Genomic DNA, 57,671 nt, shown 5'->3' on the forward strand with positions numbered 1-57,671 from the left:
TCGATCGCTCCAGCCCCGGCCCCCAACAGCCTCATCGCCATCCTGCACGCCATCGGTGCGGGCGCTGCGGCCGACGGCCAGCCCTGGCCCGAGCGCCATCACCTGCGCAGCCGGCAAATGGCGTTGTCCGATGCCGACTGCGCGCTCACCGGCCAACGCATCGTGCAGGAGATCCTGCTGGCGGCCGAGCGCACGCGCCAGAACGGTGAGCCCGAGCAGTACGTGGGCGACCGGGTGATGGAGGGGCTGGTGATGGCCGATCTGGCGCTGACCGCCTACATCCACGAGCGAATGCGACCCAAGGACTGAGCGCGCTTATTGCGCGGAGTTTTCTGCCTGTGTGCGGGGTGACGAATGAAGATGCACGGCCTTGCCGCTGCAGCGGTGTGCATCGCGGTGATCGGCGCGATGTGGTTGGAGTGGCCCGAGCCAGCGGGCGATCAGGTGTGGGCCTACCAGAAGCTGCGGCCGGCCGATTACCGCCAGCTGCGCAGTGATGCGCTCGGCTTCGTTACCGCGAAGGCATACGAGGGCTTTGAACTGCACGCGCGCCATGCCGGAGCGACGTCCTTCGAGATCCGGTGCAAGGGCGTGCTGGTGATGGACGTGGAGAATGCGCCCTCGCGCGTGCTGATCCGGATGTCCGCAGATGCACTTACGCGGGCGCCGGATATCGAACGCCTGCGTCTCAGTTTCGAGCGATGGTGGGACTACCACCAGAGCCAGGACGGGTTGCTGGTGGAGAGTGCAGGAACCTCGTGGATCGAAGCGCTGTTTCGACGCTTCAATGAGTACGTGCCTGATGAGCAGCGTTGTTTGTTGAGGACCGCGGGCCGCCCTTGGTCGTAATCCCTCTAGCCGCTTCGCCAGCGACTCACAACGTCAGCCCGCAGAGTGCCCGTCGCGCCATCGAGCGTTCTCTGTCTACCCTCCGCAGATCATCAAATTGGGCTCCGTCGCATTAAACGAATTGCGACGCCGTCATCGATCAGATTCGCTTCCGGCCAGAGGCTGACCTCTCCGGGTACTCGACGAACCCGGCACCACACGTAGCAATCCTACCCTCGTGTGATCCTGGCCTGATGCTCGAGCATCAGGGGCAGCGCCGACATCATGGGCGGTCCGTACTGACGGAAACGGAGCCGTCCTCCCTCAGCCGGACGCTTACATAAACATCTGACGGAGGTATCTGATTGATCGAAGCCCCCGCGGGAAGGATCTCCCAACTGGTGACCGAGCCGCAGACTGTTTTATGAGTCAACCTGCGACTATCCAACGCCCGTCTGGAAAGCTCGGAAACAACCACTTCAGGTGGGTGGCGATCAAAGCCCTTGTCGGCAGTGCAGGTCTTTCCACTCTGACCCATGGGATACGTTGAACTCTCCACCTCGTCCCTGCACCCCAGCAGACCCAGGATGAGCGAGAGGAGGGTTAGTATCCGAATGCATCGCATTGCCGGTTACTCCTTTCTTCCACTGCCCTGTTATACGCCTTGTCTATCGCAACTCCTCCGAGTCGCCATCGCGTAGCCGTAAGGAACGGTGCTTTGGCGCGAGCACTGGCCGGATGACAGACCCGTCCGGGTCAGGCGCTGCGCAGGATCGCCACCGGGGCTTCTTTGGCTGCTCGTCGGGCCGGAACAAATGCTGCGGCCTGGCCCAACAGAAGCACGGTCAGTACGCCAATGGCGAGAAATGGCGTCTCGATCCTGGCCACCTCGTAGTACCGGGCCACGGCCATGTTCAGGCCGATGGCCAGTACGGTGCCGACAACAGACCCGGTGGCGGTGAGAATCAGGTTCTCCACCAGGAAGTACCGAAGGATGTCGGATTTCCGGGCACCCAATGCGCGCCGGATACCGATCTGACGATACCGCTTGCGAACCCAGAAGCTGGCCAGTCCGTACACGCCCGTAGCCGTTACCACCAACAGCGCCAACCCGGAGCTCAGGAACATTATCGCCATGGTCTGATCGTGGCGGAAGTAGTCGGCGCGCAGTTCCCGGAACGAGGTGCTGCGGGCGATGGTGCGGTTTGCGTCGCGCTGCGACAAGGCCGCCTCACTGGACGCAATCACATCCGCCAGCCGCCCATCCGCGGCACGGATGGCGAACATCACGCGAGGCCCGTCCGGAATCAGCGGCAGGATGAGTGACATGTCATTGTCTGCATCGGTCTTCAGAACAGGCCGGGAAAGCGACTTGACGATGCCGACCACCTGGATGGGATGCTGCGCATCGGCATACAGGAACTTGCCGACTGCGCCGCCTTCCGGAAACAGCTTGTCTGCCAGTGCCTGCGAGACAACGGCCTCGCTTGCCTTGTAGAGCCCGGCATAGTCGGCGCTGGCCTCCATCGGCACGAACGCTCCCGCAGACAGGTCACGGCCGGCAACAAGGGTCAGGCCCAACACCTGGACTGCTGGCGAAGATGCCGTGTAGACAGTCGGCTCTGCCTCGACGATACCGGAGATGTCATTGCCTTCAAGCACCTTGTTGGTGAATCCCACCGACCAGCTGCGCTGGGAAAGGGGAAGCGACTCTGCTGCGACTACCTGTTCGACGCCTGGCTGTTGCCGGATGGCCTCCAGGTCGGTCCTGATCGAGGCTGCAGGGTTGGCTGCTGCAGGCCCCAGGTACTCGGTCTCGATGACGCCCAGGTTCGCCTCTTCCAGGCCCGTCTTGTAGGTGAGGGTTCCCAGCCGCTCGGACAGCAGAAACGCAAGGTTCGTCACGCACGCGGTGGCAACCAGCACCTGCACCAGAAGAATGGACGCGATGACGCGGTTGCGGGTGAGCGCGCGGACGACAAGGGGAACTTCTGCAATGCTCATTCTGACGCCTTGATCTGCATGGCCAGACGGCCCGAGGTAGCGCGCAGCGCAGGGAAGAACGCAGCGATCACGCTGGAGACACACGCCAGGCCCATGGTGAGAGCGGCCATGCTGAGATCCATGTTGGCCAGCGAGGCGTAGTCTTCCGGCTGCGTCCGCACAAGGTAGAGGCCGGCCTCTGCAACGATCAACCCTACCGCCCCGCCCAAGCCGCCGATGATCAGTGCTTCAGTGCAGAGCTGATAGATGACGTCCTGCCGACGCGCACCCAGCGCCCGACGGACCGATATTTCATGGGACCGGCGGATGAAGCGGGCGAAGATCAAGGCACTCATGTTCAGCAGGCAAACGATCAGGAACCCCAGGCACAGCGCCAACTGCAGCTTCACCTCGTTGGGGATGATGCGATGCTCGACCAGGAAGTCCTTCAGGGACACCATCCGCGGTGCAGTTGTCCTGTCAAACCTTCCCGCCTGGTGCTGTGCACGTGCGTAGTTGCCCAGGAAGCGCTCGTACTGCTCGACACTGGCCGCGTCAGGCAACTCCGCCCAGAACTGGATCCACGACGTGCGAGCGTCCTGCAGGCGATTGGGGGATTTGTCACCACTCCATGAAAAGACGCTGTTGGACACCGTCATCTGCATCTCTGCCGCGACACCTAACGGTATGAAGAAGTCTTCGCGCCCCTTGAACACGTCCTGCTGAAGGTCCGTATAGAACCGTGGGCGCGGGCTCCACGGACCGGCAACACCCACCACCGTGAATGCCTGGCCACCCAGCCGAACAGTCGTACCCACCAGGCCTTCACCGCCCAAATGAGCAGCCAGATCCTGACCCAGCACGACAACCCGGGCGCGGGCAGCATCATCTTCACGCGTCCAGGCCCTGCCCTGCACCACTGGGATGCCGAACATGGCAAACGCATCCGCAGTGACATACTGCCCTTGCGTGAAGAATGGAATCTGCACGCTGCGCTGCGCATCCACCAATAGACGAGCAGATGCCAGCGCGGCCTGATGGGAGGCCGGGGCCTGCCGCAGCAGGTTCTGGGCATCTACCCAGGTAAGGGCCACCCGCGGGTCCATGCCAGGCCTGACGTCGTAGGAGGTGGGGAGTGCGTCGATGAAGGGGTGATAGAGATGCTCGCTTCGCCCCGGCAGTGGATCCCACGTCATTGTCCGCACGACGGTCAACATCGTCATGCTCGCGCCAATGCCCAACCCCAGCGCCAGGATCAGCGCGGCGCTCATTCCCTTGGTTTTCAGAAGCCTTGTGCGGGCCAGCGCAAAGTAATGGCCTAACATATACGTCTCTCTAATGCAGGAATGTGGCCGCAGTCGGAATCACGTCCACCGGTTCAATCGAGATCCACGCTGTGCTGTTCTGCGCCCTGTCGCGGGCTTCCAGCAGATGCATCAGGCGGAAGCGCGAGCGCTGGACGATCCGAAGGATCGCTTCGATGCCCTTCTCGCTGCGATCCTTGATGAACGCCCTGGGTATCTTGTTCTGATTCAGGGCGTCCACAACGGCTTCCAGGGTCAGGTAACCAAGCCGCTGGGTAGAGGCACTGTCGATGAAGATCGAGGCGCTTTCCGCCATGCGCGGCAGAAACGCCGCTAGCAAGGCCTGGATGCTGTCCTGGGAGTGATTGAAGTCGGAGAAGACCATGTCAATTCCGCCGTCAAAGGCGGGGGCCCGGGCAATATCGGCAAAGCCGATTTCCTGCCAGTTGGAGACAACGTGATTCTCGACCCCGGCCCACTGGAATACGTGCTTCAGGAAAGCAGGATAGTCCTGCGCCTTTTCCCGCAGCAGATCGGCAAACGGCCCCTGCAGGCCCTCCACAAACCTGATGCCTGGCTCGCTGGAGAAGTGCGAGCCATTGTCGTAGGTGTGAATGACACCGCCACCGTTCTCCCGCAGCGCACCGGCCATCCAGGCCGCAGTGACGCCAAACCCGGTACCCAGTTCAACCACGATGCGTGGGCGCATCCGCTTGACCAAGCTGTACAGCAGTACGCACAGATCCTCGCTTCCGTAGACCCAGCCCATGGACTCGCGCAGCGAGCTCAGCTTTTCAAGCAGCATTCACACCTCCGGCGTTGCCGGCAAGCAACCACGCATCCAACGCATCCTGCACAGCCGCATCGGCCGCGACGGAACGAAGGTAAGGCGAGAATGCATGGAAGGTTACCGCCTCATCCGTCACGTACAGGAGCATCTCTCCCGCTTCGGATCGGAAGGCGTGTGCGGCCGCTCGCGTTAGTTGCTCGCACACACCACCATCGACCTCAATGCTTTCACGGGGAAAGTGGATTCCGTTGCAGTCCCGCCCAAGGAACCACGCAACCACGGGGACGCCCTTCGGCCTGGAAACGTGGAACTGGTGTCTGCGGCGCTCTTCATCATCAAGCTGCCGTTCCTGCCGCCAGTCAAAAAGTGACCATACCGACTTCTGCATGGGGTCTTCGATGCGGGACAGGTCTGGTTCTTCGTAGCCAAAACTGTAGGCGAAGTCAGGCGTGTTCGCGCCTGGAAGAGCGCGTTCGAGTTCAAACCACTGCACGTTCAATGGAGCCAGGCACCGGGACACACCGCGCGTGCCCGTGTCGTGACAGAGGCTCACCCCCAGCGCCAGAAGCGGCTGCAGGCGGATATGGAACCAGCGGGCGTCCACTCCGCGCTCGGCCAGAAACTGTTCGATCTGCGTTCCTGCCAGTGAGAAGACCCGATTCACCACATTGGCTCCGCGGAACAGACGCTCGAGATGCGCACCTGGGCTCAAGCGGAGTACTTCGGGCCAGGGTTGGCCCTCCATTACCGGGATCAGTTCATCAATGTGCATGGCAGGGACACCTGTAGCCATGGCCCGCAGGGCGACAGGATCAAGGTGATCCGCATGGATGACGACCGTTCTGCTCATTGCTGCCACTCCCCATAGCGATACTGCCGCTTCATTTCGGCCTGCATTCGATCGATCATCTGCCCAACCTCACTATTGATGGCGTCCTTGGTCATCAACCGACCACTGAGATCCTGCTCGATCAGGAAGCCGGCAGCGCAGACGGCCAGCCTGCGTTGGACGTGGCGCTTGGCGGTTTCACCCAGGTCCGGCGAGACTTCAAGATGACGTTTCAGCAAGCGGTGGCACACGTAGTAGACGAAGACAGCGTGGATGTAGGAGGAGTTGGGAATGGGATTCCCGGACCAGGGAGATACGACACGATGCTGGTAGTCATTGGCAACGAAGAATCCGTTCGCCAGCTCCCATGCGGCCAGATAGTTGTGGGTGCTTTCATGCATGATGCTCTCCATGCATGCCTCAACCAGAAGTTCAGGGTTATGCGTGTTCAGCAGTCGAATGGAACCCGGCTGCCTCGGCACATGCTCCGAGCCGTAGCGCCCGGCTTCATCGGAGGTGACGTCTGCCGACTTGCGTACGGTGATCCGCCGGACGAAGTTGCGGATGAGAAGGCCGTACATGGGTTCTGCACTATCGATCGCCGCCAGTGCGTCTGACAGCTTTCGCGAGACATGCTCGCGCTCCGCATCGGTCAGCGGCAGGCACGGTTGGCTCAGCACTCCAGAGCGTGGCTCATGATGCCGCGCCGGTGGGCTCTCAAGATCCAACGCGATACAGTCACCCAGCTTCGGCAACTGCCGAAGGGTCCACACGCCCGTGGCATCCTTTTCCGCAACGCAGTCTCCAACTGGACTGTAGAGCTGCCACTGCCGCGCCTCCCTCAGGTACCTGCCTGTCCGTCCCTGTGCCAGTTCGGCGATCGACTTCTCCCGAGCGATGATGTCGTGCAGCGCGCCAAGCGCGCGGGCCTGTTCCTCCGCCCTCTCCTGCTCGTCGGCTCCCGCCTCCAGCCTACCCTTCCGTGCGGACTCCAGGCACAGATACTGCTCACAGAACTCGGAACTGAGCAGTACGCGGGCTTGGTGATCGGCACCGATTGACTGGTACATCTGGTGCATGACACGAGCCATGGCCCCGTACTGCTGGTCGGCAAGCACTTCCTGAAGTCGCGCTCTCATCCTGCGGAGTCTTGACCAGAGGATGCCCTCGACGACCGACTCCATGCTTTCTGTTGCATCTGCGATTTCCATCAGGCAGATCGGGTTTTTTACATCTGGCGGTTGGGCCTGGGCCATCGAACTCATTCTCCTACTCCATGTGGTGATCGCCGTCCTCGCCACTTGCTTCTGGCAGCTCTTATCCACCCTTCAAATCCACTTTGAGGCCGAAGACAAGAAGCCACCTCCGGCCTCCATAGGCTCTGCATGACAGTGATTCACGTGCAAGGGGCGGAGAGATCCCCGCCCCTCTCTCTTCAGACGTCGAATCGGGAATCCGCGGCAATGCGCGAAGCAAATGCCATCTGCTTGCTCGCCGTGTCATGATGGTGATGGGATCCGAATGAATCGGAGTGATGGTGCCCATCTGCGAGAAGCGCGGATTTTTCGTCTCTGAACTCACTGATGCTCAGAGACTGCATATCCGCCTGGATGGACGTCGACGCCGCAATGTCATTGGCGAAATCTCCGTTCGATGCAGCAGCAGAAGCCGAACCTGCTGCCGCGACACCCGCAATGATCAGCGTGAGGGACGAGAGAGTCTTTACAGCAGTGCGTTGGGTCATTTTTCTTTACTCCATGTAATGGTGGGCATTTGATCTTCTGAGCTGCGAACGTGATCAGCGTTGTGGCTCAACTTGATTCAACGGCCCGCCGGCATCCAGCTGCAACCTCGCTGCTGTGCCGCGCACAGCTTCCGCCGCGCGCGGGCGGTTGTGCCCCAGCTTTCACTACGTGCAGAGGGCAACCATCACCAATCGAGTGCTTGAATTTGCGCTTGCGTGCTGGCCCCGAAAGGACGTCACTGTCGCTAACGTCTTGGCCAAAGATAGGGAGGACGCGGCGTTCATCCCGTATCGCCACGTGTCAGAAGCAGCGTCCTCAGCGCATTCAAGAAGATATTCGTGCGAGAACCGACATATGTAGAACTGCTACAGAATTGACGATCTGTATTGGCGCTCACACACTTCCCCGCACGCCCTGTGCAAGGGAGCATAGGAAGGGGAGTATTCATGGAGTTCCGCACTGATTCACTGTCCGCCCGGATCCGCGTTGCGCGTATCAGCAACGGGCTATCTCAAACCGATCTCGCCAAAGCCCTGAACGTAAACCGGGCGACGGTGGGCCACTGGGAACGCGAACTAGGCTTCGTGCCGTCTATCGACCATCTGCATGCGTTGAGCAGGGTCACGTGCGTGAGCGTATCTTGGCTGATTACGGGGAACACCATCGCCGATGGTGGGAAGCCTGAAGGTATGCGCCTGCAGATGGAAGCCCACATGTTGACGGCATCGCGCAACCTTCCGATCTCCCTCCTCGACAACATTGTTGAGTTGATGAGGTCTGCCGAACGACATATCTGACGTCGTCCCGACGACTGAACCACACGTAGTGGCTGGCCGGACAAATCCTATATACACCGCCGGAGTACTCCGATGGTGATCGGCGCACCGCCGCCGCACCATCAAGCGCCCCTCTGCAGGAAACCACACATGAGCCTGGCGCTGGTCCACAGTCGCGCCCGCGCCGGGGTCGATGCCCCGCTGGTGCGGGTGGAAGTGCATCTCTCTGGCGGCCTTCCTGTCACTCAGATCGTGGGCTTGGCCGAAACCAGCGTGCGCGAATCTCGCGAGCGCGTCCGTGCCGCCCTGCTCTGCGCACGCTTCGACTTTCCGCAGCGCCGCATCACTCTGAACTTGGCGCCTGCCGACCTGCCCAAGGAGGGCGGCCGCTACGACCTAGCCATCGCGCTGGGCATTCTGGCGGCCAGCGGCCAGGTCGATCCGCAGTCGCTGCTGCAGTACGAATTCCTGGGCGAGCTTGGCCTGACCGGTGAACTGCGGCCGGTGGCCGGCGCGCTGCCGGCGGCGATTGCGGCGGCCGAAGCCGGACGCATCCTGGTGGTGCCGCCGGGCAATGCCGCAGAAGCTGCTCTGGCCGAGCACGCCGATGTGCGGGTGGCCCGTACCCTGCTGGAATGCTGCGCGGGGCTTGGCAATCCGCGCCTGCTGCCACCCGTGGAGCGCGTGGACACGACGCCCCTGCCACTGCCCGATTTGGCCGACGTGCGCGGGCAGGCGCATGCGCGGCGTGCATTGGAGGTCGCCGCTGCGGGTGGGCACCATCTATTGCTGATCGGTAGCCCTGGCTGCGGCAAGACACTACTGGCCTCGCGCCTGCCCAGTCTGTTGCCGGATACCGAAGAGACTGAGGCGCTGCAGCTGGCCGCGATTGCATCGGTGAGTGGCGAAGGGTTGGACCCAAGACGATGGCGGCAGCGGCCCTTTCGAGCGCCGCATCATAGTGCGAGTGCGGCGGCGCTGGTGGGTGGCGGCAACCCACCCTGCCCCGGTGAGATCTCGCTGGCCCATCACGGTGTCCTTTTCCTCGATGAGCTTCCAGAGTGGAACCGAAGCGCGTTGGAAACCCTGCGCGAGCCGCTGGAGTCCGGCCACATCCGCATCGCCCGCGCGGCGCGCAGCGTGCAGTATCCCGCGCGGTTCCAACTGGTGGCAGCTTTTGTGAGGAATCTCACCATATAGGCATTTAGGTCGTCAGGGATGACCAATCGAGCCGACCAGTTCTTCACGGCAGACGGCAAAGAGCACCGAGCAGTCGCGACGGATACTTTATGATTGCCACAGCCCCCAAAGGGGTCACTGAGTAATCTTAGCTATTGCCGTGAGCATTCCAGGAACCAAGCCCGTCCGAAAGTACATCATTCCCCTCGCATTTCTGCTTGCCTTCGGAATGCCGCTAGTTTGCGTACTAGTAGCGAGACTGTTCGGTGATCTGTGCTGGCCGCAGAGAATCGGAGCGATTTACATCGGATTGTCAGTTCTTGTGCAGGGATACATTGCGGCTGATCAGTCAAAGGTCTGCCATGAGCTGAGCGACGGGACAACACTTCGCCAACACATCAATCAGACCGGCTTCACAATGGCCCTGTTCGGAACACTCTTCGCTGCGCTCGGGGATCTGCCCGGAAGCTACTACGGTGTTGCCATGTGCCGTGGCTAAACTCACCATCGAAATACACATTGAGGTCGCGCCCTGCTCCTCACTTTGAATGACCGTTGGACGCGAGCTTGGGCTTATCCATACAGTACTTCGTAACGTCGGAGCCCATCACAAGATGCCGACCCACGCGTCACAGCTATCGGCCGCTTTGGACCACTCAGCGTCGTCACAGCAGCTGCCCATCAATCATCGATTTCGCACTAGGTACGAGCACCCCGAAGCACGCCGGCAAAATTATTAGTCAGTTCCGCGGCCGGTGTTGCGCCGTCGAGTAGCCCATGAGGTGAAGGGAACCACTCGACCTCTCCCCCACCGGTGGTACGACGCAGACCCTACCGATCGCCAAAATGCTACCTACTATCAATCAATGGGGATACGCCCACAGCAGGTAGTTCGAGGAATCCTCGGGCACATCTGCTCCGTAGGCCGCGGAAGGAACGACGAGCGCCTCAGCAGGCACCTCTTCAACCCCGACTCCGGTCTTCCTCATGGAGTCCGCCTTAGCTACTGGGTCTACCCCTAGGCAGGACACACAGCGATTCGCGACTTCGCGCTGGGCAACTTTGCCACTGGCATTTCCAGCGTTGGGAATCTGCTCAAAAGCTACCCGCTCGCCTTCGCCAAGGCATGGAGCAAGGACTTCGTTTTGATTGGTACGCCGACATCGGGCCCGCCGACGAAGTTGATCCTCACTTGGACTTTGTGGCCCTCCTGGACAGCTATGGCCAGAGCATGTGCGAGGCAACCGCTACGCTGGCATGCACGATGAAGGAGCATTCATCGCCAAGGAGAGAAACCCCCAAAGCCTGGTGCGCAGATTGCGCCATTGTGACCGCATGCCCCAGCGGCAGGCATTCCCTTGCCAATCTACGGGATGTGTTTGGCGTAGCTACGAATGTCGAGCATCGGTACCGTTCCGAGCTCCTGCAGCCTAGCCATCAGTTCAAGCAAGAACCTTGTGGTTGCCCGCGGCCCAGCCTGCCGTTCGAGCGCGCCTTCATCGTTCATGAAGAACGTACCCGCATCTGCAATACAGCCCATATCCAGCTGTCTATTCCCGGCTTGACCAAGAACATGGTCGGCCAGGGTCTGTCCCAGCGGTGGCACCCACGGGCAGCTCAATGACAGCAACCCGGCGAGAATGCGAGCCGGCTCCTTCGCTGGTTTGGGACCATCGACTGTAGGCACCGGCATGGTGGTTCTGATCAGGCGCCTCACACTCTCTGCCTTGAATTGCGCATAGCCGATAGTCTCCGCGCTCGTTACCTGCTTGGCCTCAAAGACCGCATACACACTCTCCGCAGGAACGTAGTGCACCCCCAAGTAGGTGAACACCAATGGGGAGTATTGGCGATCGTGTATAACCACGTCGATCTGCTGACTGAAGTTCCCCTCGCTATCCACAACGTGGGCCTTGCTGACCACGTACCGCTTGGGCAAGTAGCTGCTTAGCAGATCGATCCAGACCTGTTCACTTGCATCTCCCTTGTCGGTGGGGTGATGCAACGCAAGGCGGGCAGTTCTGAGCGCGGCCTCCACCTGCTCGTGCAAGTGATCCAGAAGGTTGGGAAGTGATGGCTGATTCATTGGACGATGCTGCCCCATGTCTCTTGCGCAAGCGCAACCTGAGCGGCGCGCTCAATCGCAAGTTTGTCTGCAAACGTAAGATCATCAGAGATCGCGTTGTTCGCGTTAGCGGGGTCTGTAACCCGAGCGGCTACGAAACTATTGGCCAAGAAGCGAAGCACCACCAGAACGCGCTCGGCCAAGCTAACGGAGAAATTGAGCTGCAACGCCCGGATCACAACCAACTCAAGGTAGACCGATGGGAAGTCCAACCTGTTTTGATCCCGCCAGAGCTTGATGATCCTTGTCTCAGGCTGCATGCCGGCCGCGCGTACTACGTCAATGTGGGTTTGAACGTTGGTCTTCGTCCAAGTATCTGCCCGGCTGCGATAGAGACTATAGTCTGTGGTGAGCGCCGTTTGTTGTTTCCCAGGCACAAGATCCACATCAATCTGAGCCACCCGAATGCCCAGAGACACATCCTGCTTACGCACAACGTAGCCCGCATCTGTCAGAGCGTTGAAGAGCGTCAGGTAGATCTGCTTAAGACTATCGGGAGTCGAAGGACGCAAGGAAATAAAGAGATCCACATCAGTGCCACTCTTATTGGCTGTCCCCTTCGCGAAGGATCCGCTTGGAGTTACTGACTGCACGTACCGACCGCCCCAGGCATTGATCACCGGGGTCAGCGTTGCCCTCGCTAAGAACGCAGGGGAGAGCAAGGACGTATCGACGGCCTCTCTCGTAAGAATCGCCTTCAGGTACAGGTCTCCAGTCAAGCCCGATCTCCGTATCGTTCCTTGCCATTGTACGACTCATCCCGGCACCAGCAGCTTCATTGGTGTCCGGCTGGGCACTGTTTCGATACCTGCCATACCTGCCATACCTGCCATGCCCGCCATGCCCACCACGCCCGCCATCCATGATGGCTCTGGATCCTTCAAACCGGCGTAGCATGGCGGGAAGCGACCTTAAGGGCAGCTACCATGGGCGAACTCTCTAATGCAGAGGTGGTCAGACTTGCGGAAGCCGCTCGCCAAACCTTCCGCCAGATCGCGATGGCATGGTCCTTGACCGATCAAGAGCAAAGCGCGCTCCTTGGCAGCCGGTTGAGATCGCCTTTGCTGTCGCATATTCAAGCGCATCCGATGCTACCCGGCCAGAGACGCTTGAGCGCGTGAGCTACCTGATTGGCATTCACGCTGCACTGCACAACACTTTTCCGATCAGCGACACGCCGATGGCTGGATACGTCGGCCGAATACCGGACGTCCGTTCAATGGTGCTATCGCGCTGGCACTGATGTGCAGCGGCCAATTAATCGACCTTGCCGCGGTCCGTGAGCACTGGAGACGAACGGAATGGGGCCCCCTCTAAACTGTGCACGCACTATGCCGGCAGCCAGCTACCTTGAGTCGGCTGGTTGCGGTTGCATAGCAATGAGCATGCCGTATTGGTCGCGAGGCAACTCGAACCAGAACAGTCATTGATCAGACAAGGCCGAACGTTGGCAGCAGCTCAACCAAGAAGGTTCTTCGCTTCACAGGTGGCCCCCGCAGAAAGAGCCCACATGAATCATCTGGCTTGACGCAATCACCACCGTCGCTCGCTAGTGCCGGTCCTTAATCTGGCTGCCGCGCACGCTCTGTAGCATCTTCATGACCTGATCAGAGACCTCAGCCGGAGAGAACCCCAAGGCAGCGGCGATGAGGCAGAACTCCAATACGTCCAAGCGCCGGGCCCCAGACTCAACGGAAGAGACTCGCTGCTGAGGCCACCCCAGATGAGCGGCTAGCCGGGTTTGACTGATACCCAACGACTCACGTCGCTCGCGGAGCAGGCCGACCAACCGAAGGTACGCACTTTGGTAGATCGTCTTGGTAGCCATCAGGTCCGCCTGGAGGAGCGGAACGAAATCTATGGCCGAGCCGGGCACTACATGAAAATTGTGTAGACGACTTTCCGGTGGCTTGCTAGCATCAGAGCCGGTTGAACTGCCGGGGATCGAGTGATCTATGGTCGTGACCAACAGACCCTCATCCCTCCGTGGCCAGACCTCGATGCGCTGCTAGTATCGCTTGGGCCGTTCTACGCGTGCGCGTGGTGTGCGCTCGAGCGCTCCACTTCGATTTCCGCACCTGTGGCCGCTGACACAGCAGTTGCGCAGCACTTGCTGCTGTTCCTTCAGACAGCGGGGGTCCTAGCTGAGACGAGCTCGTCAAATGGCTCTACAAGGCGATCTCTTTACGACCCTATTAGCTGGAGCTATCGGGAGAGCAGTCAGCTGCCTGACGACCTGAGTAGTTCACTAACCCATGCACTTAGAGCATGGCGCCCCTCGCTTGGAGCACAGGACCGACAGTGGCTCTGGCGTCAGCTTTCCGACCGCGAAGCTGCTGCCTATCTCGTGTCATTGCTACGCAAGCATCGGATCCGTACTCAACACGCCGAGGAGATCCTATGTGTACAGGAAAGAGAATGGCGTGAGCTGAGTTTGGGACGCAAGCGATACGTGCTTTGGTCGTCAGTCCGGGGAGCTGCGAGTGAGTTCTTAAGCACCGGCGGCGACGAATCCGCAGCATTGACCGTGCTGAGCCGCGAGATACGCGGTCGAGCAGATTGGCTATCTCGCAAGCAAGCATCAGGAACGCTAAGCAAGTCTGACTACTGCTTTCTGCCGGACCCTGCATGGCGGCGACCGCTGATGGTCGATGTCGCGTTGGAGTGCCTACTGCCTATTGGCGACGACTACTGGCTCGCCCCTCCTATTCTGGCTCGGCAGCAAGAGGGGCCAGGACTCAGATCGCGTCTCTTACGACGCACTCAAACGTAGATAGGCTCCTATCGCATGCGCCCCAGTATCCTCGCCCTCGATCTCGAGGGAACCCTGATCTCCAATGCGGTCAGCCAAATTCCTCGACCAGGACTTCGGGATTTCCTAGATTATGCTAGAACCACCTTTGATGAGGTTGTGCTTTTCACAACGGTATCTCGGCATATGTCGCTAAGAATCGCCTTACTTCTGGCTGAGGAAGGCCATGTGCCTGGCTGGTTCACAGGGGTCCGCTACGTCGAATGGACTGGGCCTACCAAGGACCTTCGATTCGTGTCTCCACTACTTGGCCAAGCTCTGCTGCTTGACGACCACCGCCCCTACATCCACCGGGGTCAACACAAGTTCTGGGTTGAGGCCCCGCTATTCGCATCACCGTACCTTGCTGATGACAGTGGGTTGCAGGCCGCCCAGCGACGCATCGGGGAGAGAGTGTCGCTGCTTTCTAGCTCGCCTGACTAAGCATCAATCGAAGCCATCGCGCCAGAGCCGCAGACGAAGCCACGTCTAGGTTCTCTGCATGACAGAGCGCGCCATTCAATCGCCGGAGTCAGCGTGACTAGAACCAGTCTTTCCCACCCCCTTCAGATTGCGACTCTCCCGGTTGGCCATTGCGGTGGGGCCATCGGGGTGACGTTCGCGCCTGGCAAGCATCAAGTCACAGCTATGACCGGATCGTGGTCGCGAGACTTGGATATGGACCTTCAAGCTATAAGTTCATGGGGCGCAAGTCATCTCATCAGTCTAATTGAGCCTTGGGAGTTCGAGGATCTTCAGATCGCCGCTCTGCCAGAGCGTGCAGCAGACCATGGTCTACGGTGGTACGGACTGCCGATCGTGGATGGCGCCGCGCCCGATTACGGGTTCCTCCAGCGATGGAAGGAGTTGGAGACGTCCATCTGCAACGCGCTACTTAACGGCAAACGGGTTGTCGTCCATTGCAAGGGCGGACTTGGCAGAGCAGGCACTGTCGCCTGCATGCTTCTCCTCAGCACCAAGACTTCCCTGAGCAGCGAGGATGCGATCAGGCGCGTGAGAATGGTACGCCTTGGTGCCGTTGAGACATTGGAGCAAGAGGAGTTCCTGCACAACTGGGCATCTGCCTCACATCACCTCTAGGGAAGCACTGATCAGCTTCCTGTCCTTCTGATAAGACCAACCCCAACGTGTCGCTGCTGAGGATCGTCGCGTTAGGAGAGGGCGCGGCAGCAGCCGGCGCAAGTCAGTATCGGGCGACTGACCAATGCCCGGCTTCGGTCAGAAGACGATAGCCCCCTCCCCCGATAGATCTTTCTTATCCACGACTAGCCTTGAGCCTACTGGTCCCGCGGAGAAGAGAAATAAGGGGCGGGCGGATTCTGGCGTTAGCCGGATTGCCGCCAACGACCTAGATCTCTCCAAGATCCTTGAGCACGGCCTGTCCCTTCTGCAAGAACCCAGCCAGCAACCGGCCTCCCGCCACTCGCCGGCCAAGTTGCTCATTGAGGTAGCTGGCCTGCAGGCGTGCGTGGGCCAGCAGATCCTTCTGGGCCATGCTAGGAATCACGGCCCGGAGCGGTTCGCCTGGTGAGGCCAGCTGCCCCCGGATCGGCTGGACCACGCAAGGGTGCTGGCTGCCGCTCTTGGCATATGCCGTGGCCATCATCCGGTCGCTCTTCGACGACCAGCCACCAAACACCAACTCGGTCCCGAGCTGCTCGATCGGTAATCCTGCCTCGGCTGCCGCCTTCTCGTAGTTCGGCCACAGCTGGTCCACCACCAACCCCAGCTCGGCAGATAACTGTTCCATTGTGAAATCTGCGCGGTAGCTAGCCTGCAGCGCCAGCTCATAAATGCGAAGGAAGAACTGCGTAGAACCTCGCGTAGCAAACATCAGGTTGTGCTGAGGGATCAGCAGCAGCTTTGCCCCGGCGGAATGTGCCCCTGTGAGAGCATCCTCTGCCAAGGTATCCACGGCGACGACAAGGTGATCACGAGTGAGCAGAAGGTTGAGGATGCTCATGGCGGACTCGTCCAGATGTTCGCAAACTATCGCCTTCCCACCCCTTGCCTGTCCAGACTGCCATGACCTCCGAGATCACAGAAATCCTTGAGCGCCTCCACGCTTGCGAGGCCGCACTTGAGATGCACCGCGGCTACCTCAAAGCAATGGAGTATGGGTTGCGGGTTTCGTTTCTAACACACCAAGACCCGGTGATTCTGCTCGACACGTGGACCAGACTGCTCCCCTCGATCGCCCATAGCCACGAGAGGGAGGGCAGCCAGCAATTCGCCGCCGCATTCCAGCAGTCCCTGACAGTTCTCACTGAGCAGATCGGCACCGAGTGCAAGAGACCCTAAGCAGCCAAGGCGTACGGCTCAACGAGGCGGGCAATGTCCGATCTCGGCCAGAAACGGACGTCCCAGCACACGGTGCCTGCACTGCGACTTCTGCATCAATGTGGCCCGACACTTACAGCCGGGCCACATTGCCCACCGCTTACTTCTTCTTAGCGCCCGAAGCCGCCTCGGCGTCGCAACGCTCCTTCAATGCCTTGGTCTGAGAGTCATTCAGATCAACCTTGTACTTCGATCGATCAGCCAGCTGCTCGCACGTCTTTGGCTTAGCTTGTGGCGCGGCGGCCGGCACCGGATCGGCATGCAAGGCAGGATCGTGGGCAGATGCGCCTGAGGACCATGTCAGGCCGGCAACGAGGCATACAGCGAACGTATAACGCAGTTTCATGGATTGACTCCTGGGTTGGTTCCGGCGGAATGCCGGGGGTGTTACGGCTGATACAGGTCGGCCTGATAGCCATTCAGTTCGATTGTGATGATCACCGGCGAGGTACCTCGGTTCTGCCAATACCAGCCATGTGTTCCATCGAAGGGAGCGATGAAAGTCCCCTCTGCTTTCGATTGGGCGCCCTCTACGGCGTAGCTGGTCCAGGCTCCCTTCACGTCAGGTCTCTCGCCATGCATGTCCACGGCAACCGGAGCGCTGGATGTCCAGCGGAACAGCATTCCTGCACCCGTGGTCATGTGGGACTTCAGCTCCATGCCTTTGCCTGGCTCGATTTCGATGGTCATGGTGTCCTGACGCAGCGCGCCAGAACCAAAACCTACAGCCGCTGGATCAAGGGATTGCCCCTTGTTCTCTCCGAAGGCGACCTTGGCCTTCTCGGACAAGGCCGCAATGGCTTCCGGGCGCCCATTTGAGGTTTGAGGAACGGCTTCAGATGCGGAGGAATCGCCGCTCGCGGCCAGCGCATCCAAACCGAGGGCACGACCCACGCCAGTCGGGTCAATGCCGTACTCGGCGGGCAGTACGGTAGTGATCAGAATCACACCAGCGACCGCCACGGCGAGCGCGGTCGATTTGAGCAGTCGGCGAGTGCTGGGAAGTTGCTGATTGATGGAAATGGACATTGAAAGCCTCGATCAAAGGTCAGGAAACGAAGTAGCCCGTCAGTTGCATGCCCATCAGCACGAAGCCGGCACACATCAGGACGGTATTGATGCTGTAGGCCTGCCGATGGAAGGACGGCAGGCGACGCCAGAAGCCCATCAGAATCAGGATGCCGGCCAAGGCCAGCAGCTGGCCCAGCTCCACGCCGACGTTGAACGCCAGCATGTTGGGCACCAGCCCGTCAGCGGACAGGGTGAAATCCTGCAACTTCGTTGCCAATCCGAAGCCATGGAAGAAGCCGAAGATCAGCACGGCTGCTTTGGTGTTGGGCTGCACGCCGAACCAGCGCTTGAACGCCCCCATGTTGTCCAGTGCCTTGTAGACCACTGACAGTCCGATGATGGCGTCCACCACGTAGGCATTCACGTGGAAGCCACCCAACACGCCCAGCAGCAGCGTCGTGCTGTGACCAATGGCGAACAAGGTCACGTAGATGCTGACATCACGCATCCGGTACAGGAAGAAGATCACCCCGAACAGAAACAGCAGGTGGTCGTACCCTGTGACCATGTGCTTGGCACCCAGGTAGGTAAATGCAATCAGCTGGGTGCCCGTGCTGTCCTCCAGGAAGGCTTGGTCACCCTCACTGACACCGTGGGCGAACGCAGCCCAGGGAATCAACAGCGCGGCCAGCAGGAGGAGCCACGACAACGGTCTGTTCAACGGAATCAAGCGTAGGTTCCTCAACGTTGGAAAAAGGGAAAGCGTCATTCGGCTTCATCCTTGGACGTATCGCCCTCGCGATGGATGAGGCGGTAAAGCGCAGGAAGCACCAGCAGCGTCAGAAGCGTGGACGAGACGATGCCGCCGATGACCACCGTGGCGAGAGGACGCTGTACTTCAGCGCCGGCACCGACGTTCAGTGCCATGGGCAGGAAGCCCAGGCTGGCGACCAGGGCAGTCATCAGCACAGGTCGCAAGCGTCCCGCTGCCCCCTCGCTGACAGCGCGGTGGAGAGGCACACCCTGTTCCCGCAGGCTTTTGATGAAGCTGATCATCACCAGGCCGTTCAGTACCGCCACGCCCGAAAGCGCGATGAACCCGACACCGGCCGAGATGGACAGCGGAATGTCACGCAGCCACAGAGCCGCCACACCGCCGGTAAGGGCGAGCGGCACGCCGCTGAAAACGATGGCGGCATCACGTCCCGAACCAAACGCCATGAACAGCAGGCCGAAGATCATCACCAGCACTACGGGCACCACCACCATCAGCCGCTCGCTGGCCGAGATGAGCTGCTGGAACGTGCCGCCATACTCCACCCAGTAACCTTCAGGCAGCTGGACTTCATCTCCGACGGCGGCGCGCAGCTCCTCGACGAACGAGCCGAGATCGCGTCCGCGGACGTTGCTGGTGATAACCACACGCCGCTTGCCGTTCTCGCGGCTGATCTGATTCGGGCCTGGAGCCACCTCAACCTTGGCCAGCTGCCCCAGCGGAACGAAACCGCGATCAGCATCGGCCTCTGTCGAACCTGACACCGGTACAGGCAGTGATTCCAGCGTGCGCGTGTCCTGACGCAGGTTCTCGGGCAGCCGCACGACGATGTCGAAACGACGATCACCTTCGAATACTTGGCCAACGGACTCCCCACCCAATGCGACCGATACGGTCTTCTGCACATCGTCGATTGCCACGCCATAGCGCGCCAACGCGTCCAGGTCAGGCGTAATGGTCATCAACGGAAGGCCCGAGACCTGCTCCAGCTTCACGTCCGCTGCGCCGGTGATCCGGTTGGCAACGTCCTCGATCTGGCTGCCGATCTGTGCGAGTTGATCCAGATCGTCGCCATAGAGCTTGATCGCCACTTCCGCGCGCACGCCGGCGATCAGCTCATTCATGCGCATCTGCACCGGCTGAGTGAACTCGTAGTTGTTGCCGGGGATGGCTCTGACGGTCTTCTCCAGCTCGGCAATCAGCTGGGCCTTTGGTTTGCGCGGGTCCGGCCACTGGTCCCGATCCTTGAGCATGATGAAGGTGTCGGCGACCGACGGAGGCATCGGGTCGGTCGCCACCTCGGCAGTACCGATCTTGGCCACCACCTCGTCGACTTCAGGGAACTGCTTGATGGCAGCTTCCAGCTGGCGTTGCATGCCGATGGCTTGGGTAAGGCTGGTTCCGGGGATGCGCAGCGCGTGCAGGGCGATATCGCCTTCATCCAGGTTGGGGATGAACTCTGTACCCATGCGACTGGCACCGATGCCGGCCACCACGGTAAGTGCAACCGCTGCGCCGACCACCCACCTACGGGCACTGACCGCCCGCTCCAGCAGAGGGCCATACAGGCGGGTTACGCCACGCATGACCTTGGTTTCCTTCTCGGACACCTTGCCGGTGACGAACTGCGCCACGGCAGCCGGCACGAACGTCAGCGACAACGCCATGGCACCGGTGAGGGCGATTACCACGGTCAAGGCCATGGGATGGAACATCTTTCCTTCCACACCCGACAACGCGAAGATCGGGATGTACACCGCCGCGATGATGAACAGACCGAACAGGCTGGGCTTGATGACCTCGGCGCTTGCCGAAGCGGCCAGGGAGAATCGCTCCTCGCGCGTTAACAGGCGTCCCAGCGCATGCTGGCGTTCACCGAAGCGGCGCAGGCAGTTCTCCACGATGATGACCGCGCCGTCCACGATCAGGCCAAAGTCGAGCGCACCGAGGCTCATCAGGTTGGCCGATACCCGGTTCTGCACCATTCCGGAGATCGTTAGCAGCATGGTCAACGGGATGACCGCAGCGGTGATGAGCGCGGCGCGCAGATTGCCCAGCAGCAGGAACAGCACCGCGATGACCAGCAGCGCGCCCTCCAGGAGGTTCTTCTTCACCGTTTCAATGGTGCGATCCACCAGCTCGGTTCGGTCATACACCGGGTGTGCACGAACGCCCTCGGGCAGCGTGCCGTCGATCTCCTTCAGCTTGGCAGCGGTGCGCTGGGCAACGGCCCGGCTGTTCTCGCCGATCAGCATGAAGGCCGTGCCAAGCACAACTTCCTTGCCATCCTTGGTGGCGGCGCCGGTCCGCAGCTCGGTGCCTTCGTGGACATCAGCAAGATCGCCTACTCGCAGCGGCAGCCCCTCACGATTGGCCACCACGATCTTGCGCAGGCCGTCCATGTCGGCAACCTGCCCAGGCACGCGTACCAGGTATTGCTCGCCGCTCTTCTCGATGTAGCCCGCACCGACGTTCGCATTGCTGCGGGCAACGGCCTCCATGACGTCCTGCAGGGTCAGGCCATAGGCCTGCAGCTTGCGGGGGTCTGGCGTGATATGGAACTGGCGGACGTAACCGCCCACGGTGTTGACCTCGGTCACGCCCTTCAGGTGCCGCATCTGCGGGCGTACCACCCAGTCCTGCAGGGTACGCAGTGCCATTGGCGTCCAGGTTTTCTCAGCTCCTGGTTCGGCCTCCACGGTGTACATGAAGATTTCGCCCAGGCCCGTGGCAACCGGTCCCAGTGTTGGCTTCAGGCCATTGGGCAACTGGGAGGCCGCCTGCTGCAGACGCTCAGCAACCTGCTGGCGGGCGAAGTAGATATCTGTCCCATCCTCGAATACCACGGTCACCTGCGAAAGGCCGTAGCGCGAGATTGAGCGTGTGTACTCCAGACGTGCCAACCCGGCCAGTGCGGTTTCAACCGGGAAAGTCACGCGCTGCTCGGCTTCCAGTGGCGAATAGCCAGGGGCTTCGGTGTTGATCTGTACCTGTACATTGGTAATGTCAGGCACGGCGTCGATGGGAAGCTTGCTGTAGTTCCAGATGCCCAGGCCGGACAGCGCCAGCACGAGCAGCAGCACAAGCCATCGATGCGCGATGGACGCGCGAATGATTCGCTCTAGCATGGGATGCCCCTCAGTGATCGTGGCTCGCGCCAGACTTTTCGATGTCCGCGCGAATCAGGTAGCTTTGCTCGCTGACATAACGGGTACCGGGCTTGAGGCCACCGAGTACCTCGACCAGCTGCCCATCGCGCTTGCCGAGCTCAAGCATGCGCACCTCATACGTGTCGCCCACCTGTGCGAAGACCACGGTGAAGTCACGGAAGCGCTGCAGCCCGGATTCCTTGACTGCCAACGGGACCTGGGTTTCGGACAACACGACCTCGGCCGACACGGCCATACCCGGGCGCCACCGGCCGTCTTCATTGGGGATGCTGACCCGTGCGACTACGCTTTGGCCGGCACTGGCCAAGGGGAGCAGGCTCTGCACCCGTCCTTGGGTTTCATGGGCGCCAGTGGCTGAGCGAAGCGTCACCACCTGGCCTGCAGCAAGCCGCTCGGCGTCGGTGCCCAGTGCCCGCAGGTCTACCCATACCTCGGAGAGGTCGGCGATCTCGAACAACGTGTTGTCTGCCGCCACGTCCCCAACGCTGGTATTACGCGCCAACACAATTCCGCCAAACGGCGCGATGACGGCATAGCTGCGCATGCTGTCGTTGCCTTCCACCGTGGCCAGAGTCTGGCCCGCACTGACTCGCTGGCCCATCTCGACTGCAACGCTGCGCACCACGCCGGGAAAGCGTGCTTTCACTGCGGCTTGCCGCGCCGTGTTGACCGTCACGTTGCCCATCAAGGTCACTGTGTCGCGGATGCTGGCACTGCCTGCTGCTTCCACCACGATGCCCGCGTCCTTAGCTGCTTGTGGTTCGATTCGCGTACGGCCTTCATAGGAGGGGTAGTTCCAGCGATGGGACTTGCCTGCTGCGGTGGCTTCGGCCACCACATCGAACGAGTGCGGCTCAGTGACCTCCCCACTGCCGACGAGGTAGCCGTTCTCCGGCTTGAAGCTGAAGGTATTGACCTCGCCGTCCAGACGCTTGAGCTGCATGCTCGCCTGCACTTCGGAAGGCGGAATCGGTTTGTCGTTGCGATACGCGTAAAGACGGAAGTGTGGCGGCGTGTTGGTTTCGTAAACGGTGATCTCGAGGGCAAAATCGCCGTCACGCAGCATGCGCCCTCGATTCGGCCCTCGTTCGTAGTCGGCGGATGCGGCAGCTGTCTCGGTAGAGGCTTCGGTCGCGGCTTTGTCACCGCCGCAGGGGGAAAGGACCAAGGGGAACATGATCAGGAATGCGTAGCGGTTCATGGGCGGATGTCCAGAGCGGAGGCGGTGAGGCGATCTGCCTCGACCAGCAGTCGGAGATAGCGGGCGGCGGCTTCAACTTCGCGCTCGCGAAGGTCGAACAGGGTCTTCTGCGCCTGGCCCAGCGCCAGATAGGAGAATCGGCCCTCCTCGAAGCCGCGCCGGCTCTGCTTCAGTGCTGCCTCGGCCTTGGGCAGCTGGCGTTCGCGTACCGACTCGACCTCCAGCTGCGCTTGCCGCAATTGCTGGTAGATATCGAAAAGTTCCTGTTGCAGTTCAACGGCCTGCGCTTGGCGCCGGGCACTGAGGGCAGACAGCTCGTGGTCGACTTCAGAAACGGAATACGCTGATCGCTTGCGGCTGCCCAATGGGACAGAAACCGACATCACCAATCCGCTGTCTTTGGTGGCTTCCAGCCGGCGAATGCCCAGGCCCACGCTGACATCTGGCCGGGCGGCGGCAAGCGCCACGTTACGGCGCGCGGTCAGCACGCCTGCCTGGGACTCAAGAAGCTGTTGCTGAGGTGTCGAAGGCAGCTTCGCGGCCATCGCCTGGAACTGCTCAAGGGGGGGCAGCACCGAGGTATCACCAGCGACGGCGCCAAAGTCGACCGTCAACGCACCCCATGAAGCTGCGAGCGCATGGCGTGTCGACTCCAGACGCTCCAGCGCCTGATCGCGCTTGAGTTCGGCGTCGGCAACTGCGATTTCTGCCGCTCGCAGGTCGGAATCAGGATTGCGCGCCGCCGAGACCCAACGCCCGACCTCTCGCTGCAGGGCGCGCGCCATCGCGATGCGCTCCTGCGCGTGTTCCACATGCTCCTGCGCGGCCAGCACATCGATGAACCGTCCTGCGGCTCGGGTGGCGATGGTTACGCGAGTCACGTCCCCTGCCCGTTGGGCCGCGTCGATCTCCGCGCCGCCCAATGCCTGTCGCGCAGCGCGCTTGCCGCCGAGTTCCAGCAGGCGGGATACGCGGAACGTTGCCTCAGCGGCATCCATCCCTGAAACGCTGCCGCTGCCAGCAACGTTCTCCAGTTCCCCGCCCAGAATGATGGGCGCCGGCAGGCCCTCCCGGGCTGCACGGCTGCGGGTTGCCTCCAGCTGGGCGGCATCAGCTGCGGCGCTCGGATGACTGCCCAGGGCGCGGGCGACCGCTTCCTCCAGGCGCAGAACTTCGGCGGCATGGCCAGGCACGGCCATACCGCAGGCGCCGGCAATGGCCAGCGCCCACACACTACGGAATTTCACGGAAGCCTCCGGAAAGATGTTAGAACAACGCGCTGCCGCCCGCTAAGGCAGGCAGCAGAACAGGCCGCGCGGACGCGGCAGGCGTTGTCAGACGATCGGAGGCCGGAAGGGCGAGGCGGGATAACCCAAAGGCACGCGCAGCAGCCGCAATGCGGGCACGTCGGCGCTCAGTGCGAGAGCGACTACCTGGTGGTGGCCATTGAACAGGCTCCCTGCGAAGCTTGCGTCTGCCTGGTGCAGCACGCTGTGCGCACCAGAGGCGTGGTCGTCGTCGAGGTTGTCACTGGCTCCGGCCGGATGGGAATGCCCATGGTCGAACGCAGCGGCGATGTCGTGCTCCAGACCATGCAGTTCGCTCAGCTGGATCACCATCGGCCGCGCCACAACACTCAGCAGCATCAGCGCGAAAAGGCTGATGCGGGCGAGCACACGGTGGCGGGCGGAAAGACGCATGGGATCTAGGGTAAATGTGGCACGTGGCCTTGTCGAGATGGTAGGACGAATGTTTGCAGAGGAGCGTACCCGGCTGCCCCGGGCACGCCCTCCTGGCCTGGTCTTACATTTTCTTCAGCTGTTCATACTGCCCGCCCGTACGCAGCAGCAGGGTGACCGGTTCCTCGCCGCGATTGCGCCAGAACCAGCCGTGGTTGCCCGTAAAGGCGGCCAGAAGTACGCCCTGGTCGGACGCCTCACCTCGCCCCTTCTCATAGCTGATCGCACGACCACCGCCGTCACCATGGGTGTCGAAGTTCACCACCCCGCCCTGGACCGACCAAGTGTAGGTCGCACGCTCGCCTTCCTTCATGGAAAGCTTGATTTCGGTACCCTGACCGGGCGCCAGCACGACTTCGGCTTCGTCACGCCATTCCGTGGCTGCGGGCGCTGAGGCCGAAGCAGCGGCCGGCTTGGGAGTGACTTCGACTGTCTGGCGATCCCGCGTGGAGACCTGGGTGAGCACGGCGAGGCCCTCCTCGGCCCGGGCATCCATGGCCGCATCCGCTGCGGCTTCTTCGGACAGTTGCTGCTTGATCTGTCCCATCTCGGTCAGACCCAGCATTCGGCCTATACCCAACGGATCCACGGCGTGTTCCGCAGGCAGCACGACACCGATGAGAAGCACGACGGCGATGCCGGCGGCGATGAGGGTAGTGCGCGCCAGCTGGCGGCTGCTGGGGAGGTCACTTTCGAGGGGCTTGCTGTTGTACATGATGGTAGGGATCTCTCAAGGATTCAGGAAATGGCGTAGCCGGTCAGCTGCATGCCGATCAGGACGAAACCTGCGCAGAGCATTGCCGCGTTGGCGAAGTAGGCGTGCTTGAAGAAGCTGGCGGTGCGGCGCCAGTAGCCCATCACAATCAGGATGGCGCCCAGGGCAAGCATCTGCCCCATTTCCACCCCGACGTTGAAGGCGAGCAGGTTCGGAAGAAGACCATCGGGGGAGATGTCGTACTCGATGATCTTGGTGGACAGGCCAAAGCCATGGAACAGTCCGAACACCAGTGTCGCGACCTTGGTATTGGGCTGGAAGCCGAACCAACGCTGGTAGGCACCGAGGTTGTCCAGCGCCTTGTAGACCACTGACAAGCCGATGATCGCATCGATGAGATAGCTGTTGATGCCCACATTGAAGAGCACACCCAGCAGCATCGTCGTGGAATGACCGATGGCAAACAGGGTGACGTACAGCGCGACATGCTTCATCCGGTAAAGGAAGAAGATCACGCCCAGCAGGAACAGAATGTGGTCATACCCGGTGGCCATGTGCTTGGCGCCCAGGTAAGCGAAGGCGATCAGATTTACCCCTGATATCTCTTGGATGTAACCCTTGTCGCCCTCGGCGATGGCATGCGCCAGAGCACCATCGGCAGTGAAAACAAGTAGCAACATGGTTATCGCTGCGAGCAGCGTGCGCGGCCAGTGCGACGGCATGGCCATGGGATGGGTACGGGTGGATAACCCGGAATGTGGTCTGGGGATCATGATGGAGTTCTTGAGTGACATGACATGCCACGGACCTCCGCGCCGCGCCCCGCCACAGGCGCACGGCAACGCCATGCAGATGTGTGCCAGGGCACGCATGCACGTCGTTACCGCGCGGTGGCGCAGGAGTCAGCCGGATCGTGGCCGGAATACAGAGGGGAACTGCGATGCGTCTAGCCGCAAGCCAGCCGCACGCCCGCAGAAAGCAGGCAGCGCGGCAGACATGCGCCCGGCATCAGGCCGCGACGATGGGAGGCCTGAACAACGATGAGCAGTGATGGGCAATGAACGCTGCCTGGCGATGCCAGGGGTGCGCACCACGGCCGATGGCTGGATCGTGGAGTGCTACGTCCAGCAGGATGCCAAGTGACCCGCCCAGATCGGACTGGTGCAGCACGCCATGGCCGCCCGACGCGTGCAGAGGATCCCGATCTGCAGCATCACGATCGCCCGCGTGCGGATGTCCATGTTCGGCTGCGGTCTGCACCATGTGCTGCAGACCATGCAGCTCGCCAAGATGATTCAGCACCGGGCGCAGGAACATGCTCGCCACCAGCATCAGAAAGATGCTGGTGAGCAGTCGCACATTCGATATCCGGCGCAGTGATGTCATGCTCAAAGACTAGTGTGTTGCTGGATCAAAGTCGACACGAAAAAGGGGGGGTGTTCAGCGTGCGCGCGCTACTGGGCATCTCTGGTGACTCGTCGTTCATCCGGGCCAACGGGTATGGTTGTCATCGATGACAAAACGGTGCGAGTGGCCTTGTTCCGTATGCGCGTGTTCCTGCATGTGCGGGTGGTCCGCAGGGAGATCATCATGTCGGTGGGTGATTGCGTCAGGATCATTCGCAGGCCAGGTACGCCAGGCGAATAGAAGCCCCGCGCAGGCCACCACCGCGAGCGCCAGAACCGCCACCGGCATGCCCAGGCGTGCCCCCACGGTACCGGCCAGTGGGTAGGCAATCAGCCAGCAGACGTGGGAAAGCGAGAACTGCGCGGCGAACAGGAAAGGAAGGTCAGTGGACTCTGCCGAGCGCCGTAGCAGCCGGCCGCCTGGTGTCACCAAGCCGGCGTAGCTCATGCCCAGCAATGCCCAGCCGGACAGCACCAGGGGCCAGCCGATCGCGGAGGGCGTCAGCCACCACGTAACCCCCAAGGCGGTAAGCACCGCAAGCATCATGCTGGCTGCAGAGAGCATCACGCGACGGTCCGGTACGCGGTCCAGTACCTTGGGAAGAACCAACGCCATCAGCATCGAGCCGCCGCCGAACGCAGCCAGGGCCCAGGCGACCTGGGCTTCAGCACCGCCCAGCACGTTGCGCACGACCACCACCGTATTGACGAATACCATCGCACCACCCGCGGCAGCGCACAGGTTCAGCGCCAGCAGGCCTTTCAGTCGAGGCGTCTTCAGATAGATACGCATGCCACGGATGGCCCGTGCATAGGGGCCTTCCTTGCGCGGCGAGGCTGCAACGAAGGGGAATGCCGTGACCACGACCAGCAGCGCTGAGCAGACGAAGCCCACCGACGTACCGGCGAAAAGGCCATGGAAGCTGATCAGTGTCAGCAGGGCCGCCGCCAGCGCAGGGCTGAGCAGGCTTTCCAGGTCATACGCCAGCCGCGACAAGGACAATGCACGGGTGTAGTCGCGCTCTTCCTTGAGGATTTCCGGAATGGTCGATTGGAACAGCGGCGTGAAGCAGGCTGATGCCGACTGCAGAAGAGCGATGAGCAGGTACACCTGCCAGATCTGATTCACGAAAGGCAGGCACAGTGCCGCGGCCGCGCGCACCAGATCAAGCCCGATCAGGACCGGCTTACGCAGATTGGCTGGCACGACCGCGCCGGACATAGGCGCGAGCAGGACGTAGACCACCATCTTGATGGCCAGTGCCGTGCCGAGCACCTGGCCGGCCTGCGCGCCGGCCAGGTCATAGGCGAGCAGCGAAAGCGCCACGGTCGCCAAGCCAGTACCGACCAACGCAATCACCTGGGCAGCGAACAGATTCCTGAAGGTCGGAAAACGGAGAACCTCGATCATGGCTGTCCTCGGAGGAATGGAGTGCAGAAATGCCAATACCCTGCGGATCGTAGAACGATCCGCAGGGCCGGGCGTGAAACTGTGGAAGGGAACGTACTCAATCGGTTTCCGGCGCCGGCAGTGGGTCCTCGATGCCCGCTGCCTTCCTGCGCGCAGTCCTGCGCAGCACCAGCCCACACAGTGCCGGCAGGACGAACAGGGTCAGTACGGTTGCCGTGATGAGGCCGCCGATGACCACGGTCGCCAACGGCTTCTGGACTTCAGCACCCGTGCCGGTTGCGATCGCCATGGGTACAAACCCCAGTGAAGCAACCAAGGCCGTCATCAACACGGGCCGGACGCGCTCCATTGCACCCTGCTCCACCGCCTCGTTCGGCTCCATGCCGTCATGCAGACGCTTCTTGATGGCGGAGATCAACACCAGTCCGTTCAGCACCGCCACACCCGAAACAGCAATGAACCCCACTGCTGCCGAGATCGAGAACGGAATGCCACGCAAGGCCAGCGCGAAGAAGCCACCGGCCAGCGCCAGCGGTACGGCCGTCAGCACAGTGCCGGTCAACAGCCCGTTGCCGATGGCCATATACAGCACCGCGGCAATCAGGATGAAGCACAGCGGCACGATGATGGCCAAACGCTGGGTAGCTGCCTGCAGGTTCTGGAACTGCCCGCCCCACTCGATCCACGAGCCGGTCGGCAGTTGCACCTGCTGTGCGATCGCTACCTTGGCATCGTCCACGAAGCTGCCCAGATCACGCCCCACTACGTTGGCCTCTACATAGATCCGGCGCTTGCCGTTGTCACGACTCACCTCGTTCAGACCCTGCGTGAAGCGGAAGCTGACCAGCTCACGCAGCGGCACCGAAGGGCTGCCTTCCTGATTCCCCGGCGGCAGCATGACCGGCACCGCACCCAGGACGTCCAGATCACTTCGGTCGACGCGGGGCAGTCGAACCACCACATCGAAGCGGCGATCGCCCTCAAAGATCTGGCCCGCCTGGCGTCCGGCCAACGCGGCCGACACCGTATCAGCCACATCCTTAACGGTCAGGCCATAGCGGGCGATCGCTGCGCGATCAAACGCCATGTCGAAGGTCGGGAAGCCACCGGTCTGGGCCACACGCACATCCGATGCCCCGGGAATCTTCTTCAGCACAGCAGCAATTTTGTCTGCGCTGGTGGCCAAGGCCGTCAGGTCTTCGCCGTAGATCTTCACCGCCACGTCGCTGCGCACACCACCGATCAGCTCGTTGAAGCGCATCTCGATCGGCTGCGTGGCGTCGTAGTTGTTGCCCACCAGGAACGCGGTCTTCTCGCGGATGCGCTCGATGACCTGCTCTTTGGTCTTCACACCATCAGGCCACTGGTCCTTCGGTTTCAGGATGACGTAGTTGTCCGATGCGTTTGGCGGCATGGGGTCTGCGGCAAGGCTCGCCGTACCCGCCTTGGAGTAGACGGTCTGCACCTCGGGAAGCGTCAGCACAGCCTTCTCCAGGGGAAGATCGATGGCTACCGACTGTTCGATGGAGGTGGAGGGAATACGAACGGAGGACAGGTTCAGGTTCTGCTCGTCCAGTGTCGGCATGAACTCACGTCCGACGAAGGAGAACGCCACCGCGCCGGCCAGCAATACGCCCAATCCGCCGGCAAGATATGGCATCGGTTGCCGGATCGCATTGCGCAGCAACGGCTGGTAACGGCTCTTCGTGGCCGCCACTACACGCACTTCCTTCTCGGAGATGTGGCCCTTCAACATGACCGCGACCATCGCCGGAACGAATGTCAGCGAGAGGACAAAGGCCGATGCAAGCGCCAGCATCAGGGTGATCACCATCGGCGAGAACATCTTGCCTTCCACGCCCTGGAACGTCAGGCACGGAACAAAGACGAGGAAGATGACCGCCTGTCCGTAGATCGTCGGGCGGACCATCTCCTTGGAGGACGCGATGGTCTCGTGCAGGCGCTCGCTCAGAGTGAGGATTCTACCTTCGGCATGCTGACGCTCGGCCAATCGTCGCAGTGAGTTTTCGACAATGATCACAGCACCGTCGATGATCAGTCCAAAATCCAGCGCTCCCAGGCTCATCAGGTTGCCGGAGATGCCCAGCTTGTTCATGCCGATGGCGGTGATGAGCAGGGACAACGGAATTACCAGTGCAGCAATCACTGCCGCACGCCAGTTACCCAGCAACGCGAACAGGATGACCACCACCAGCAGCGCGCCCTCCGTCAGGTTCTTGGCGACGGTCTTGATGGTCGCCACCACCAACTGCGAGCGATCCAGCGTCGGGACGATGCTCACGCCCGGCGGCATGGTCTTGCTGATCTCCTTGAGCTTGTCGCCGACGGCGGCGGCCACGGTGCGGCTGTTGGCGCCCACCAGCATCAGCGCGCTGCCCACTACCGTCTCGTAGCCGTTGCGACTGGCGGCACCTCGCCGCAGCTCGCCGTCGATCACCACCCGCGCAACATCACCCACCGTGACCGGAACACCGTTGCGGTTACCCACCACGGCCCGCGCGATCTCATCCACCGAACGGATACGGGCATCAGCTCGCACCAGATAGGATTCGCCAGAGCGCTGGATGTAGTCCGCACCCACCGAAAGATTTGCATCCTGCAGCGCGTTCGCCAGGTCGGTGTAGGAGAACCCATACTCAGCAAGCTTGGCTGCATTGGGCTCGACCACATACTCCTTCACATAGCCGCCCAGGCTGTCGACGTCAGCCACGCCCGGCGTCGTGCGCAGCTGCGGGCGCACGATCCAGTCCTGTACCGTGCGCAGGTACGCTAGGCGCGCCATGTCATCGGCCAGGCGATCGCCCTGATCGGTCAGGAACGAGCCATCGCTCTGCCATCCGGGCTTGCCATCGTTGCGTGGCGCGTCCTTGCCATCGGGGTGTGTGAACTCGACGCTGTAGTGGAATACCTCGCCCAGGCCAGTGGAAACCGGCCCCATCAGCGGCTCGGCGCCTTCGGGAAGCTGCGGCCGGGCCTGGGTCAAGCGCTCGGTGACCTGCTGGCGCATGAAGTACAGATCGGCACTTTCATCGAAGATGACCGTCACCTGGCTGAAACCGTTGCGCGAGAACGAACGCGTGTTGGCAACGCCGCGCAGGCCCGCCATCGCGGTCTCGATGGGATAGGTCACCCGCTTTTCCACTTCCACCGGGCTGAGCGTGGGGATGACGGTGTTGATCTGCACCTGCTTGTTGGTGATGTCCGGGGTGACATCGATCGGCAGCATGTTCAACTGCCAGGCACCGATGACCGAGATCACCAGCGTGATGAACAACACCAGCCAGCGGTGCCGCACGGCACCTGTAAGCACCTGTTCGATCATCACTCGTCTCCGCCGGACTTGTTCATTTCCGCCTTCACCAGGAAGGCGTTGCGGGTTGCTACGCGGGTTCCTGCGGAAACACCGGAGAGGATCTGCGCCATTCCACCACTACGCACGCCTACGAACACGGGCTGGGCGTTGAACCCCTTCTCCGTGCGCACGAACAGCACGTCTTTGCCATCGATGTTCTGCACGGCTTCTTCGGGAACGGACATGCCACCGGACTGCCCGGCTGACGCCACAAGGCGCACCTGCACGCCGTCACCGACGACAAGTCCGGCGCCAGCGTTTTCCGGCGTAATCACCACGGTTGCAGCTCGAGTCAATCCTCCCACCGCCGTCGCTACAGAACGGACCTTGCCTGATACCACGGTGCCGTCAGAGCGCACGATGGTGGCAGGATCACCGGAGCGGATCCGGCTGGTATCACCCGCGCGCACCGATGCCTGCACCTCCACGCCGTTCGAGCCGGTGACGCGATAGAGGGTGGCCTGTGGTTCAACGAATACACCCAGTGTGGCCTGGGAACTGCTGATGGTCCCGGCGATGGGGCTGACCACCGAAACGCTGCCGCCGCCATCGACGTTGGCGGTGCGAGCCACCAGCGCAGCCCGTTGCGCTTCGGCCTGTGCCGACAGGTAGGCAGCTTGGCTGGCTTCGGCCTCCTGCCGGGCAAGCACCCCCTGCGCCAACAGCGACTGGTCCCGGCTGGCGTTCTTCTGCGCCAGGGAAAGACCGGCATTGGCCACGCGCAGATCTGCTGCAATGCGTGCGCCATCAGGGCTGGCGACCCGTGCAAGGACATCGCCCTTGGCGACCTTGTCGCCCACCTGGCGAAGCACCTCGGTCACGTTGCCTGCGGCCCTGGATACCACCACGGCTTCACCACCCGGAATGGCAACGACGGAGCCTGCTGCGCCAATGTTGGCTGCCACGTCGGCAGAGGTGACAGCCTCAACGGCAATACCGGCTGCTCCAAGATATGCATCGGGAATGGCAACGACCTGCACGCCGCCGTTATCTTCAGCGGCAGTGGGCGCAGCGTCTGCCGGGGCAGGCGCGCTGGAGGACTGCGAAAGGCGGGCGATGCCGAAGCCTGCGCCAAGCGCCAGCGCGGCGACGCCGAGCATGCCCAGAGTATTCACGGAAGGGGTGTTTCGCTTCATTCAACGGTCTCCGAAGACGATCTGGCCATTGGCCATTGCAAGTGATGCGTAGGCACGGACCCGGGCAAGGCGCGCATCGACCACGGTCAGCCGCGCTTCTGTCAACGTGCGGCGGCTGAGCAGCAGTTCCACCAGGGGCGTGCGGCCGGCCTCATACCCCAGACGGCCCATGCGGTAGGCCTCGGCCGCGGCTTTTTCACCCTCGGCAGCTGCCTCGAGGCCGCGTCGCGCCGCAGCCACCTGGGACAACGCGGTAGCGCGATCTGCCTGGCTCTGCAGGCGCGCAGCGTCCAATCGCGCCCTGGCCGCGTCGGTACGGGCACGGGCGGCGCTGATGCCGCCACTGTTGCGGTCGAACAGCGGTACGGACAGCGAAAGGCCCACGACCAGCGCGTCCCCACCTGCTGCAAAGCTGCGACGCCCTGCAGACACGCTCAGGTCCGGCGCACGCTTGAGCCTTTCGATACGCAGTTGGGCTTCGGTAGCGTCCACGTCCGCCTTGGCTGTCAGCACCGCCGTGGCATCGCCTGCGGTTGCGCCCACCGTTGGCCAGTCGCGCTCTAGAAGGGACTGGCCCACACCTGAGTACGTCTCGGTCTGGCCGGCCAGCACCGACAACTGCTCAAGAGCAGCCGTCGTCTCGGCATCGCGACTGGCAGCAGCCGATTGCGCCGCGCTCAGGCCGGCCTGGGCTTGGGCGGAACGAAGGCTGGCCTCTTTGCCAGCTTCCACCAGAGCCTTGGCCGCACGCAGGTCGCCCTCGGCGCGCTCCACATCCTCCTGCGCGATTGCCCGGCGAATCAGGCTGGCCTCGGCAGCGGCGTAGGCCACCGCCAGCGCTGCCGAGAACTCAACCTGCGCTTGGTGTTGCCGAGCTTCGGCCGCCTGCAGGCCCTTCTCGCCCGCCTGGATACGCGCGCTCCGCTGGCCGAAGATCTCCAGCGGCTGGGTCAGGGTGTAGGTCGTCTGGCGCTGGCTGCTGCCATTGCTTAAGGGTGCGTTGAGATTCTCGACAAGGCCGTCGATAGTGGGGTTGCGCAATGCTCTGGCCTGCCGGGCATCGCCGGCGGCCGCTGCGGTGTCGAAGCGCTTTTCCTGCAGGTAAGGCGATTGCGCCCTGCTCTGTTCCAGTAGATCTTCGTAGGTGGGCGCGTCGGCGGCCCACGCCACCGATGTGCCGAACAGCGCCAGCAGTGTCGACAAGGCAAGCAATGAGTACTTCATCCAGGGGTCCAGTGCAGTGATGCCGCATCAGCGGTCGTCTCATGCACTACGCGGCCTGTGTGCCGCTCCCCTCACATCTGGGAGATTTTTTTCTAACGACCCAACGCCGAGGCCAGTTTTGCCCGGGCGCGAAGTACGCGGCCTTCGATCGTTTTCAGGCTGATTCCCAGCGCAGCGGCCGCTTCAACCTGGGACAGACCGACGAATGCCGTCAGCACCAGTGCCTCGCGTAAGGCGGGATCGATGCTGTCGAGCACGCGCATCACGCTGGCGAGTTCAAGGCTGGAACTGGCGCTCTGTTCCGGGCCGGCCTGATCCGATACCAGCGTCCGGCCCTCTTCATCGTCGATGGGCCGGGCCTTGAATAGGAAGTAACGCACGCGGCGGAAACGCTGGGTATCGCGAACCTTGTTGATTCCGATACGCATCAACCACGGAAGCACTGGGCGAGCGGGGTCATACTCAGCCAACGCGCGCCACGCCGACACGAAAGTTTCCTGAACGACGTCGTCCACGTCGGTTTCCGGAACGCCCATGCCTCGCACCATCTGTGTGATGGCCGGCGAGTGCCTGCGCACCAGGCGCGCGAATGCCGCTGGGTCACCCGCAGCAGCTTCGACGGCCCAGTTGTTGTCTTCCTCGATCGTCACGCTCAGGCCATGCTTTCAAGGGGAATCGTTGCGCAGTGCGTCCAGCAGCGCCTTGTCGTAGGCAGCGCGGTGATCGGGCTTCAGCCCTGCACGCATCTCGAAGACGTGCTCCAGCGTGATACGCTGCAGATCACCCGCCGCACGCTCGACCTCCCTGCTTGCCGCCTCTACCTGCGGACTCCAGCGAGGATCGGCCGCAATGGCATCGGCAAGTTGACGGTTGGCGATTCGCAAGCGCGCCTCGATCTCGCCCCTGCGCGTCGCAAAGAGCTGCTCTTTGGCCTGCAGGATGTCCTTCTCCGAATTGTCCAGGGGCACCACGGCGTGCAGCCGTTCATGCAGGTCGCTGTGGCCAGGGTTGAGGTAGTGCCAGCCCCAGCCGATCCCCAGGGCGCAAACCACGCCGATGACCGCGCCGGCCAAGGTCGCCAAAGGCAGGCGCATGGCGGTTCCGATAGCCATCAGCGTTCCACCAGCAGGGCGTAGGGGGACATGGCAGACGGCGCCGCGACCCAAGTGGGCCGCGGGTTGGACTGGGTGACGAGGAATGCAGAGCCCACCCCGCCACAGGTCAGCACCGCAGACAACGCAGCACAGGTCACAGCGCGGCGGAGCTCGCGGCGTCCCGCCCACTTGGCAGGTGGCGGCTCCTGGGCCAGGCGGGCCAGCAGCGCATCGGTTCCCGCGCTGGCATCTGCGCGCGTTGCGTTTGCGGCTTTTGCAAGCCAGTCATCAAGGTTGTTCATCTGCAGATCTCCTCGTCCACATACTTCATACGGCTGCCAGGGCGGCTTCCCCTCGAACACTAGCAGTTGATGAACGTGGTTTCTGAATAGGCCTTCCGGGAGCTCTGCCCCAGCGGGATTCGTCAACGATGTCTGCTTTCGGCCATAAGCGATCGTCTAACCCGGGCTAGACACCGCCCTACTCTGCCAGCGGAGCGAACGATGCTTGGCTTGGCGTCCCCATGACTTTCTGGACAAGCTCGTAACCAGAAACCTCCTCGTACCGTGAGGGTATTCTTGCCTTTAGCCCATGGAGGCGCCGGTTTGCTGTCAATGCGAGCTGGTTGTAAGTGGTCGCTGTTACCCGTCCGCGCTGGGCTCCGTTGTATTCCCGGTTATTGACAGTTGGGATATTGGATGCGACCGAATGGCCGACCACGAAGGCATGGAAGAAAGGCCCACCCTGTATGCCTCCGCTGGAGACAAGTTCATCGACATACTCTGCCGCCTGATTCATTTCTTTGCGACCGATTTCAGAACGCCCTTTTTTCAACTCGATGAGCAGGACATCGCGCATCATCACGAGCTGATCCTTGCCGGTATCAAAACTTTCCGTCCCGACGATTGAGAGAGTGGCATCGGAGAGGACGACGATGTCGGGGCGCTTCGCAGCATTAGCAAAGGTCTGATTCTGCTTTCTCGCTTTGAATAGACTGGTGGCGACTGTTCGCAGGGTGTTGTTCGATGCATACTCCGAACTGTCGAACTCCGGCCCAAATAGCCAACGCGCCTGCGTCACGAGCGGATGAAGGGTATGCAACTCGTCAGCTTCCGGGTCGCCGCTGAGCTTCTCCATGGCGGCAATGATGGACAAACGACTGTCGATCTCATCCAGAACCGTGAGCGCATCCTCCACAGTCCACTGTCCTAGCAATCGATCCAGCCCGTCGATGTCGTGCTCATCCAGCTGCATCAGCTTGTCAAGGAAACTTGAACCGCTTCGTGCCTTCTGAATCTTGATAACCGCTTTGACGACCTTGTTGAGGGTCTCCGGCGGTATCCCTGGCTGGTCATGCACCACGGTCTTTGTGAACTGGGCTACTTCAAGCATGGATCGCCTAGGTAGCGTCCGCAGATCCTCTCGATTCTTGTAGAGCGCGTCTTCTGAGTTCTCCTCGATCAGGTGGGCCGACAACTTCTCGACCATTTCCTGGGCATACCCGTTGGCCGCTTCGAAAAGGTGATCAGTTCGCTCCGTAGTCTTGAACTTCGACCAGTCTGGTTCGATTTCGGAAAGCCACTCCGATCCGCACTCAATCACGAGGGCATAGCGCTTGGCAAAGCGCACCCGCCCATCCAGAACGACCATCGGCCCAACGGTCCAACTCGGCAGCCCGACCAACCGATTGCTCACCCAAAACGCTACGCCTTGGTAGCGGGTGGATTTCGCTGTGCGTGTTGTGTCCACCACATACGCCGTGACATCAAAGCCAGGTTCGACCTGAATCTTGCGTTCCTCCAGAAGGCCCTCATGCTCAGACAGCGGGACGGACTGGCCGTTCACCGAAACGACGAACTGCGGATCGTGCAGGAAGCGTCCTGACAGGACCGTCCTGATCCGATCTGGATCTGGGCGGTGGCGTTCAACCTCCACCAACAACCGGGTGCCATGGCCCGAACGGGTGGCTGTCTCATGGCTTTGGATGTAGAACGGCGACGGCTGATTTCGGGTCCCAATCACGAAGGTAGAAAGAACGCCATTTGTCCAAGTTTCGACCGTGTAATGATCAGAAAAGCACAACAAGCCATGGCGACCAATACCGTTGCGTCCGAAGGCCATGCGTACCCAATCGTCGCGTTCGGAAGGAAACTGGACGTTCGCCCCTTGGCTTCGATGCCTGTTGTATCCCAAGGTCATCCAGCGCTTGCGAAACTGGTCCTCGGTCATCCCGTGGCCATCGTCTTCGACCGACAGCATGCCACTTGTTTCCTCCGGGATGATCACGGCAACCCTGGCAGCCCCTGCATCCCACGTGTTGGCCACCAGCTCAGTGAGCGCCATATCTGGGTCATAGCCAATCCGCCCGAGTGACCGCAGCACGTAGTCTTCCTCAAAGAGAGCTTGGTTGGCTGCCTTGCCCTTCTTGTCCATGGGAATATCCGCAAAGTACTTGATCGGTAATATGTGCAAGACTATGCCGCCTTCCGCCGAGTTTGGCAAAAAGCTAAGCCCAGCCCATCTCACCTGCCGCGACGCCAGCCGACGCGTGTGCTATTGCCGGAGCGCCGTTCAATCCCTCGCCCGCTCCGCTTGACCCACTTGGTAATCTCCGTCAGCACGCCGACCAGGAATGTGCCGTATAGACAGCCACTGAGCTAAGCGTCCGCTTTCGGCCAGAAGCGGATATCAGAGTTTCACGTCAGCAGCCCAGCTGCACCCGCTCAGCTGATGCGCTTTGGACTGGTTCCCGCGGGACGTTGAGCACAATCGGTATCGGCGCCAGCCCAAGCGCTCCTCCGGACTGTCCGGCCTCGCCCCCGCCCAAGCCGCTTTTCCAATGACCTCACCCATCCAAATAGAGTCAAATAGCGCTCCGAGAGCGGTTCGGTTCCGACCAGCAGCGCAACACGCGTGACCGAGCAATGCCTGGCCCAAGGCTCTGGGAACCTATAGCGAAGACGGTGCGGCCGACGATCAAGCACGCTACCGTTGCCCAGAATGCCTGAGCATCCAGCGGAGAGGGCACCGAGGGAAACGAGCTACACGCTCGAAGTACGACGCCAGCGAACAGCACGACCGCCAACGATTGAATTCCGGTCAGTGCAAGGGCGACTCGGAACGCGAACCATGTGCTTTCGGGCACTCACGCGCGCATCCATTATGGCTGTGAGCCCGTGTTGGTGATGCTTCGCTGGGACGCCTGGTGGGACGACCACAAGCGTGTGCATCGCATCCGCAAGGAAGAAGGCGCTTTTTACGGCGTCGCCGGCAACCGATCAAGGTGGTCACGACACCCAATACTCTGTAGGACATTCACTGTCCCCAGTGACGCCCTGTTCGATGGACGTCGCTTCCGGCTACTAGAGGTGCTGGATCGCCCGCACCACACCAACAGCAAAGGGCTCTCACCCATACCACCGGCGCCCCTGCACAAGCAGTTCATCCCAGCCCCATCCCTTGGTGGGCGAGTACACCCAGTTTCGGAGCCTTCTCAAGCTGCGAAGCAAGTGCGCTACGAACTCGGCTAAGCAGGGCTCTCCCTTCGGAGCTTTCTATCGCCGCTTCACCAAAAACCTCCAGTTCCCGGATGAGCTCGCCAATCTCCAAGGTCCCGCGGTTCTCGGCATCCGAGGCCATTTCCTGATAGGCCCAGTCAATGTAGTCCCACATGCTAGTAGGATTGGAGTGGCCGCTTAAAGAAGCCACCTGTGCGAGTACCGTTGCTGCTGCCTCAACGCCAAGAATCCCAATGTTTCGAAGCCTCTTGATCCGATCGATGACCTGAAGAGTTATGTACCTGTGTCGAAGCATATGAGCCGTAGCGCGCTCTGAAACTCCGGCAAGCGCCCGCAGATCCGAGAAAGTCTGGCTCACCGTTGCAGCAGCTAGCCTTGAACCGCTCTGAGAGCAGAAGACCCAACCCTTGTCGCGACTCCCCCGTCCGGACTTGGTATGGCGGCGCATATGCATTTCCCGTTGCACCCTGATGTACTTCATGACCTCCTGCAAAGTTAGTGCGGGAACAGGAACCAGACGTATAGGGTTCCCCCTCCTCTTCGAGGTCCGCACCTTCAGCATGCCATCACCCTTCGATGCATCAAGTACATCGGTGACCCTGATCCAAACAAGCTCTTCGCGCCTGATCCCGGTATCCGCGAGTATCAGGAGCATCGCGCGATTGCGACTCTTTACGAAGGTGCGCTTCGCGCTTCGCTCGCACTGCGCCAGGAGTCGGCGAAATACCTCAAGAGGCATTGGTCGTACGACTCGCTTTGCACCACTTGGAAGCATCGCTGCATGCCTGTCCGAGGACACCCGGTCCAGCCGTTTCGTCCTCACCACGCGCCTTTCAACCGTGATAATCGCCTGCTCACCAAGCCGGCCGATCTGGAAAGGGCCGAGACTGATACATTCGGCCCAGCCAATGAAAGCGAGAACACGTGAGAGGATACGATTGATGTGCCTTGCGCTGGACTCATCCCGAACCACCAGCCAATCAGCAAACTCGATCAGATGATCATCATCGATCTCTCTCAGCTCCAGGCGACGCAAGTACAGAAATCGTACCAGCAGGCTTAGCTCACTCGCATAGGTGGATATCGTACCTACCGTCAGCCCAAGGCGTCGGCAATGAACTAGGTACGCATTCACTTCCCAGCAAGAACGGCCGTTTGGGAAGAACACCACCTTCATGCCTCCTGCCGCGCCCCTATCGAGGAACGAGGTGACGCGTCCAACCCCCGGTAACCGGAATTGATTGCTGGCCCTCCTACACAAACCACCATCAATCTTCACTTCACTACCCGTAGGGAGCTAGAGCCGCGGTACCGATCGAAGTGTCGCTTTAGCTCATCGGCTGCGACCTCCGATCCAAGAGCCAGCCTCTTGAAGCGTTGCACGAGATCACTGTACCTAGCGGTCATGTCCAGAACAGCATCCTCCAGCCAAGCCTCATCTTCCTGCTGTGCAACAGGCTTCCTCGCGGCCCCCAGAAGCTCTCCGATGGCACGCCTAAACGCTTCCATCCCGCCTGGGTACAGCGATTCCACATTGTTCCTGAGTGTTCGAACCGACATCGGAAAGATGCCTCGAGCCTCATCATTCATCCCGGCAAGATCACTCATGCGTCTAAAGAGATCACTATGCTCTTCAAGAAGGGACCCAACTGCCACCGCCTCGTCCAGGATGGCGATGATGCCCCGAACACTCCGTTCAGCACGAAGCTGCTTGTCCCGCACACCCGCAGCTACCTGTCCTTTACTGAGCCTTGGCATCATTCCCCTCTGTGCGAAATGAGGATTGTGAACGTACTACGATCGCCGGTTGTAATCTGAATCGGCTTGACACTGATCTTTCGCTCCTCAGAGAGCATCTCCAGATACTCCAAGACATCATCATGATCGAGAACAGCGAGATCGTCGCTTCCGAAGTGCTCGAGAAGAAGCGCCTTCAATTTTTGGGCAGATTCCGAGCCATCACCTGAGTTCACAGCCGCCATCGCCAAACAGGCTTCTGCATGACTGATCTCCTTGCCCGTCATAGACTCCTTCACGTATCTCCAAGTCTCCTCGACATCATGATGACCCATGAGCCACGCGAGCGCAGGTAGAGATGACTCTTCCCCCTCCGAATGAAAGAATGTCATAGCAAAGCTCCTTCGCAGTTGATGAGGCTCAAGCACCCATCGCTTTCCGTCGGGGCCACGGAGATCAAAGTAGTCACTTATGAGCTGGAGAACGACGCGCGGATGATTCTCACTGAATGGCCTGATGCCCTGCATTCCGACGAAGAACATCACGCGATCATCCAGCAACGAATCCTCCCTGGGCATCACCCGAAGTAGTTGCGTCCTGAGATTGTTCATGATCGATATCGCCATGGCAACGATACGTGGCACAGGCTTGTCAAACCTCGGCCTCTCGTTCCCTTCCCCCCGCTTTGCCTGGTGAATCGTCAAGTGGTAGCGACCATCAGATGTCAGGAGCGCATGCAACCCCATGTCAATGATCTCGGATCTCCTTGCACAAGCAAACAAGGCCACAAGTCCAAAGCAAACACCTAGATGGATTCGGATCAGTCCGAGAACCAAAGGGAACAACCGATAGGGTTCCAAATCACAGTACCTGTCATCCCCTCTCTCCCTGAAACGCTGGGAAACGAACCTCGAACAGCGTACTAGTGGACCGGTTTCAATCAGCGCTTCCGCATCCTTCAACAATGCAGTTGGCGACCGGTGGCCAAGGTCACCACTTTGGGCGATTTCATCAATCAACCCTGCAAGGTGAGCCTCCAATGCAGGCGCCTCCTCAAGCATCCACGCACACGCTGACCTAACAAACTGCCTACAGACGGTCGGTGGCAATGTCGCCGTGCGGCCCGACTGTTCTCTGCGAAAAGGTCGGCAAGCATCGCGAACCTCGCGAACATTGCTCAAAGCCCACGCGCTTAGGGTCTGGACGGAGTGCGAGGCCTGAGCCAGTAGCGGAAAGATATCCGCATAGCCGCTGGTGGTACGAGCGCCGCGGCTTAAGTCGCGTTCTCCTCGGTACCCGTACTGGGTCAGATGGCTCCGAAATGCGGGACTACTGCGCAGCCTCTGCCAGTCCACCGATATAGCCGCGCCAATGGCGACCAAACTCAACTGGTTTGTTTCCGTCAAGCCAAAGTGGTTCCTAACCTCATCCGCGTCTAACCGTTCCAACGGAATCTCAGCCGAAAGGTAAGAGCTAAGGCGCTCAATGAACCGCCCCGTCCCGCAAGACCCCGCCTCAGCATAGGACTCCATGAATGCCTCTACGTCGTCCAGATGAGCGACTAGGAGTCCGTCACGCAGGAACTTCTCTTCGTACTTAAGGGCCAAGAACTCTGCGAAGAGAAACAGTGCGCCATGAACTGATCTGAGCGACCGGGTTGATCCACGTACCTTCGCTACGGCGATGATCAACGCCTTACATTGTTCACAGATAACTGCGTGAGATGATGTGCTCAATCGTCCCGTTGGTAGCAGTAGATCCCATCTCAGAACCTGCCCACCGCGACTCTTCTCACCGACTTGGCGCAGATCTCTCTTTCCCGTCTCAACTCTCCATACAGATTCGTGGACCGCGGATTTCAGCCACCACGGACGCACTAATGGGCTCAAACCGGTTTGGGTCCGACTGAAGAAGGACAGGACCTCCGAGGGAAGTTGAGCCATCACCGGATCTCCGGCAGCCGAATGCGAGAAATGATGACAGTCTTTCTAGCCAATGCACACTCGACAAGATCAGTGATCTCAATCAATGCCGGGGGCAATGGCGCGGTCAGCGCATCCACAAAGTCTCTCCAGAATCGCGGGGCAACTCCGGTCCGGAGATCAGGTCGATCCAGGAAGGTCGCACTGGCGCTTTCCAAGCGATCCCGGTAGAGCATTGCAACCGCCAGCGCATCAGGATCCTTACAGAGGATCAGTCCCGCGCCAGGAGAAGCGGCCTTGTACACACGGCGGGGAACCTGAGCTTCAGCAGCCTCGTCCGCGCTACCCGAGAGGAACAGGTGGAGGTCCTCAACCGTCGAGAAATCCGACACTTCAAGAAGCCGCTCGTGATCAGAAAATGCTTGAACGATCAGTCTGTTCTGGTGCCGCCTAACCTGCCTCTCAAACAAGGCGATGCGAAGGGCATTTGGGACGTAGTGCCCCAAGGTCGTCTTGACCGATCGGTGGCCAAATATCCTCGCCGCTACGACAAGATCACCATCTGCCTCAAGGAACTTTAGCACTCCGGAGTTCATTCGTAGATTCTTGTAGGTGAGCTTCTCTCTCCATGGAGCGAGCTCGGCATGGCGCTCCCCGAAGTTCGTTGCCCGGGTGACCATGCCGGCTCCCCTGACACTGCGCCAAGCTTCAGATGCACCAAGTGCATTCAGGAACGCTTTCTCCGAGAAGGCTTTCAAACGGTAGTCGAGGCTACTGATGCCAATCCAAAGATGGTTTGCATCCTTCCTTCTCCCTTCCTGGATCATCCGAGTACGTACGGGCTCGGTCCACTCGAAGACCTTCACAAGAACTCGCTGGGCAAGAGGCGAAAGCTCCACACTCTTCTCCTCGCCCGCACGCAGCTTCTCCACGCTAAAGCGGATACCCCCTTTTCCGACAAGACCATCGGAGGAGATGTAGGTTCCACCATGACGATCCCTTTCTATCCTGGCCCTGTACAACGCCACTGGGTTAAGAATCGGGTGTTCAATGAGTAGGATCAGTATGCAGACTGCCGCCTGCTTGCTACTCATGATGCCAAGGTATGGCAGGAGCTCGTTCTTTCCGAACGAAGAAACGAAGTCCCAGATTCTGCTAGACCCATCTAAGATGGATGCCTTGCTCGACTTCACATCGAATTTGCGTCGCTGCCTAGGAATCCCGCCCATATCAAAGACGCATATCCCCAAGGCAATCCTGAGACCCTTCTCATATCGCTCTTGATTCAGCAGGTGCCCCCAGTTCTCTCGGGAGAATCCGCCTCGGCGATGCGCCTTAAGCTCATGTAGTGAACCTACGTCGAAACGGCTAATTTCAGCCAAGCCTCTCTCTCGTTGAGCCACGAACTCCTCGAAGTCCTTCACTGCGCAGTGGAGAATCGTGTTTACTGCCTTCCCAAGTTTTTCCTGATAGCGATCTAGGTACTCTGCACTTCCATCAACGATTGAGATCGACTCGAAGAGATTGTCGTTGTATGAGTTCTGTGCCGAGTTCAAAGTCTTTGGGGCGTTGTTCAGGCACACTGGTGAGTTTGCAGCATGCTCCCTATCCGCAATGATGAGCGCGCGAGGCGGAGCGGAGATGGCAGCCAATTTCGATTCGACGAAGTTGATTGCACCGGTCTGAACAAGACAGGGGATGAATCGAACAAAGCTGGTCCACTGATTCGTGATCGTAGTTAGCGCGACTCCAACCGCCGCTCTGGCCGCGTAGAACTCACCCCGAAGATCAGACAGTTGCGCGACCAAGGCAGCGGAACTGATTCGACGACTTGGAGCCGGCCACCCCCTTCTTGCACCGAGGGCCTGCCAGAACTGAAGGACGCAGCGAACCGAGTACGTGTTCTGGGCCGCGACGTAGCGCCTTGATAGCTTGACAATTGCATCGACAAATGCGGCTTGACCGCGAGGTCCGATCCAACTCCGAAGAAATGTGAAGTCAATCGACGCTACTCCATGCGCCCGACCGATCGCCCTTACCGTGATCCAAAGTCCGTCCGGGCCCGTTTGGACCTCGCCGACACCCTTCTTCTTTCTAGTTGCCATGCAATGTGAGCTACCGTGGTGAGCAGAGCTAATTTGCCGCACCTTATCTTTTTTCCCAAGCACTATTCCTCACAAAACATCTGGATGAACCCCTGCCCGTGTGGCTGGGCCGGTGACCGCAGCAACCGCTGCCTGTGCAGTGACGAGCGCATCAACCGCTATCGCGCGCGGGTATCCGGCCCGTTGCTGGACCGTATCGACCTGCATATCAGCGTGGCGCGCATGGACGCGGTGGAGCTGCGGGAGAGTACGCCGCTGGGTGAGCCCAGTGCTGCGGTACGTGCACGGGTGGAAGCCGCGCACGCCCGGCAGCAGGCGCGTGGCGCGCTCAATGCGCACCTTCCGCCGGCGGCGCTGCGGGCGTGCACGAAGCTGAGCGAGGCCGATCAGGATCTTTTGGAGCAGGCGATTGAGCGTCTGCAACTTTCTGCGCGAGCGATGCACCGGATTCTGCGGGTGGCGCGCACGATTGCGGATCTGGCGGGTTGCGAGGTGATCCAGACGGCGCATCTGGCTGAAGCGATTGGCTATCGGCAGTTGGATCGGGGAAAGCCTTAGAAATGCCGGTCGGGTTGGCTCTTGGTGGAGTCGACCGTTGGTCGACTCGCGTGCGAAGCGCGGCCTTCTGTGAAGTAGATGCAAAGAGCGGTCGACTAACAGTCGACCCCACCAAGGGCAGGCATCACGCAGCGGAATCCACGCGCCCACGCTTCGCCAGCAACGCCACCCGACGGCTGACCAGCGCGTGGAGCTCCGCCAGCTCCGACGCCCGGTCAGCCGTCATGTTCCCGCCGAACAACACCCGGGACAACGCCGCCTCGTCGCTGTCGTCCGGGTGCTGCCACCGGTCCCGGTACACCTTCTGGCACACCAGCCAGGCCAGCCGCAGCCCCCCACCGGGCAACGGGCGGACCACACGCTCGTAGACGTGCCAGAACTGGTACTCGGCCTGCAGGTCGATCACAGGCGCCACGGACAGCGCCTGCCGGGGCCGTCCATGACTCCGTATGCCGAACAACGGTGATCGCGGGTTGTACTGAGCCATGCCGACAGCATGACCCAGCAACATTGTGGGAACCTTGCGTCGCCGCCAGAAAATCCCTGTTGATTGCGCAAGGCGGGTTTGTGGACGGATCTGGGCACCTGCCTGGGGACCGCCAGGTGCATCCACGCATGGCGTGGATCTACTTAGTACGCCATCGAGGTGCTGAACATCAGCTGCCGGGGGGCGCTGCGCTGCAGGGTCTGGTAATCCCCCGAGAACGACGAGCCGGCGATGGTGGCGGTGCCGATGTTGTGGCGGTTGAACAGGTTGCTCACGTCCAGCCGCAGCTCCAGGCCCGGCACGGCGCTGTCCGCACCGAAGCGGTAGGCGGCATAGGTGTTGACCTGCCAGAAGCTCGGCACGCGGATGTCGTTCTCGTAGGTGAAAGGCTGGCGCAGGTAGGAGGTGCTGGTGGCACCGAAGCGCCAGTCACCGAAGTGGGCGGACAGGTCGCTGACCAGCGAGATCTGCGGGTAGCCCGGCTGGGCGTTGCCCTTGATCGGGTACACCGTGTCGCCCACCACGAAATCGCTGTCGTAGTACGAACGGGCCACGGCCACGCCCTGGTAGAACTGCAGGTGGTCGGTCAGGTCGGCGGTGATGCCGAGGTCGGCGCCGATCACGTGCATCTTCGGCATCAGCCGCACCGTGTTGATCTGCGCGAACTGGGTGCCAATGGCCGCCGACAGCAGGCGGTTGCGGATGTCGTTGTAGAACACGTCACCGGTGATCGTCAGCCGGTCGAAGCGATGCGACGCGCCGACGGTCAGATTCCAGTTCTTCTCCGGGCGCAGCGTGCCGGCCACGCGGTCGAACTCTTCCTGGTCGGTGATGGTCCACGCGGAGGCGGTGTAGCCGATGTTGCCGCGCTGCGCCACGCGATAGCCGTTCATGGTATTGGCCAGGTCGATGAAGGCGTCGGTGGATTCGGCCGGGCTCCAGAACAGCGAGACGTGCGGCAGGAAGTTGCTCTTCGCGCGCAGCGTGCCGTTCACTGGGCGATCCTTGGCATCGCCCAGGCCACCACCGCTGGTGCGGAAGTCCACGGCCTTGAAGCCGACACCCAGCTTCAGCGTGTCGTTCAGCACGATGTCGTCCTGCAGGTAGAACTGGCGCGAGCGGGTCACCCAGCTTGATGCGTTGTCGGTTTTGAACGCGGGGCCATACACATCGAACGGACCGGTGGCCTTCAGCGGCGGGCCCTCGCCCAGCAGCGGCTGCTGGTACCACTCGGTCTTGGCCGCGGCCTTGCTCTTCTCCTGCCAGACGCCGGCGGTGAAGGTGTGCGCGCCGGTCTCGAACTGCAGGTTGAGCATGCCGCCCAGCCGATTCACGCGCGGGGTCTGCACCTGTTCGGAGAACGGTGCGCCGTTTGGCGACGGCACGGTCGGGTCGGTCAGCGTGGCCTGGGTGTGGCTGTTGGCGTTGTACAGCTGCACGTTGCCGCTCAGCGCCGGGGTGATCTGGAAGCGGTGGTTGATCGAGGACACGCGATCGCGGGTGATCTGGCCGGTGTCGTACGGAATCAGTTCGGACAGCTCACCGCAGGTGTAGGCGCCGCAGGATTTGTCCGCGTTCTCCGGCGAGGCCACGTACCAGGCCCACGCATAGTCCGGATAGAAGATGTCGGCCTTCCAGCCCAGCTTGCGGATCATGTCGAAGGAGATGTTGTTGTAGCCCCATACCTTGGCCTTGCTGTCGGACAGGAACACGGTGAAGTCACCCCAGGCGACATCCTGCTGCAGCTTCAGGTCGCCGCGCAGGAAGTTCTGGGTGCCCTCGCCCTGGTACTTGTCGGCAGACACACGCTGCAGGTCGACCAGCACTTTCGGGCCATGCTCGCCGAGTTGGCCGCTCTGCCCGGACACGGTGGTGACCAACGTGTTGTTGCTGCCCACGCCCTGTTTCACGCGCAGGCTGGGCGTGTCCTGCAGCTCGCGCAGGCGGTATTCCAGGCTGCCGCCGTTGACGCTGCTGGAGAACACGCTGACCGGTGCGCCACCGGGGCTGACCGTGATCGCGCCGATGCCATCGGGCACGCCCACGTTCACCACGCTGGTGCCGGTGAGCGAGAGGAAGCCGTTGTCGTTCAGTGGCACGCCTTCGAAGGTGATGCCCATTTCATTCATGCGGAAGCCACGCACGAACAGGCTGGTGGCCGAGATATCCAAGCCAAGCCCGTCGGTGGCGGTGTAGCTGGCGCCCGGTACCTGCTTCAGCATGGCCAGGCCGTTGTTGCCGGTGACCATCGCGTCGAGGTCTTCAGCCTTGATGATGTAGCGGTTCGGACCGATCACCTGGGTGGGCGCAACGGCGGCGCCGCGCGGCGTGGCGATGACCTGCAGCGCGTTCAAGGTGGTGGGGGTGTCATGCGCGGCATCGTGCGTTTCTGCGGCATACGCAGGTGCGGTGATGGCCGTGATGATGGCCAGAGCGAGGCGCGTCGTGGGTGGGGTGTTCATGGGCAGATCCAGGTGCAGGGAGAGAGCGGCGCAGGCGCACGCCCAGCACGTTGCAGCACCGGTGTCGGCGCCCTGGCTGGCGGTGCGATTGCGTTGAGGGAGTGACGGCGCGGTGCGCGCCGGTCAGCAGACGAAGGCGATCATCTGCCGTGGGATTCGATGGGGTGATTTCGACGTGCGAAATTCTTGCATCGCAGTGCCGCATTCGCCATTGCGCGGTGGTACAGCGCGGATGGCGATGGGGATGGGTGGGTTATACGTGGGTATAGCCTGGGTCGGCGCTTACCGCCTGCGTGTGCCAACCAAGGTTGGCACCTACCGAGGCGGAAGGGACCCGGTAGAGGCCGACCTTGGTCGGCGCATACGGTGTGCATGCGCCAACCAAGGTTGGCACCTACCAGGGCATAGGGACGCGCGGTTACTGCAGGACGAAACGCTCAATGGCGCGCGCCACGCCTTCGTCTGCATTGCTGGTGGTCTCGAACCGCGCCACCGCCTTCACCGCGTCGATGGCATTGCCCATCGCCACGCTGGTACCGGCGAACTGCAGCATGGTCAGGTCGTTTTCCTGGTCACCGATGGCCATCACGTTGGTGCGGTCGATGCCGAGGTGCTCGGCCAGCTTCTGCAGGCTCGGGCCCTTGCCGGCGCGGCGGTCGAACACTTCCAGGAAGAACGGTGCGCTCTTCAGCACCGCGAAGCGCTCGGTCAGTTCGCTGGGCAGGCGTGCGATGGCGGCATCCAGCACGTCCGGCGCGTCGATCATCATCAGCTTGATGAAGGACATCGACGGGTCCATGTCTTCCACGCGGCGGTACGACAGCGGCATCCGCGAGAGATGCGAGTCGGCCACGGTGTAGTAGCTGATGTCCTGGTTGGGCGTATACATGCGCTGGCTGTCCAGCGCCTGGAAATGCACGCCCACTTCGCGGGCCACCTGCTCGCAGAACAGGAAGTCGTCGAAGCTGAGCGGATACTCGACCACGGTTTCGCGCGTGCCGATACGCTGCACCAGGCCGCCATTGCAGGCGATGCAGTAGTCGTCGTCGCCGGTGATGCCCAGCTCGTGCAGGAACGGTGCCAGGCCGGGAACCGGGCGGCCACTGGTCAGCACGATGTGCACGCCCAGCGCGCGCGCCTGCGCGATCGCCTGCTTGGCCCGCGCGGTAAGCGTGTGGGTGGGATCCAGCAGGGTGCCATCCATGTCGATGGCGACCAGTTCGATGGTCGATTGCCTGCGGCCCATGTCCATTGCGTTCAACTCGTGCGGGGCACGCCAGTTTACCCCCTCATGCCCGGTTCACCTCTTTGCCCACATTGGCCGGGATACTGCGGGAGCCTGTGCGTCCCCCACCGCAGGACGGCCCGCTGACCGCCCTTCCCTGGAGAAACTTGCGACGCATGACCTACCGAGCCCCCGAAACCAATGACAGCGCGCCCCTGGCCGAGCAGATCGAGCAGATGATCGACGAGCTGCCCGGTGAGCAGGTCAGTATCGGCACCCTGCTCAGTGCGCTGGGCGACGAAGGCCTGCTGCTGATCGTGATCCTGCTCTCGGCCATCTTCATCATTCCGGTGTCGATTCCCGGGCTGAGTACGGTGTTTGGTGCCTCGATCCTGCTGATTGGCCTGAGCCGCGTACGCAACCGCCCGCTGTGGGTGCCGCAGAAACTGGCGCGCCGCGAGATCGCCACCGAGAAGCTGAAGGCCAACCTGGGCCGTGCGCTGAAATGGGTGCACCGCATGGAGCGGCTGTCGCGGCCGATGCGGCTGGCGGTGATGGTGCGCTCGAAGAAGATGATGCGCCTGAACAACCTGATGCTGGTGTTCGCAACCCTGCTGCTGATGGCGCCGGCCGGGCCGATTCCGTTCAGCAATACCTTGCCGGCGCTGGCGCTGATGTCCTTTGCGATCGGCTTCATCCAGCGCGATGGTGCCGCGGTGGCGGCCGGTTACGGTTTCGTGGTGGCTACGGTGGTGTATTTCGGCGTGCTGCTGGGTGGCGTGGGGTTTGCTGCCGAGTCTGTGTTCAGCGGGTTGCGCGCTGCGCCTTCGGAAATGTAGAGCCGGGCCCAGGCTCGGCGGCTTATGGCTTTTTGTAGAGTCGAGCCATGCTCGACTGCTGCTGGCAAAAGCAGTCGAGCGTGGCTCGACGCTACACAGCTACTTGGCTGACACTCGCCACACCACGTCGCCCACGTCGTCGGCGACCAGCAGTGCGCCTTCGGCGTCCATCGCCATGCCTACCGGTGCGCCCATCAAGGTCTTCTCGTCCTTCGAAGCGAAACCGCTGACCACGGTCTGCGGCCACCCGGTCGGCTTGCCGTCCTTGAACGGTACGTAGACCACTTCGTAGCCGCTCAATGGTGAGCGATCCCAGCTGCCGTGCTCGCCGATGAAGGCGCCGCCGTGGTACTGCGCCGGCAGTGCCTGGCCGGTGTAGAACAGCAGGCCCAGCGGTGCCACGTGCGAGCCGATGGCGTAGTCCGGCGTGATGGCTTTCGCCACCAGGTCCGGCCGCTGCGGCTGCACGCGCTCGTCCACGTGCTGGCCGTAGTAGCTGTAGGGCCACCCGTAGAAGCCATCTTCCTTCACCGAGGTGAGGTAATCGGGCACCAGATCCGCACCGATTTCATCGCGTTCGTTCGCCACGGCCCACAGCGTGCCGGTGCTCGGCTCCCAGTCCAGTCCGGTCGGGTTGCGGATGCCCGACGCAAAGATGCGGCTGCCACGGGTGGCCACGTCCACTTCCAGCACCACCGCGCGGCGGTACTCAACGGCCAGGCCGTTCTAGGTGATGTTGCTGTTGGAGCCCACGCCCACGTACAGCTTGCTGCCATCGCGGCTGGCCAGCAGTTCCTTGGTCCAGTGGTGATTGATGGTGCTGGGCAGGTCGGTGAACTCACGGCCCTTGTCGGACATGCGGGTTTCACCCGGCACGTAGTGGTACTGCACGATGTTGCCGGTGTTGGCCACGTACAGCGTGTCGCCGATCAGCTGGATGCCGAACGGCGAATGCAGGCCTTCGATGTAGACGTGTTGGGTCCAGGTGTTCGTTCCCGGCGTGCGGCGCAGCAGGGTGACCCGGTTGCCGCCCTTGCCGGCCTTGCCCGAGCGCGCCTTGACCTTGCCGGCGATCCACTGCTTGGGCGTGGTGACCGGTTCTTCGCCGGGGCCATTGCCCTCCACCACCAGCACATCGCCGTTGGGCAGGGTCAGCAGACGCCGCGGATGCAGCAGGTTGGCGGCGATGCGTTCGATCTTCAGGCCTTCGGCCACCGTGGGTGACTGCCCCTCGGCCCAACCCACGCCGCGCGGCACCTGCATCGGCGGCATCAGGAAGTTCTTCGGTGCCGGCAGAGGCGGCTTCGCACCCGACTGGTCGGTGGGGTGGTATTCGGCCTTGCCCGCGCAGGCCGACAGCATCACGGCCAGCGCCAGGGCGCCCACGGTAGGCAGGATGTGCTTAGCCATGACGACCTCCCTGCAGCACCGGCGGCTGCAGTGACAGCAGGATCAGGCCCAGTGCGATCAGGGCCACGGTCAGCGCCGACAGGATCGTGCCCGGCACCGCGACGGCATAGGCATCGCGGCTGTGCACGAAGGCGTTCCAGATGGCCAGCACGACCGCGACCAGGTTGAGGAAGAAGTCGATGCGGTCGATGCGGGTGGCGGTGCCGTTGCGGCGCCAGACCGCGAACAGGTTGATCAGGCGCGGAATGATGGCGATCAGCAGACCGAAGGTGATCAGCCAGGCGGCGGCCTTGCCCCACATCACCTCGGCGCTGTTGAGGTAGATCGCGTCGAAGATCAGCGCGCCGACGAAGAAGCCGAAGGGTATCGGGTTCAGCAGGCTGAACAGCGTGGTGCCAAGGCCGCGATGCGCCTGGGCCAGGGGGTTGACCATCATCGTGCTCCGTGCAGAAGGGTGCACGGGCTGTAGTAGCACAGCGTGATGTGAGGGCGCGCGATGATGCTGGGTAGATCCGCGCCATGCGTGGATACGCGTGCCAACCAAGGTTGGCACCTACCAGATGCGGGCCGCTGCAGTCGTCATTACCCCACGGCATAAGTGTTTGTGACGCAATTGGCACATCTGCAGATTGCTTGTGTGAAGAGGTAGGGGGTTGTTCGTTGTGTCGCGTTTGGCTCGTTGCGATGGGGCAGTTCCGCCCCGCCGTCCTGCCATGCCGATTCACAACAGAAGGATTCGTGTATGAAGCGACACACGCAACGCTCCGCGCCACCGCGCTCCGCGCGCCTGGCCTTGGCCACTGCCCTGGTACTGGGCAGCCTGGCCGTCACCGCCCAGGCCCAGCAGGCCGATCCGCTGGCCGGGCGTCAGTGGCATCTGCTCAACACCGGACAGGCCGTACTGGGCGATACCCTGCCGGTGGCCGGCAACGATCTGAACGTGGATGGCCTGTACCGCAACGGCATCCGCGGCCAGGGCGTCACCATCGCCATCGTCGATGACGGCCTGCAGATCGCCCACCCGGACCTGGCCGCCAACGTCGCGGCGGTCGCCGGCAAGAACTTCGCCAACCAGAGCAACAACCCTTCACCGTCCAATCCCGACCGCGACAATCACGGCACCATGGTCGGCGGCATCGCCGGTGCAGTAGGCGCCAACAACCTGGGCGTGCGCGGCGTCGCCTCGGCCGCCACACTCAAGGGCTTCAACTTCCTGGCGTCCAATGCCCAGGGCAATTCGAATTCCAACATCGAGTACTCGTGGTGGGATGGCGCCGAAGTGGCCGACGTGGGGGTCTTCAACAACAGCTGGGGCTCCAGCCCGGGCAACCCCAACCTGCCGCTGGCCTACAGCCAGAACGACATCGCCGCCTATGAGCAGGCCATGTCCGGCACCCGTGGCGGGCGCGGTGGCATCTACGTGAAGGCCGCTGGCAACAATCACAACAACGGTGCACGCTCGGATGGCACCGACATCTGCTCGGCAGACACCAAGAACCGCAACACGGGTTGCATTCCGGCCGGCCGCGACCCGCGTAACAACCTGTTCAACGTGATCACCGTTGCCGCCGTGCGCGCCGATGGCGTGCGCTCGTCCTACTCGTCCACCGGCTCGGCGCTGTGGGTGTCCGGCTTCGGCGGTGAGAATGGTTGGCAGCGGCAGGTCGTGCCGGGGCAGCTGGCGATCCGCTACGATCCGGCCATCCTCACCACCGATGTCACCGGCTGCGCGCAGGGCAGCAACAAGAACACGAGCCTGCGCAACACTTTGGACGGCGACCAGTCTGCCATCGACAGCACCTGCAACTACACCGGCAAGATGAACGGCACCTCGGCGGCCACGCCGATGGTGTCGGGCGTGGCGGCACTGCTGCTGGAGACCAACCCGAACCTGTCCTACCGCGATGTGAAGTACATCCTGGCCACCACCGCCACCCGCACCGATCCGAACCGGGCAGCGGTGACCCACTCCGACGGCCGCGTGCTGGTGCCGGGCTGGACGGTGAATGCCGCCGGCCGTGCCTACAGCAACTGGTACGGTTTCGGTGTGGTCAATGCAGCACGCGCGGTACAGGTCGCAGAGGACTTCCAGCCGCTGGGTGCACTGGTGGATAGTGGCTGGCGCAACACGACGCGTACCGTGGCCATCGGCAATACCTCGGCGGCCGCGGCGCGCCTGACCTTCCAGCTCGCCAACGGTGCGCGCAACATCGAGAGCGTGCAGCTCGGCTTCCGCGTCAACCACAGCAACACCCGCCAGCTGCAGTTCGTGCTGATCTCGCCCAGTGGCACCCGCAGCGTGGTGCAACCGGCATTCACCGCGATCGGCTCTGGCCTCAACGGTGTGCAGCGCAACTTCACCAACTGGGACCTGCTGTCCAGCAATGCCTTCCTGGATGAGAACGCCACGGGCACCTGGACGCTGGAAGTCACCGACCTGGGGCAGGCCGCGAACGCTGCATCGCGTGGCAACCTCGAATTCTTCAAGATCCGCGTTCTGGGGCACTGATGATGAAGACGACCATTCTGTTGAGCACCCTCGCCCTCGCGGCGATGACCACCACCGCCTGGGCACAGAGCTCGGGCCAGACACCTCCGGCGAAGACCTTGTCGACCGTAGACACGCAGCAGTTGAAGGCGGAGGCCACCGGCCGTTCGTTCAATGTGGGCGGCTCGCGCTTCCAGCTGGCACCGTCGGCAACCGTGCAGCAGGCCAGCGGCGGCCAGTTCAGGATCACCACCGGGGCTGATGCCAGCGCGGCGGCCGTCGGCACCCGCAGCAAGCGGTCCACGGATGCGTCTACCGGTGTGGCCACACGTGCGGATGCCGGTGCCAGCAAGTTTGCGGCCGCTGTCTCCAACGATGGCGCACCGGTCGTGGCGACCTCGCGGGTCAAGGTGTTCTTCACCGATGCGGCTTCGGCTCAGCGTGCGGCCACCGCCACCGGCGGCACCGTGGTGAAGGTATCCAAGGCCTCGGGCCGCGCGATTGTGGAGTACCCGTCGGTGAACGCGGCGCTGGATGCGACCACCAAGCTGCTGTCGACCGCCGGCATCAAGGCGGCCGAGCCGGACGTGGTGCAGTGGGAAGAAACCAAGTAAGGCGTTGAGTGGTGCCCCTGGCCGGTTGGCTCTCCTGGCCGGTCGGGGGATTGGTGTGTGGGGGGTGTGCCGACCAACGGTCGACACCTACCGGGGCAGCGGGCGCGACGAACTGGCGGCATCAGCCGGGCATGGCCCAGGATTACCCGGCAGCGAGCGTGTCGCTTTGCTTGAGGTGGCAGCTGGCCAGCGGGCCGTTGCCGGCGGCCGGATGGCCAGGCTCGAGCAGCAGGCGCTGCACGTCCGAGAACAGCTTGTCCACCGGCATGCCATAGGGCGCGAACAGGCGCAGGCGGCCTTGGCGATCAAACACGTAGCCACCAGCAATGTGGCTCATGGTGTAGGTCTCCGGCACCGGGCCGGGTTCCTTTTCGTAGAACGCCTTGAAGTCGCTGGCCATCGCGGCCAGTTGCGCTTCGTTGCCGACCAGTGCGATCGCCTTGGGGTCGAACGCTTCCACGTAGGTGCGGGCGACTTCGGGCGTGTCGCGTGCGGGATCGACACTGACGAACACTACCTGCAGCTGGTCGGCATCCTTGCCCATCAGGTGCTTGACCTGGCTGAGCTCGACCATGGTGGTCGGGCACACGTCCGGGCAGCTGGTGAAGCCAAAGAACAGATAGGTCACCTGCCCCTGCAGGTCCCTTGGCCCACGCACGGTGCCGTGGCTGTCGGGCATCGACCACTGCTGGCCGAGTTCTTCGCAGGCGATGTCCTTGGAATAGAAGTCCATGCGCGACTGCGCACTGCAGCCGGCCAGCAGGCCGATGGCCAGGCCTGCCAGCAGCGGCAGGCGGAAACGGGGAGAGAACAACGAACGGGTAACAGCAGCAAAGCGCTTCACGGGTACCACCAACGCAGACGCGGGCGGGGTCTCGGTCAGGCCTGCCCGTGGGGGAAAGAGGACGGAGGTGCCGGGGTGATCGCGCGGTCCATGCCGATCACCCCGGCCACGGTCAGTTGATCATCATGTGGTAGTGCATGCTCCAGATGATCCAGACCGACAGTGCGACGACGATGAACAGGATCACCAGGGTGAACACGAAGCTGGCCAGGTTCCAGCCACCTTCGGACTTACGGTCCATGTGCAGGAAATAGACCAGCTGCACCAGGATCTGCGCCACCGCGAAGCCGACCAGCAGGAACAGCGTGAGCGGCCGCGACAGCACCGGGTTCATCACCAGCGCGAACGGCACCACGGTCAGCAGCGCGCACAGCACGAAGCCGATCAGGTAGGACTTGGTGGAGCCGTGCGCTTTGCCGGCGCGCGAGGTTTCGACGTGGGCCATGTCAGAAGGCTCCGATCAGGTAGACGAAGGTGAAGACGCAGATCCACACCAGGTCCAGGAAGTGCCAGAACAGGCTCAGGCACGACACGCGGGTGATGTTGGTCGGGGTCAGGCCGCGGCTGTAGACCTGGTGCATGACCACCGCCATCCAGATCAGGCCGCTGGCCACGTGCAGGCCGTGGGTGGCGACCAGGGCGAAGAACGCCGACAGGTAGGCACTGGTGCTGGGGCCCGCGCCTTCGTGGATCAGGTGCGAGAACTCGTAGATCTCCATGCCGATGAACGAGGCACCGAGCACGAAGGTCACGCCCAGCCAGCGCAGCACTGCCGAGGTGTCGTGACGATGCATCGCCAGCACGGCCTGGCCGTAGGTGATGCTGGAAACCAGCAGCAGGAAGGTCTCGGCCATCACGAACGGCAGCGAGAACAGGTCCTTGCCGGTGGGGCCGCCGGCGTAGGCGGTGCTGAGCACCGCGTACGAGGCGAACAACGAACCGAACAGCACCAGGTCGGACATGAGGTAGACCCACATGCCGAACACCTTCATGCCGCCCTGTTCGTGGCCATGGTCGTGTTCGTGGTGGTCCTCGTGCGCCTGCGTGTCGCTGGCCAGCTCGGGGCGGGTCAACAGGTTCATGCGCGTACCTCCTTCAGCTTGGCAAGGTTGGCCGCTTCGGTGCGCGCCACCTCTTCGGAACTGACGTAGTAGTCCACGTCCTCGTCATAGGACCGCACGATCAGGGTCACGATCATCGCGATGAAGCTGGCCGCGGCCATCCACCAGATGTGCCAGACCAGGGCGAAGCACAACACCAGGATCCAGATGTTGAGGATCAGCGGCACGCCGGTGTTCTTCGGCATGTGGATCGGTGCGTACTTCTTCGGCGGCGGCGGCAGGCCGCGCTTCTTCGCTTCGTGGAAGGCATCCAGCTCATCGGCCTTGGGCACCACGGCGAAGTTGTAGAACGGCGGCGGCGACGGCGTGGCCCATTCCAGCGTGCGCGCATTCCACGGGTCGCCGGTCAGGTCCAGGTTGCGCTTGCGGTCGCGCACGCTCACGTAGATCTGTACCAGCATCAGGATGATGCCCGCGAACACGAACAGTGCACCGATGAAGGCGGCGATCAGGTACGGCGTCCACGCCGGGTTGTCGTACTGGTTCATGCGGCGGGTCATGCCCATGAAGCCGAGCATGTACAGCGGCATGAAGGCCAGGTAGAAACCGATCACCCAGCAGGCGAACGACCACTTGCCCAGGCGCTCGTTGAGGGTGAAGCCGAACACCTTCGGGAACCAGTAGGCGAAGCCGGCCAGGTAGCCGAACAGCGCGCCGCCGATGATGGTGTTGTGGAAGTGCGCGACCAGGAACAGGCTGTTGTGCAGCAGGAAGTCCGCGCCCGGAATGGCCAGCAGCACGCCGGTCATGCCACCGATGGTGAAGGTGACCAGGAAGGCGATGGTCCACAGCATCGGCACGCTGAACTCAACGCGACCGCCGTACATGGTGAACAGCCAGGTGAAGATCTTCACGCCGGTGGGAATGGCGATGATCATCGTCATGATGCCGAAGAAGGCATTGACGCTGGCACCGGAGCCCATGGTGAAGAAGTGGTGCAGCCAGACGATGAACGACAGGATGCCGATCGCCAGGGTGGCGCCCACCATTGACTTGTAGCCGAACAGCTTCTTGCGCGCGAACGTGGCGGTCACTTCAGAGAAGATGCCGAACGCCGGCAGCACCAGGATGTACACCTCTGGATGGCCCCAGGCCCACACCAGGTTCACGTACATCATCGGGTTGCCACCCAACGTGTTGGTGTAGAAGTTGAAGTCCAGGTAGCGGTCCAGGGTGAGCGCACCCAGCGCCACGGTCAGGATCGGGAAGGCGGCGATGATGATCACGCTGGTGACCAGCACGGTCCAGGTGAACACCGGCATCTTCATCAGGGTCATGCCCGGCGCACGCATGCGCAGGATGGTGATGAACAGGTTGACGCCGGTCAGCAAGGTGCCGATGCCCGAAGCCTGCAACGCCCAGATGTAGTAATCAA

General features: G+C 61.8%; 48 protein-coding genes and 3 pseudogenes (1 of these 51 running past the window's edge). 10 read left to right on the forward strand and 41 right to left on the reverse strand.

The annotated features are described in order from the left end of the window. Together QRO95_RS06290 and QRO95_RS06295 are read left to right on the forward strand one after the other, a co-directional pair. Positions 1-309: hypothetical protein (locus tag QRO95_RS06290; RefSeq protein ID WP_404830335.1), on the forward strand; the 309-nt coding region annotated here is incomplete at its 5' end. A 45-nt stretch (positions 310-354) separates the two neighbouring features. After that, positions 355-849 carry a cold-shock protein gene (locus QRO95_RS06295; protein ID WP_285301986.1) on the forward strand — a complete coding sequence of 165 codons (495 nt, stop codon included), beginning with the start codon at positions 355-357 and terminating at the stop codon, positions 847-849. A gap of 735 nt (positions 850-1,584) precedes the next feature. Here QRO95_RS06295 and QRO95_RS06300 read toward each other — a convergent pair. From QRO95_RS06300 to QRO95_RS06325, 6 genes are all read right to left on the reverse strand, one after another. Continuing rightward, on the reverse strand, positions 1,585-2,832 hold the full coding sequence (locus QRO95_RS06300; RefSeq protein WP_229301139.1) for an ABC transporter permease: 1,248 nt from the start codon (positions 2,830-2,832) through the stop codon (positions 1,585-1,587). Continuing rightward, a complete protein-coding gene (locus tag QRO95_RS06305; RefSeq protein WP_285301988.1) occupies positions 2,829-4,136 on the reverse strand; it encodes an ABC transporter permease in 1,308 nt (435 codons plus the stop codon). Before QRO95_RS06305 ends, QRO95_RS06300 begins: the two co-directional genes overlap by 4 nt. 10 nt (positions 4,137-4,146) lie before the next feature. After that, entirely contained in the window at positions 4,147-4,920 is a 774-nt protein-coding gene (locus QRO95_RS06310) for a class I SAM-dependent methyltransferase (protein WP_049400811.1), read from the reverse strand. Then, positions 4,910-5,755 (reverse strand): hypothetical protein, encoded by an 846-nt coding sequence (locus tag QRO95_RS06315; protein WP_285301989.1) that lies wholly within the window; start codon positions 5,753-5,755, stop codon positions 4,910-4,912. The genes QRO95_RS06310 and QRO95_RS06315 overlap by 11 nt, the downstream gene beginning before the upstream one ends. Beyond that, positions 5,752-6,999, reverse strand: coding sequence for a hypothetical protein (locus QRO95_RS06320; RefSeq protein ID WP_152905172.1), 1,248 nt, complete (start codon positions 6,997-6,999; stop codon positions 5,752-5,754). Before QRO95_RS06320 ends, QRO95_RS06315 begins: the two co-directional genes overlap by 4 nt. 170 nt (positions 7,000-7,169) lie before the next feature. Then, complete coding sequence (locus QRO95_RS06325) at positions 7,170-7,478, reverse strand: hypothetical protein (protein ID WP_032127113.1); 309 nt, start codon at positions 7,476-7,478, stop codon at positions 7,170-7,172. 447 nt (positions 7,479-7,925) lie between these two features. Between QRO95_RS06325 and QRO95_RS06330 the strand changes: the two genes are divergently transcribed. Further along, entirely contained in the window at positions 7,926-8,276 is a 351-nt protein-coding gene (locus QRO95_RS06330) for a helix-turn-helix domain-containing protein (RefSeq protein ID WP_049400816.1), read from the forward strand. Between the two features lie 129 nt (positions 8,277-8,405). Further along, positions 8,406-9,431 (forward strand): annotated as a pseudogene (locus QRO95_RS06335) (YifB family Mg chelatase-like AAA ATPase); the annotation flags it as partial. Positions 9,432-10,800: 1,369 nt separating this feature from the next. On the opposite strand, the gene QRO95_RS06340 reads toward QRO95_RS06335, so the two are convergent. From QRO95_RS06340 to QRO95_RS06350, 3 genes are all read right to left on the reverse strand, one after another. Continuing rightward, positions 10,801-11,520 carry a DUF6602 domain-containing protein gene (locus QRO95_RS06340; protein ID WP_046984188.1) on the reverse strand — a complete coding sequence of 240 codons (720 nt, stop codon included), beginning with the start codon at positions 11,518-11,520 and terminating at the stop codon, positions 10,801-10,803. Beyond that, complete coding sequence (locus tag QRO95_RS06345) at positions 11,517-12,278, reverse strand: nucleotidyltransferase domain-containing protein (protein WP_046984187.1); 762 nt, start codon at positions 12,276-12,278, stop codon at positions 11,517-11,519. Before QRO95_RS06345 ends, QRO95_RS06340 begins: the two co-directional genes overlap by 4 nt. Before the next feature lie 830 nt (positions 12,279-13,108). Continuing rightward, complete coding sequence (locus tag QRO95_RS06350) at positions 13,109-13,387, reverse strand: helix-turn-helix transcriptional regulator (protein ID WP_046984211.1); 279 nt, start codon at positions 13,385-13,387, stop codon at positions 13,109-13,111. A 1,500-nt stretch (positions 13,388-14,887) separates the two neighbouring features. Here QRO95_RS06350 and QRO95_RS06360 point away from each other — a divergent pair. Beyond that, complete coding sequence (locus tag QRO95_RS06360; protein WP_049441974.1) at positions 14,888-15,451, forward strand: cyclin-dependent kinase inhibitor 3 family protein; 564 nt, start codon at positions 14,888-14,890, stop codon at positions 15,449-15,451. A gap of 268 nt (positions 15,452-15,719) precedes the next feature. On the opposite strand, the gene QRO95_RS06365 is transcribed toward QRO95_RS06360, so the two are convergent. Further along, positions 15,720-16,334 carry a hypothetical protein gene (locus tag QRO95_RS06365; RefSeq protein WP_046984185.1) on the reverse strand — a complete coding sequence of 205 codons (615 nt, stop codon included), beginning with the start codon at positions 16,332-16,334 and terminating at the stop codon, positions 15,720-15,722. Between the two features lie 62 nt (positions 16,335-16,396). Here QRO95_RS06365 and QRO95_RS06370 point away from each other — a divergent pair, with 62 nt between their 5' ends. Continuing rightward, positions 16,397-16,672 (forward strand): hypothetical protein, encoded by a 276-nt coding sequence (locus tag QRO95_RS06370; RefSeq protein WP_046984184.1) that lies wholly within the window; start codon positions 16,397-16,399, stop codon positions 16,670-16,672. Between the two features lie 139 nt (positions 16,673-16,811). On the opposite strand, the gene QRO95_RS06375 is transcribed toward QRO95_RS06370, so the two are convergent. The 22 genes from QRO95_RS06375 to QRO95_RS06480 all read right to left on the reverse strand — a co-directional run bounded on the left by QRO95_RS06375 (position 16,812) and on the right by QRO95_RS06480 (position 43,795). Further along, the gene (locus QRO95_RS06375) at positions 16,812-17,057 is read right to left on the reverse strand and encodes a hypothetical protein (RefSeq protein ID WP_046984183.1); all 246 of its coding nucleotides are present in this window, start codon (positions 17,055-17,057) and stop codon (positions 16,812-16,814) included. A gap of 41 nt (positions 17,058-17,098) precedes the next feature. After that, positions 17,099-17,740, reverse strand: a complete 642-nt coding sequence (locus QRO95_RS06380; RefSeq protein WP_046984182.1) for a hypothetical protein — start codon at positions 17,738-17,740, stop codon at positions 17,099-17,101. Between the two features lie 19 nt (positions 17,741-17,759). Beyond that, on the reverse strand, positions 17,760-18,491 hold the full coding sequence (locus QRO95_RS06385) for a HupE/UreJ family protein (protein WP_257945070.1): 732 nt from the start codon (positions 18,489-18,491) through the stop codon (positions 17,760-17,762). Beyond that, the gene (locus tag QRO95_RS06390) at positions 18,488-21,625 is read right to left on the reverse strand and encodes an efflux RND transporter permease subunit (protein WP_046984180.1); all 3,138 of its coding nucleotides are present in this window, start codon (positions 21,623-21,625) and stop codon (positions 18,488-18,490) included. The genes QRO95_RS06385 and QRO95_RS06390 overlap by 4 nt, the downstream gene beginning before the upstream one ends. A 10-nt stretch (positions 21,626-21,635) precedes the next feature. Further along, the gene (locus QRO95_RS06395; protein WP_285301997.1) at positions 21,636-22,868 is read right to left on the reverse strand and encodes an efflux RND transporter periplasmic adaptor subunit; all 1,233 of its coding nucleotides are present in this window, start codon (positions 22,866-22,868) and stop codon (positions 21,636-21,638) included. After that, the gene (locus QRO95_RS06400) at positions 22,865-24,115 is read right to left on the reverse strand and encodes a TolC family protein (protein ID WP_176422360.1); all 1,251 of its coding nucleotides are present in this window, start codon (positions 24,113-24,115) and stop codon (positions 22,865-22,867) included. Before QRO95_RS06400 ends, QRO95_RS06395 begins: the two co-directional genes overlap by 4 nt. 87 nt (positions 24,116-24,202) lie before the next feature. Beyond that, on the reverse strand, positions 24,203-24,568 hold the full coding sequence (locus tag QRO95_RS06405) for a hypothetical protein (RefSeq protein ID WP_046984178.1): 366 nt from the start codon (positions 24,566-24,568) through the stop codon (positions 24,203-24,205). 103 nt (positions 24,569-24,671) lie between these two features. Continuing rightward, positions 24,672-25,322, reverse strand: coding sequence for a hypothetical protein (locus QRO95_RS06410; protein WP_046984177.1), 651 nt, complete (start codon positions 25,320-25,322; stop codon positions 24,672-24,674). Between the two features lie 23 nt (positions 25,323-25,345). Then, positions 25,346-26,044, reverse strand: coding sequence for a HupE/UreJ family protein (locus tag QRO95_RS06415; RefSeq protein ID WP_404830336.1), 699 nt, complete (start codon positions 26,042-26,044; stop codon positions 25,346-25,348). Between the two features lie 286 nt (positions 26,045-26,330). Then, complete coding sequence (locus QRO95_RS06420) at positions 26,331-26,681, reverse strand: hypothetical protein (protein WP_049444365.1); 351 nt, start codon at positions 26,679-26,681, stop codon at positions 26,331-26,333. Positions 26,682-26,804: 123 nt separating this feature from the next. Next, on the reverse strand, positions 26,805-28,139 hold the full coding sequence (locus QRO95_RS06425) for an MFS transporter (RefSeq protein ID WP_046984174.1): 1,335 nt from the start codon (positions 28,137-28,139) through the stop codon (positions 26,805-26,807). Between the two features lie 97 nt (positions 28,140-28,236). Then, the gene (locus QRO95_RS06430) at positions 28,237-31,482 is read right to left on the reverse strand and encodes a CusA/CzcA family heavy metal efflux RND transporter (protein WP_046984173.1); all 3,246 of its coding nucleotides are present in this window, start codon (positions 31,480-31,482) and stop codon (positions 28,237-28,239) included. Further along, positions 31,482-32,648 carry an efflux RND transporter periplasmic adaptor subunit gene (locus QRO95_RS06435; RefSeq protein ID WP_046984172.1) on the reverse strand — a complete coding sequence of 389 codons (1,167 nt, stop codon included), beginning with the start codon at positions 32,646-32,648 and terminating at the stop codon, positions 31,482-31,484. The genes QRO95_RS06430 and QRO95_RS06435 overlap by 1 nt, the downstream gene beginning before the upstream one ends. Then, complete coding sequence (locus QRO95_RS06440) at positions 32,649-33,872, reverse strand: TolC family protein (RefSeq protein ID WP_065428117.1); 1,224 nt, start codon at positions 33,870-33,872, stop codon at positions 32,649-32,651. 92 nt (positions 33,873-33,964) lie between these two features. Continuing rightward, complete coding sequence (locus QRO95_RS06445; protein ID WP_049441978.1) at positions 33,965-34,522, reverse strand: RNA polymerase sigma factor; 558 nt, start codon at positions 34,520-34,522, stop codon at positions 33,965-33,967. 15 nt (positions 34,523-34,537) lie between these two features. Next, positions 34,538-34,984 (reverse strand): periplasmic heavy metal sensor, encoded by a 447-nt coding sequence (locus tag QRO95_RS06450; protein ID WP_046984169.1) that lies wholly within the window; start codon positions 34,982-34,984, stop codon positions 34,538-34,540. Continuing rightward, complete coding sequence (locus QRO95_RS06455; protein ID WP_046984168.1) at positions 34,984-35,268, reverse strand: CnrY/NccY family anti-sigma factor; 285 nt, start codon at positions 35,266-35,268, stop codon at positions 34,984-34,986. The genes QRO95_RS06450 and QRO95_RS06455 overlap by 1 nt, the downstream gene beginning before the upstream one ends. Before the next feature lie 178 nt (positions 35,269-35,446). After that, positions 35,447-37,399 (reverse strand): ATP-binding protein, encoded by a 1,953-nt coding sequence (locus QRO95_RS06460; protein ID WP_046984209.1) that lies wholly within the window; start codon positions 37,397-37,399, stop codon positions 35,447-35,449. A gap of 1,008 nt (positions 37,400-38,407) precedes the next feature. Continuing rightward, positions 38,408-39,520 carry a site-specific integrase gene (locus QRO95_RS06465; protein ID WP_160314166.1) on the reverse strand — a complete coding sequence of 371 codons (1,113 nt, stop codon included), beginning with the start codon at positions 39,518-39,520 and terminating at the stop codon, positions 38,408-38,410. A 239-nt stretch (positions 39,521-39,759) separates the two neighbouring features. Then, complete coding sequence (locus tag QRO95_RS06470; RefSeq protein WP_046984166.1) at positions 39,760-40,206, reverse strand: hypothetical protein; 447 nt, start codon at positions 40,204-40,206, stop codon at positions 39,760-39,762. Between the two features lie 35 nt (positions 40,207-40,241). Further along, a complete protein-coding gene (locus QRO95_RS06475; protein WP_160314167.1) occupies positions 40,242-41,282 on the reverse strand; it encodes a tyrosine-type recombinase/integrase in 1,041 nt (346 codons plus the stop codon). Between the two features lie 881 nt (positions 41,283-42,163). Beyond that, positions 42,164-43,795, reverse strand: coding sequence for a hypothetical protein (locus QRO95_RS06480; protein ID WP_197649773.1), 1,632 nt, complete (start codon positions 43,793-43,795; stop codon positions 42,164-42,166). Between the two features lie 537 nt (positions 43,796-44,332). Between QRO95_RS06480 and QRO95_RS06485 the strand changes: the two are divergent. Further along, positions 44,333-44,806 (forward strand): annotated as a pseudogene (locus QRO95_RS06485) (ATP-binding protein); the annotation flags it as partial. A 124-nt stretch (positions 44,807-44,930) separates the two neighbouring features. Here QRO95_RS06485 and QRO95_RS06490 read toward each other — a convergent pair. From QRO95_RS06490 to yidA, 3 genes are all read right to left on the reverse strand, one after another. Next, entirely contained in the window at positions 44,931-45,317 is a 387-nt protein-coding gene (locus QRO95_RS06490; RefSeq protein WP_110714009.1) for a hypothetical protein, read from the reverse strand. Positions 45,318-45,436: 119 nt separating this feature from the next. Next, a complete protein-coding gene (locus QRO95_RS06495; protein ID WP_285302002.1) occupies positions 45,437-47,755 on the reverse strand; it encodes a TonB-dependent receptor in 2,319 nt (772 codons plus the stop codon). Positions 47,756-48,173: 418 nt separating this feature from the next. Continuing rightward, positions 48,174-49,007, reverse strand: a complete 834-nt coding sequence (yidA, locus tag QRO95_RS06500) for a sugar-phosphatase (RefSeq protein WP_285302004.1) — start codon at positions 49,005-49,007, stop codon at positions 48,174-48,176. A 149-nt stretch (positions 49,008-49,156) separates the two neighbouring features. On the opposite strand from yidA, the gene QRO95_RS06505 reads away from it, so the two are divergent. Then, complete coding sequence (locus QRO95_RS06505; protein WP_285302006.1) at positions 49,157-49,819, forward strand: exopolysaccharide biosynthesis protein; 663 nt, start codon at positions 49,157-49,159, stop codon at positions 49,817-49,819. Between the two features lie 99 nt (positions 49,820-49,918). Here the strand turns inward: QRO95_RS06505 and QRO95_RS06510 are convergent. Then, positions 49,919-51,229, reverse strand: a pseudogene (locus QRO95_RS06510) (PQQ-dependent sugar dehydrogenase). Further along, entirely contained in the window at positions 51,222-51,662 is a 441-nt protein-coding gene (locus QRO95_RS06515; RefSeq protein ID WP_049400823.1) for a DUF2231 domain-containing protein, read from the reverse strand. Before QRO95_RS06515 ends, QRO95_RS06510 begins: the two are co-directional and overlap by 8 nt. Positions 51,663-51,971: 309 nt before the next feature. On the opposite strand from QRO95_RS06515, the gene QRO95_RS06520 reads away from it, so the two are divergent. Both QRO95_RS06520 and QRO95_RS06525 read left to right on the forward strand, forming a co-directional pair. Beyond that, positions 51,972-53,738 (forward strand): S8 family serine peptidase, encoded by a 1,767-nt coding sequence (locus QRO95_RS06520; protein ID WP_110714014.1) that lies wholly within the window; start codon positions 51,972-51,974, stop codon positions 53,736-53,738. Continuing rightward, entirely contained in the window at positions 53,738-54,331 is a 594-nt protein-coding gene (locus tag QRO95_RS06525; RefSeq protein WP_132810952.1) for a S8 family serine peptidase, read from the forward strand. Before QRO95_RS06520 ends, QRO95_RS06525 begins: the two co-directional genes overlap by 1 nt. 142 nt (positions 54,332-54,473) lie before the next feature. Here QRO95_RS06525 and QRO95_RS06530 read toward each other — a convergent pair whose 3' ends face one another. From QRO95_RS06530 to cyoB, 4 genes are all read right to left on the reverse strand, one after another. Further along, the gene (locus tag QRO95_RS06530; protein WP_132811164.1) at positions 54,474-55,145 is read right to left on the reverse strand and encodes an SCO family protein; all 672 of its coding nucleotides are present in this window, start codon (positions 55,143-55,145) and stop codon (positions 54,474-54,476) included. Positions 55,146-55,287: 142 nt separating this feature from the next. Then, positions 55,288-55,620, reverse strand: coding sequence for a cytochrome o ubiquinol oxidase subunit IV (cyoD, locus tag QRO95_RS06535; RefSeq protein ID WP_285302011.1), 333 nt, complete (start codon positions 55,618-55,620; stop codon positions 55,288-55,290). Position 55,621: 1 nt separating this feature from the next. Then, a complete protein-coding gene (cyoC, locus tag QRO95_RS06540; protein WP_012512371.1) occupies positions 55,622-56,257 on the reverse strand; it encodes a cytochrome o ubiquinol oxidase subunit III in 636 nt (211 codons plus the stop codon). Next, a protein-coding gene (gene cyoB, locus QRO95_RS06545) for a cytochrome o ubiquinol oxidase subunit I (protein WP_006474876.1) crosses the window boundary here: on the reverse strand, positions 56,254-57,671 show its 3' portion. Its footprint extends 559 nt past the window's final position; 1,418 of the gene's 1,977 nt are visible here — the last part of the coding sequence; its start codon lies off the right edge, out of view — the gene reads right to left on this strand; it ends in the stop codon at positions 56,254-56,256. Before cyoB ends, cyoC begins: the two co-directional genes overlap by 4 nt.

This window comes from Stenotrophomonas maltophilia group sp. Smal13 (genome assembly GCF_030236855.1).
Taxonomy (GTDB): Bacteria; Pseudomonadota; Gammaproteobacteria; order Xanthomonadales; family Xanthomonadaceae; genus Stenotrophomonas; species Stenotrophomonas maltophilia_A.

Bases quoted from the DNA above. Each gene is read 5' to 3' on its own strand.
- QRO95_RS06490 (WP_110714009.1), bottom strand. From the start codon at position 45,317: ATGTTGCTGGGTCATGCTGTCGGCATGGCTCAGTACAACCCGCGATCA.
- cyoD (WP_285302011.1), bottom strand. From the start codon at position 55,620: ATGGCCCACGTCGAAACCTCGCGCGCCGGCAAAGCGCACGGCTCCACC.
- QRO95_RS06365 (WP_046984185.1), bottom strand. From the start codon at position 16,334: ATGAGCATCCTCAACCTTCTGCTCACTCGTGATCACCTTGTCGTCGCC.
- QRO95_RS06475 (WP_160314167.1), bottom strand. From the start codon at position 41,282: ATGCTTGAGGAGGCGCCTGCATTGGAGGCTCACCTTGCAGGGTTGATT.
- QRO95_RS06390 (WP_046984180.1), bottom strand. From the start codon at position 21,625: ATGCTAGAGCGAATCATTCGCGCGTCCATCGCGCATCGATGGCTTGTG.
- QRO95_RS06460 (WP_046984209.1), bottom strand. From the start codon at position 37,399: ATGGACAAGAAGGGCAAGGCAGCCAACCAAGCTCTCTTTGAGGAAGAC.
- QRO95_RS06505 (WP_285302006.1), top strand. From the start codon at position 49,157: ATGACCTACCGAGCCCCCGAAACCAATGACAGCGCGCCCCTGGCCGAG.
- QRO95_RS06375 (WP_046984183.1), bottom strand. From the start codon at position 17,057: ATGAAACTGCGTTATACGTTCGCTGTATGCCTCGTTGCCGGCCTGACA.
- QRO95_RS06410 (WP_046984177.1), bottom strand. From the start codon at position 25,322: ATGTACAACAGCAAGCCCCTCGAAAGTGACCTCCCCAGCAGCCGCCAG.
- QRO95_RS06315 (WP_285301989.1), bottom strand. From the start codon at position 5,755: ATGAGCAGAACGGTCGTCATCCATGCGGATCACCTTGATCCTGTCGCC.
- QRO95_RS06350 (WP_046984211.1), bottom strand. From the start codon at position 13,387: ATGGCTACCAAGACGATCTACCAAAGTGCGTACCTTCGGTTGGTCGGC.
- QRO95_RS06520 (WP_110714014.1), top strand. From the start codon at position 51,972: ATGAAGCGACACACGCAACGCTCCGCGCCACCGCGCTCCGCGCGCCTG.
- QRO95_RS06300 (WP_229301139.1), bottom strand. From the start codon at position 2,832: ATGAGCATTGCAGAAGTTCCCCTTGTCGTCCGCGCGCTCACCCGCAAC.
- QRO95_RS06405 (WP_046984178.1), bottom strand. From the start codon at position 24,568: ATGCGTCTTTCCGCCCGCCACCGTGTGCTCGCCCGCATCAGCCTTTTC.
- QRO95_RS06515 (WP_049400823.1), bottom strand. From the start codon at position 51,662: ATGGTCAACCCCCTGGCCCAGGCGCATCGCGGCCTTGGCACCACGCTG.
- QRO95_RS06425 (WP_046984174.1), bottom strand. From the start codon at position 28,139: ATGATCGAGGTTCTCCGTTTTCCGACCTTCAGGAATCTGTTCGCTGCC.
- QRO95_RS06385 (WP_257945070.1), bottom strand. From the start codon at position 18,491: ATGACGCTTTCCCTTTTTCCAACGTTGAGGAACCTACGCTTGATTCCG.
- QRO95_RS06325 (WP_032127113.1), bottom strand. From the start codon at position 7,478: ATGACCCAACGCACTGCTGTAAAGACTCTCTCGTCCCTCACGCTGATC.
- QRO95_RS06340 (WP_046984188.1), bottom strand. From the start codon at position 11,520: ATGAATCAGCCATCACTTCCCAACCTTCTGGATCACTTGCACGAGCAG.
- QRO95_RS06295 (WP_285301986.1), top strand. From the start codon at position 355: ATGAAGATGCACGGCCTTGCCGCTGCAGCGGTGTGCATCGCGGTGATC.
- yidA (WP_285302004.1), bottom strand. From the start codon at position 49,007: ATGGACATGGGCCGCAGGCAATCGACCATCGAACTGGTCGCCATCGAC.
- QRO95_RS06320 (WP_152905172.1), bottom strand. From the start codon at position 6,999: ATGAGTTCGATGGCCCAGGCCCAACCGCCAGATGTAAAAAACCCGATC.
- QRO95_RS06450 (WP_046984169.1), bottom strand. From the start codon at position 34,984: ATGGCTATCGGAACCGCCATGCGCCTGCCTTTGGCGACCTTGGCCGGC.
- QRO95_RS06435 (WP_046984172.1), bottom strand. From the start codon at position 32,648: ATGAAGCGAAACACCCCTTCCGTGAATACTCTGGGCATGCTCGGCGTC.
- QRO95_RS06495 (WP_285302002.1), bottom strand. From the start codon at position 47,755: ATGAACACCCCACCCACGACGCGCCTCGCTCTGGCCATCATCACGGCC.
- QRO95_RS06395 (WP_285301997.1), bottom strand. From the start codon at position 22,868: ATGAACCGCTACGCATTCCTGATCATGTTCCCCTTGGTCCTTTCCCCC.
- cyoC (WP_012512371.1), bottom strand. From the start codon at position 56,257: ATGAACCTGTTGACCCGCCCCGAGCTGGCCAGCGACACGCAGGCGCAC.
- QRO95_RS06525 (WP_132810952.1), top strand. From the start codon at position 53,738: ATGATGAAGACGACCATTCTGTTGAGCACCCTCGCCCTCGCGGCGATG.
- QRO95_RS06430 (WP_046984173.1), bottom strand. From the start codon at position 31,482: ATGATCGAACAGGTGCTTACAGGTGCCGTGCGGCACCGCTGGCTGGTG.
- QRO95_RS06330 (WP_049400816.1), top strand. From the start codon at position 7,926: ATGGAGTTCCGCACTGATTCACTGTCCGCCCGGATCCGCGTTGCGCGT.
- QRO95_RS06305 (WP_285301988.1), bottom strand. From the start codon at position 4,136: ATGTTAGGCCATTACTTTGCGCTGGCCCGCACAAGGCTTCTGAAAACC.
- QRO95_RS06370 (WP_046984184.1), top strand. From the start codon at position 16,397: ATGACCTCCGAGATCACAGAAATCCTTGAGCGCCTCCACGCTTGCGAG.
- QRO95_RS06380 (WP_046984182.1), bottom strand. From the start codon at position 17,740: ATGTCCATTTCCATCAATCAGCAACTTCCCAGCACTCGCCGACTGCTC.
- QRO95_RS06310 (WP_049400811.1), bottom strand. From the start codon at position 4,920: ATGCTGCTTGAAAAGCTGAGCTCGCTGCGCGAGTCCATGGGCTGGGTC.
- QRO95_RS06415 (WP_404830336.1), bottom strand. From the start codon at position 26,044: ATGCCGTCGCACTGGCCGCGCACGCTGCTCGCAGCGATAACCATGTTG.
- QRO95_RS06440 (WP_065428117.1), bottom strand. From the start codon at position 33,872: ATGAAGTACTCATTGCTTGCCTTGTCGACACTGCTGGCGCTGTTCGGC.
- QRO95_RS06455 (WP_046984168.1), bottom strand. From the start codon at position 35,268: ATGAACAACCTTGATGACTGGCTTGCAAAAGCCGCAAACGCAACGCGC.